This is a genomic window from Cedecea sp. P7760, from assembly GCF_013386425.1.
Taxonomy (GTDB): domain Bacteria; phylum Pseudomonadota; class Gammaproteobacteria; order Enterobacterales; family Enterobacteriaceae; genus Cedecea; species Cedecea selenatireducens.
This window is the reverse complement of record NZ_JACARU010000048.1, coordinates 1-41,740: the sequence shown is the minus strand read 5'-3', so window position 1 is coordinate 41,740 and position 41,740 is coordinate 1. Positions and strand designations below refer to the sequence as shown.

37 protein-coding genes and 1 pseudogene are annotated in these 41,740 nt (G+C 53.7%); 22 read left to right on the top strand and 16 right to left on the bottom strand.

Annotated elements, in window-relative coordinates; all coding sequences use genetic code 11:
* From HX778_RS25025 to HX778_RS16400, 9 genes are all read left to right on the top strand, one after another.
* The coding region (locus tag HX778_RS25025) for a hypothetical protein (RefSeq protein WP_218167168.1) at window positions 1-326 on the top strand (326 nt) is incomplete at its 5' end.
* A 2-nt stretch (window positions 327-328) separates the two neighbouring features.
* Complete coding sequence (locus HX778_RS16435; protein WP_038482219.1) at window positions 329-1,426, top strand: ABC transporter ATP-binding protein; 1,098 nt, start codon at window positions 329-331, stop codon at window positions 1,424-1,426.
* The gene (locus tag HX778_RS16430; protein WP_154186794.1) at window positions 1,423-2,067 is read left to right on the top strand and encodes an ABC transporter permease; all 645 of its coding nucleotides are present in this window, start codon (window positions 1,423-1,425) and stop codon (window positions 2,065-2,067) included. The genes HX778_RS16435 and HX778_RS16430 overlap by 4 nt, the downstream gene beginning before the upstream one ends.
* Before the next feature lie 3 nt (window positions 2,068-2,070).
* The gene (locus HX778_RS16425) at window positions 2,071-2,751 is read left to right on the top strand and encodes an ABC transporter permease (protein WP_038482225.1); all 681 of its coding nucleotides are present in this window, start codon (window positions 2,071-2,073) and stop codon (window positions 2,749-2,751) included.
* A gap of 33 nt (window positions 2,752-2,784) precedes the next feature.
* Window positions 2,785-3,669 (top strand): ABC transporter substrate-binding protein, encoded by an 885-nt coding sequence (locus tag HX778_RS16420; RefSeq protein WP_176982563.1) that lies wholly within the window; start codon window positions 2,785-2,787, stop codon window positions 3,667-3,669.
* Window positions 3,670-3,678: 9 nt separating this feature from the next.
* Window positions 3,679-5,238, top strand: a complete 1,560-nt coding sequence (gene hutH, locus HX778_RS16415) for a histidine ammonia-lyase (RefSeq protein ID WP_038482230.1) — start codon at window positions 3,679-3,681, stop codon at window positions 5,236-5,238.
* The gene (locus HX778_RS16410; RefSeq protein ID WP_176982562.1) at window positions 5,231-6,427 is read left to right on the top strand and encodes a CaiB/BaiF CoA-transferase family protein; all 1,197 of its coding nucleotides are present in this window, start codon (window positions 5,231-5,233) and stop codon (window positions 6,425-6,427) included. Before hutH ends, HX778_RS16410 begins: the two co-directional genes overlap by 8 nt.
* 16 nt (window positions 6,428-6,443) lie before the next feature.
* Window positions 6,444-7,337: a 3-hydroxyacyl-CoA dehydrogenase family protein gene (locus HX778_RS16405; protein WP_176982561.1), complete on the top strand. Its 894-nt coding sequence runs from the start codon at window positions 6,444-6,446 to the stop codon at window positions 7,335-7,337.
* The gene (locus tag HX778_RS16400) at window positions 7,330-8,091 is read left to right on the top strand and encodes an enoyl-CoA hydratase-related protein (protein WP_176982560.1); all 762 of its coding nucleotides are present in this window, start codon (window positions 7,330-7,332) and stop codon (window positions 8,089-8,091) included. Before HX778_RS16405 ends, HX778_RS16400 begins: the two co-directional genes overlap by 8 nt.
* A 42-nt stretch (window positions 8,092-8,133) precedes the next feature.
* Here the strand turns inward: HX778_RS16400 and HX778_RS16395 are convergent, their stop codons facing one another.
* Window positions 8,134-8,688 (bottom strand): HutD family protein, encoded by a 555-nt coding sequence (locus HX778_RS16395; protein ID WP_038482243.1) that lies wholly within the window; start codon window positions 8,686-8,688, stop codon window positions 8,134-8,136.
* The gene (gene hutC / locus HX778_RS16390) at window positions 8,685-9,446 is read right to left on the bottom strand and encodes a histidine utilization repressor (RefSeq protein ID WP_176982559.1); all 762 of its coding nucleotides are present in this window, start codon (window positions 9,444-9,446) and stop codon (window positions 8,685-8,687) included. The genes HX778_RS16395 and hutC overlap by 4 nt, the downstream gene beginning before the upstream one ends.
* A 107-nt stretch (window positions 9,447-9,553) precedes the next feature.
* Here hutC and HX778_RS16385 point away from each other — a divergent pair, with 107 nt between their 5' ends.
* From HX778_RS16385 to HX778_RS16370, 4 genes are all read left to right on the top strand, one after another.
* On the top strand, window positions 9,554-10,921 hold the full coding sequence (locus tag HX778_RS16385; protein ID WP_038482249.1) for a formimidoylglutamate deiminase: 1,368 nt from the start codon (window positions 9,554-9,556) through the stop codon (window positions 10,919-10,921).
* A gap of 130 nt (window positions 10,922-11,051) precedes the next feature.
* A complete protein-coding gene (locus tag HX778_RS16380) occupies window positions 11,052-11,930 on the top strand; it encodes a cycle-inhibiting factor (protein WP_176982558.1) in 879 nt (292 codons plus the stop codon).
* Window positions 11,931-12,087: 157 nt separating this feature from the next.
* On the top strand, window positions 12,088-12,723 hold the full coding sequence (locus HX778_RS16375) for a carbonic anhydrase (RefSeq protein WP_038482255.1): 636 nt from the start codon (window positions 12,088-12,090) through the stop codon (window positions 12,721-12,723).
* A 205-nt stretch (window positions 12,724-12,928) separates the two neighbouring features.
* On the top strand, window positions 12,929-13,330 hold the full coding sequence (locus HX778_RS16370; RefSeq protein WP_176982557.1) for a DUF6515 family protein: 402 nt from the start codon (window positions 12,929-12,931) through the stop codon (window positions 13,328-13,330).
* A 47-nt stretch (window positions 13,331-13,377) separates the two neighbouring features.
* Here HX778_RS16370 and HX778_RS16365 read toward each other — a convergent pair whose 3' ends face one another.
* From HX778_RS16365 to HX778_RS25160, 12 genes and pseudogenes are all read right to left on the bottom strand, one after another.
* The gene (locus HX778_RS16365; RefSeq protein ID WP_370527399.1) at window positions 13,378-14,949 is read right to left on the bottom strand and encodes an SUMF1/EgtB/PvdO family nonheme iron enzyme; all 1,572 of its coding nucleotides are present in this window, start codon (window positions 14,947-14,949) and stop codon (window positions 13,378-13,380) included.
* A 45-nt stretch (window positions 14,950-14,994) separates the two neighbouring features.
* Window positions 14,995-16,209: an ABC transporter permease gene (locus tag HX778_RS16360; protein ID WP_255483415.1), complete on the bottom strand. Its 1,215-nt coding sequence runs from the start codon at window positions 16,207-16,209 to the stop codon at window positions 14,995-14,997.
* Window positions 16,199-16,930, bottom strand: a complete 732-nt coding sequence (locus HX778_RS16355; protein ID WP_176982556.1) for an ABC transporter ATP-binding protein — start codon at window positions 16,928-16,930, stop codon at window positions 16,199-16,201. Before HX778_RS16355 ends, HX778_RS16360 begins: the two co-directional genes overlap by 11 nt.
* On the bottom strand, window positions 16,930-18,888 hold the full coding sequence (locus tag HX778_RS16350) for a vWA domain-containing protein (RefSeq protein ID WP_176982555.1): 1,959 nt from the start codon (window positions 18,886-18,888) through the stop codon (window positions 16,930-16,932). The genes HX778_RS16355 and HX778_RS16350 overlap by 1 nt, the downstream gene beginning before the upstream one ends.
* Complete coding sequence (locus tag HX778_RS16345; protein ID WP_176982554.1) at window positions 18,885-19,868, bottom strand: hypothetical protein; 984 nt, start codon at window positions 19,866-19,868, stop codon at window positions 18,885-18,887. The genes HX778_RS16350 and HX778_RS16345 overlap by 4 nt, the downstream gene beginning before the upstream one ends.
* Window positions 19,862-22,573 (bottom strand): putative virulence factor, encoded by a 2,712-nt coding sequence (locus HX778_RS16340; RefSeq protein ID WP_176982553.1) that lies wholly within the window; start codon window positions 22,571-22,573, stop codon window positions 19,862-19,864. Before HX778_RS16340 ends, HX778_RS16345 begins: the two co-directional genes overlap by 7 nt.
* Window positions 22,573-25,641, bottom strand: a complete 3,069-nt coding sequence (locus HX778_RS16335) for a virulence factor SrfB (RefSeq protein WP_176982552.1) — start codon at window positions 25,639-25,641, stop codon at window positions 22,573-22,575. Before HX778_RS16335 ends, HX778_RS16340 begins: the two co-directional genes overlap by 1 nt.
* Before the next feature lie 18 nt (window positions 25,642-25,659).
* Complete coding sequence (locus HX778_RS16330) at window positions 25,660-27,078, bottom strand: SrfA family protein (protein ID WP_176982551.1); 1,419 nt, start codon at window positions 27,076-27,078, stop codon at window positions 25,660-25,662.
* A 50-nt stretch (window positions 27,079-27,128) separates the two neighbouring features.
* The gene (locus HX778_RS16325; RefSeq protein WP_176982550.1) at window positions 27,129-28,235 is read right to left on the bottom strand and encodes a tellurite resistance domain protein; all 1,107 of its coding nucleotides are present in this window, start codon (window positions 28,233-28,235) and stop codon (window positions 27,129-27,131) included.
* A gap of 143 nt (window positions 28,236-28,378) precedes the next feature.
* Window positions 28,379-28,861, bottom strand: coding sequence for a hypothetical protein (locus HX778_RS16320; protein WP_176982549.1), 483 nt, complete (start codon window positions 28,859-28,861; stop codon window positions 28,379-28,381).
* Between the two features lie 75 nt (window positions 28,862-28,936).
* Window positions 28,937-29,674, bottom strand: a complete 738-nt coding sequence (locus HX778_RS16315) for a hypothetical protein (protein ID WP_176982548.1) — start codon at window positions 29,672-29,674, stop codon at window positions 28,937-28,939.
* Between the two features lie 739 nt (window positions 29,675-30,413).
* Window positions 30,414-30,594 (bottom strand): annotated as a pseudogene (locus HX778_RS25160) (hypothetical protein); the annotation flags it as partial.
* A 295-nt stretch (window positions 30,595-30,889) separates the two neighbouring features.
* On the opposite strand from HX778_RS25160, the gene HX778_RS16310 reads away from it, so the two are divergent.
* A complete protein-coding gene (locus HX778_RS16310) occupies window positions 30,890-32,278 on the top strand; it encodes a cytosine permease (protein WP_176982564.1) in 1,389 nt (462 codons plus the stop codon).
* A gap of 64 nt (window positions 32,279-32,342) precedes the next feature.
* Here the strand turns inward: HX778_RS16310 and HX778_RS16305 are convergent, their stop codons facing one another.
* The gene (locus HX778_RS16305) at window positions 32,343-33,551 is read right to left on the bottom strand and encodes a hypothetical protein (RefSeq protein ID WP_176982547.1); all 1,209 of its coding nucleotides are present in this window, start codon (window positions 33,549-33,551) and stop codon (window positions 32,343-32,345) included.
* Between the two features lie 240 nt (window positions 33,552-33,791).
* On the opposite strand from HX778_RS16305, the gene HX778_RS16300 reads away from it, so the two are divergent.
* From HX778_RS16300 to HX778_RS16265, 8 genes are all read left to right on the top strand, one after another.
* Window positions 33,792-34,328, top strand: a complete 537-nt coding sequence (locus HX778_RS16300) for a fimbrial protein (RefSeq protein WP_038482265.1) — start codon at window positions 33,792-33,794, stop codon at window positions 34,326-34,328.
* Window positions 34,329-34,382: 54 nt separating this feature from the next.
* A complete protein-coding gene (locus tag HX778_RS16295) occupies window positions 34,383-34,940 on the top strand; it encodes a fimbrial protein (RefSeq protein WP_176982546.1) in 558 nt (185 codons plus the stop codon).
* A complete protein-coding gene (locus HX778_RS16290; protein WP_176982545.1) occupies window positions 34,940-37,456 on the top strand; it encodes an outer membrane usher protein in 2,517 nt (838 codons plus the stop codon). The genes HX778_RS16295 and HX778_RS16290 overlap by 1 nt, the downstream gene beginning before the upstream one ends.
* Before the next feature lie 88 nt (window positions 37,457-37,544).
* The gene (locus tag HX778_RS16285; protein WP_176982544.1) at window positions 37,545-38,297 is read left to right on the top strand and encodes a fimbria/pilus periplasmic chaperone; all 753 of its coding nucleotides are present in this window, start codon (window positions 37,545-37,547) and stop codon (window positions 38,295-38,297) included.
* 5 nt (window positions 38,298-38,302) lie between these two features.
* Window positions 38,303-38,923 carry a fimbrial protein gene (locus HX778_RS16280; protein ID WP_038482271.1) on the top strand — a complete coding sequence of 207 codons (621 nt, stop codon included), beginning with the start codon at window positions 38,303-38,305 and terminating at the stop codon, window positions 38,921-38,923.
* A 10-nt stretch (window positions 38,924-38,933) separates the two neighbouring features.
* Window positions 38,934-39,440 carry a fimbrial protein gene (locus HX778_RS16275; RefSeq protein WP_176982543.1) on the top strand — a complete coding sequence of 169 codons (507 nt, stop codon included), beginning with the start codon at window positions 38,934-38,936 and terminating at the stop codon, window positions 39,438-39,440.
* 10 nt (window positions 39,441-39,450) lie between these two features.
* Window positions 39,451-39,975: a fimbrial protein gene (locus HX778_RS16270; RefSeq protein ID WP_038482274.1), complete on the top strand. Its 525-nt coding sequence runs from the start codon at window positions 39,451-39,453 to the stop codon at window positions 39,973-39,975.
* 9 nt (window positions 39,976-39,984) lie between these two features.
* On the top strand, window positions 39,985-40,545 hold the full coding sequence (locus HX778_RS16265) for a fimbrial protein (RefSeq protein WP_052049051.1): 561 nt from the start codon (window positions 39,985-39,987) through the stop codon (window positions 40,543-40,545).
* 146 nt (window positions 40,546-40,691) lie between these two features.
* Here HX778_RS16265 and HX778_RS16260 read toward each other — a convergent pair whose 3' ends face one another.
* A complete protein-coding gene (locus HX778_RS16260) occupies window positions 40,692-41,672 on the bottom strand; it encodes an IS5-like element IS5 family transposase (RefSeq protein WP_000019402.1) in 981 nt (326 codons plus the stop codon).
* Between the last annotated feature and the right edge of the window lie 68 nt (window positions 41,673-41,740).

The following is a 41,740-nucleotide window of genomic DNA, read 5'->3' as shown; positions in this document are numbered from 1 at the left end:
TCATATATCCCGCTAAAAACTCGCCTGGATGCACTATTTTGGCGCTCTTTACAAAGCGATTGATCCTTTTTAGGGCAAAAAGAGCAGTTCAGATAGCTGGTAAACCGCTCGGAAGGCACCGTTTAATCCTGATAAAAATCACGGTTAGATCACATTTAAAATTTAATAAAATGAACATATATTTGTTTTTAAACAATAAATTGTCTTTATTTCAATGTTGCGTTTTTGTTATGGCACAGGCTTTGCAGATTGTACATACAATGCTATACATAGCTTTTTTACGCAGCCGTTCATTTCTTCGGCAGCCAGATGACCATGAGGCGTAGCGATGATTACTTTCAACAATGTGACCAAGTTTTACGACGACGGAACGGTCGTGGTGGATGGGCTGAACCTGACCGCACCCGGCGGCAAAATCACCGTGCTGGTAGGCCCTTCAGGCTGTGGGAAAACGACGTCACTGCGGATGATTAATCGGCTGATTGAGCCGTCCTCCGGCGAAATCCTGCTTAATGGTGAGTCCACCGCAGAAATGGACGTGGTGCAGCTGCGTCGGCGCATCGGCTACGTTATTCAGAATGCGGGCCTGTTCCCTCACAAAAACATTATCGACAACATCGCCACCACGGCGATCCTCAACGGCATGGCCAAGGCCAAAGCCCGCGCAAGAGCAGGCGAGCTGCTTGAGGTCGTTGGCCTGGCTCCGCAGCTGGCAAAGCGCTATCCGTGGCAGCTTTCTGGCGGGCAGCAGCAGCGCGTGGGGGTTGCCCGTGCGCTGGCCGCTGACCCGGAGTTTATGCTGATGGATGAACCCTTCAGCGCCGTGGACCCGGTGGTGCGCGATCAGCTGCAGGAAGAGTTCCTGCGCATTCAGAAAGAAGTCAGCAAAACCATCATTATGGTGACTCACGATATCGATGAGGCGATGAAGCTGGGCGACCTGGTGGCGGTGCTGAAGCCCGGCGGGAAGCTGGGGCAGATGGCCTCGCCGGGGGAGCTGCTTAACGCGCCACAAAGTGATTTCGTGGCCGATTTTATTGGCCGTGACCGGGGTTACCGCAAGCTGAGTTTCTACAATTCAGGGCCGCTGGCGTCGATGCAGACGGAGCCGACTGCCGAGGTCGGCACGCCGATTGAAATGGCGCGCAACATTGCGGTGCAGCGCTGGCTGCTGGTGACCCGCGAAGGTAAAGCCTGCGGCTGGTTTGACACCCATCAGCAGGTCGAAGCCGTTGTCCCTGAGCACATTAATCTGGGCGCCACCTTCTACCCGCAAAGCGGCACGCTGCGCCAGATGCTGGACTCCGCGCTCAGCTCACCGTGCCACCGCGCCGTGGTGATTGACGACCGAGCCGAAGTGCTGGGCACGCTGGGGTTGGATCACGTGCTGGACGCGTGTAAATCCATGGCGCGGGAGGCGGTATGAAATTTGACTGGCTGTGGGCGCAAAGCGACAAAATCTTTCATTTACTGCTGTGGCACCTCTACCTCTCGGTCACGCCAATCCTGATTGGCCTGCTGTTGGCTATTCCCGCTGGCTGGCTGGTGTGCAGCATGCCGCGCGTAAAGGGCGTCATCCTTAACCTGTTCGGGCTGCTGTACACCATCCCGTCCCTGGCGCTGTTTGTGCTGCTGCCGCCGTTGCTCAATACGCAAATCCTTGACCCGATTAACGTGGTGGTGGCGCTGACCATTTATAGCTTTGCGCTGCTGGTCAGAACGGTGTGTGACGGGCTGGACTCGGTGCCCACTGACACCCGGCAGTCCGCTTTTGCCCTCGGCTATAAGCCGATACATCAGTTTTTCCAGGTTGACCTGCCGCTGGCGGTGCCGGTCATTGGTTCCGGGATGCGCGTGGCCGTGGTTTCCAACGTCAGTATTGTTTCCGTCGCCGCGCTGATAGGTGCCCCGCAGCTGGGGTCGCTGTTTACCCAGGGGTTTCAACTGCAGTTTCTGACGCCGATTATTGCCGGCATCGTGCTGTGTATCGTGCTGGCTTTCGTCCTTGACTGCGTGGTCGTCGCCGTCACCCGCTCTTTAAGCCGCTGGCAGCCAATAAGGGGATAATGTATGTCTGACTGGTTCTTTACGCTCAGCCACTGGTATGGCGATGACGGTATTCTCCCGCTGCTGGCACAGCACATTGGCTACAGCGCCGTGGCGCTGGCGATAGCGATTGCCATTGCTTTTCCGGTGGGCTGCTACACCGGCCATACCGGTAAGGGCGAAGCGCTGCTGATTGGCACCACCAACGCGCTGCGCTCGCTGCCTTCGTTTGGCCTGATTATCCTGCTGGTTATCCTGATGGCGGGCTATTTCGAGTCGGATATGGCCTTTATTCTGCCGTGCATCATCGTGCTGGTGGTGCTGGCGCTGCCGCCGATAGCGCTCGGCGTGCATGCGGGCATCCGCTCCGTTGACCCGAGCGTGCATGATGCCGCCAAAGGCATTGGCCTGACGCCGTTCCAGGTGCTGACGCAGGTTGAGCTTCCGTGCGCCACGCCGCTCATTCTCTCCGGCATTCGCAGCGCCACGCTGCAGATTATCTCTACCGCCACCATCGCGGCCTATGTCTCGCTGGGCGGCCTTGGCCGATTAATTATCGATGGCCGTGCGGCCAACGATTTTGCGCAGATGACCGCCGGCGCGGTGCTGGTTGCCGTGCTGGCGCTGCTTGTGGATGTGTTCTTTTCCCTTTCGGTGAAGTACGTGGTTTCCCACGGTATTTCCCGACGTATCAAAACCCAGTGATGTTGAGCCCGTTAATTACACAAGGTGAACGCGATGAATATGAAGAAACGTTGTTTGACGCTGTTGAGTGCCGCGATGCTGTCCGTTGTTTCCTCCGCGTGGGCGGCGGACTCGGGCCAGAAGGTGATTATTGGCTCGGCTGATTTCCCGGAAAACCAGCTGCTGGCGACGATTTATGCCGGAGCCCTGGAAGCGCAAAACATCCCGGTGGAGAAGAAGCTGAATATCGGCAGCCGCGAAGTCTACATTCCGGCTCTGCTCGACGGCTCCATTAACGTTATCCCTGAATACAGCGGCGCGCTGCTGAGCTACCTGGACGCCAATAATAAAGCGCACAGCTCTGATGAAGTGGCGGCCGCGCTGGCGACGAAGCTGCCTGCAAAAGTGAAAATGCTGCACACCGCCGTGGCGCAAAACAGCGACGTTATCGCCGTGACCAAAAAAACGGCGGATAAATACCAGCTCAAAACGATTGATGACCTGAAGCCTCATGCGGCAGAACTTATCCTGGGTGGCCCGGCAGAATGGAAAACTCGCCATGAAGGCGTGCCGGGGCTGAAAGAAGTCTATGGCCTGAACTTCAAGAGCTTCAAAGTGCTGGATGTCGCAGGCCCGCTGACGCTGACCGCGCTGAAAAATAATCAAATCCAGGCGGCTGACTTAACGTCCACCACGCCGGAAATTCAGAAAGATCATCTGGTGGCGCTTGCCGATCCGAAAAACCTGTTTGCGGCACAAAACATCGTTCCGATTGTCGCCACCGCCACGCTGAACCCGACGATTGAGAACACGCTGAACGAAGTGTCTGCGCAGCTAACCACCGCAGATTTGATTGCCATGAACGGGCAGCTTGCCGAATTCGCCAGCATTGATGACGTGGCTCATCAGTGGCTGGTTAAACATGGCCTGAGCAAGTAAGGGCGCACAATGACAAGACAAACTGGCTCCTCCGCTCACCTGCATCAGGCCGTGACCCTGGGCAGAGCGCAGACCACTATCGAAGAGTTAGTGCGCATTGCCGACGGGGCTCCGGTCGCGCTGGCCGAAGAAGCGCTGGCGAACATGGACAGCGTGAGCGGCTATATTCGCCGGGCAATAGATGAAGGACAGGTAATTTACGGGCTGACCACCGGGGTGGGTGATTTGGTGACGGAGCGCCTGTCTGCCGATCAAATTGCCAGCGTGCAGCTGAACATGCTGCGCAGCCACGCCTGTGGAATGGGGCCAGATTTGTCGGGGCGTGAAGTGCGCGCGATGATGGCAGTGATGCTGAAGTCGCTGCTGCAGGGCTACAGCGGCGTTAGCGCCGGGCTGGCGAAACGCATGGCCGAAATGCTTAACCGCCAGGTCACGCCCTGGTCGCCTGCGGGCGGCTCGGTTGGCTATTTAATTGCGACGGCGCATATCGGCCTGTCTCTCTTTGGGGAAGGGAAGTGTTGGTATCAGGGCGAGCTTTTGCCGTCCGCCGAAGCCCTGGCAAAGGCGGGCATTGCCCCTCGAATCCCTGGCCCGCGTGAAGGTCATGCCCTGATAAGCGGCACCTATGAAATCACCGGGCTGGCGTGTCTGGCCGTGCATGATTTTGAGCGCCTGTTGCCGGTGGCGGATATGGCGGGGGGCATGTGCCTTGAAGCGCTTAAGGGCAACACCCGTGGCTACGACGCAAGGCTGCACGCCCTGCGTCCGCACGACGGGCAGCAAAAAACCGCCGCGATTTTGCGCCGCTTGCTGAGCGGCAGCGAGATCTTTGCCCGCTACCGCGACCACCGCGTACAGGATGCTCTGAGCCTGCGCTGTATTCCGCAAATCCACGGCGCGGTGCGCGACCAGCTCGCCCATTGCCGCCAGATTGTCACCATCGAGCTGAACTCGGTCACCGACAACCCGGTCTTCCTTATCGAAGACGACGCGCTGGTTATTCTTCCCGGCGGCAACGGCCACGGTGCCCCGCTGGCGCTGGCATTGGATTCTCTGGCGATAGCCATTGCCCAGGTCAGCACGGCGTCTCAGGCTCGATCCGACCGTATTACCAACGTGCACCTGAGTGGCCTGCCGGCGTTCCTGGTCGGCAGAAGCGGCGCTAACTCCGGGATGATGATCCCGCCTTACGTTGCCGCCGCACTGGCGGGGGATAACCGCAGCCTGGCCGCGCCGTCCAGCGTGCATACCGTCACCACCTGCGCCGGGCAGGAAGACCATATCAGCATGGGCGTTTCTTCGGCTCGCAAGGCGCTGCAGGCGGTGAGCAATGCGGTGGATATCGTTGCCATCGAGCTGCTGTGTGCCAGCCAGGCGCTGGAGTTCCATCGTCCGCTGCGTGCCTCCGTCGGCGCGGAGTTGACGCTGGGCATGGTGCGCGAGCTTGTGCCGTTCCGCGAGACGGACACCGCGCTGTACCCGGACATGCATGCCGTGCGGGATTTGATTGCCGAAGGCGAGCTGAGCCAAAGGCTGCTCTCCCTGATTGAGGAGTCAGAACATGAGTGAAGCTTTGCAGCCGCTAAAAGGCATCAGAGTGCTTGATCTATCCCGCGTGCTGGCTGGCCCGTGGTGCGCTTCCTTACTGAACGATCTGGGGGCCGAAGTCATCAAGATTGAGATGCCGGGCAGCGGGGATGACTCCCGCAGCTTCACCCCCCACATTGCCGGGGAAAGCAGCTACTTCATGCAGCTTAACCACGGCAAAAAAAGCGTCACCCTGGATTTAAAAGCCCCGGAGGGGTTAGCCATCCTCAAGCAGCTGGTGGCGCAGGCCGACGTGCTGGTGGAAAACTTCCGGCCGGGCGTAACCAAACGCCTCGGCATCGACTACCCGACGCTGCAGGAGATTAATCCGCGGCTGGTTTATGCCAGCATTTCCGGGTTTGGGCAGCAAGGGGCGATGGCGCACAAAGCCGCTTACGACCACATCGTGCAGGCCTATGGCGGCATTATGCAGGTCACCGGCTGGGCGGAAGGGGAGCCAACCCGAGTTGGCGATGCCATTGGTGACGTGGTCGCCGGGCTGTACGGCAGTTGGGCGGTGCTTGCCGCGCTGCTGCAGCGCGGGATCGGCGGCCAGGGGCAGCATCTTGATGTCTCGATGCTGGATACCATGGTGACGATGCAAATGGTTTCCCTTACCCAGTGGATTGGCGGCCAGCCTCCCGCCGGGCGGCTCGGGAACGCGCATCCTATCAGTGCCCCGATGGACAGCTATCCTGCTCAGGATGGCCACATCGTGATTGCGGTCGCCAACGACAAGCTGTTCCGCCAGCTTTGCTCGGCGATGGAAAAGCCCGAGCTGGCGAGCGATCCGCTGTATCTCACGGACCCGCTGCGCCTGGCTAACCAGCAGCCGCTTCGTGTAGAAATAGAGCGCTGGCTGGCTGATAAAACCGTCAATGATGCGCAGGCCATTCTAGACAGCGCAGGCGTTCCGGCCTCCGCCGTTCTGCGCCTCGATCAAATCCTTACCAGTGATTATGCGCGAGAGCGCGAGCTTGTTAAGCAGGTGAAACACCCGACGGCAGGCAACATATCTATTGTTCCGCAGCCGGTGAAAATGAGCGCCATGACGGCAGAGCCCGCGCTGGTGCCGCCTGCGCTGGGCGAACATACGGCAAGCGTGCTGCAAGAATTACTGGCGATCGACGAGGCAACGCTTAATCAGTTAAAGGCGCAGGGCGTAATTTAACCGGCGGAGAACGTAAATGGTGCAAATAAAGAAAGTGGCGGTGGTCGGGGCCGGAACGATGGGCGCGCGAATCGCCGTCGTTATGGCGCGGGCGGGTTACCGCGTTAGCCTGTGGTCGCGTTCTGAATCAACGCTTGATAAAGCTCGAACTATTGTGGACTCGCTCGCTGCCAGCGAAAACGTGGCATTCACGACGTCGCTGGAGGCTTGCCTGGCCGACGCTGACCTGGTTTCTGAAAACGTGGCCGAGGACGTGGCGCTGAAACAGCGCGTGCTGAATGACATCGAACAGCAGGTTAGCGCTGACTGCGTGATAACCACCAACACCTCAAGCGTGTCCATCACGCTGCTGGCGTCGGCCCTGAGCCAGCCGCAGAGGCTGATCGGCATGCACTGGTTTAATCCGGCGGATACCATGCCGATGATCGAGATTGTGCGCGGTGAAAACACGGCGGACGAGGTCTGCCAGCGGGTGCGGGATATTTGCCAGCAGCTGGGCAAAGAGACGATCACCGTTAATCAGGATATTCCGGGCTTTATTATCAACCGGCTGCAGTATGCGATGCTGCGCGAGGCGCTTTATCTGGTGGATGCCGGGATTGGTTCAGTGGAGGATGTCGACCGTGCGGTGCAGAGAACCCTTGCTCCGCGCTGGGCGGCGATGGGGCCGATGAAGCTGATGGATTTTGCCGGGCTGGATACGGTGGAAAAAGTCGCCGGGATCTTGCTGCCCGCGCTGGATAACAGCAGCCAATTACCTGCCTGGCTGAAAGAGAAGGTGGCCGACAACAAACTCGGCGTAAAAAGCGGCGAGGGCTTTTATGCCTGGACCGCTGAGGCAGCCTCAGCCGCAATGCGCAAGCGTGATGAAACGGTCAGGCACCTGACCGGGAGCGATAAGCATGAGTGATATTCTCTCCCGCGTGGACGGCGCGGTTGCCGTGGTCACCCTCAACCGGCCACAAAAATATAACGCGCTAACCGCTGAAATGCTGGATGAGCTGGTCAGCACGCTAAAGGAGCTGGACGGGCGAGCGGACGTCAGGGCGATAGTTCTGTTTGGTTCACCCAAAGCCTTCTCTGCCGGAGCGGATACCGGCACGCTGGCTTCCGCTTCGGCAACCACGCTGTGGCGCAGTGGGTTTAGCGAGAAGTGGGACAGGGTCGCGGAAATCGAAACGCCGCTGATTGCCGCCGTCTCCGGCTACGCCCTCGGCGGCGGGCTTGAGCTGGCGCTGCTGTGCGACATGATTATCGCCGACCAAAGCGCCGTTTTTGGCCTGCCGGAAAGCCACATCGGCATTATCCCCGGTGCGGGAGGCACGCAGCGGCTGGTGCGCGCCGTCGGCAAATCGCTGGCGATGGACATGCTATTGAGCGGCAGAAGAATTGACGCGCAGGAAGCCCTGCGTGCCGGGCTTGTCAGCCGCGTGACGGATTCACTTGAGGAGCAGGCGTTAATATTGGCAAATCAGGTGGCTAAAGCCGCGCCGCTGGCGGCGATGATGATTAAAAAAGCCGTGGCGGCGAGCTATGAAATGCCGCTCAGCGCAGGCGTGGCCTATGAAAGATCGCTCTCTGCTTTGATAGCCGACAGTGAGGACAGGGCGGCCGGGCTGGCGGCGTTTAAAAATAAGCAGTCGCCTGAGTTTAAGGGGCGATGAGGTGAGATATAGATGAAACCGGCAGCCAGTCTGCCGGTTTTTTTATGCGCTAAGGGTGACGCGCGCAAAAAGGGAAGGAGCAGCGGAAACCACGCGGATTGTCGCCGGGGCGCTAATCAACAGGCTGTCGTAGGGCTGCAAAACGTGTCGTTCTCCGCTGACGTCAATCTCCAGCGATTCGCCCGCATTAAACAGCAGCTGCGTGCCCTGCTGGTGCGTCCAGGTGCCTTCTCGCAGCCAGCTGACAGCGGCTTTAGTAGCGTCTGCCTTATAGATGACGTTAAAGTCCAGCAGCGGGCCGCCCTGAATAATGCAGGAGACGTCGCTTTCACCGTTGAAATCGGTGGCCTGGAACGGTGGGATGAGCGGGCTCTTTTCGCCATCGACGGTGAGATACATGCCTTCACCTTCCAGCACGCTGATGTTGCGCAGGTAGCCGGGGAAGCGAGAGAAGGGGCCGTCATGGCGAATGGTCGCCACCGAAATACGCCAGTCGTAGTCATTCGTTGCCGGGCAGCGGTAAATCTCCCGCGTTACGCCCTGGCCGTTTTTCCATGGCATTTCCGGGCATTGCTCGTAGGGCAGAAGCTGGATCATTTATGCATGCTTCCTTCGAGGCGGTAGCGCGAGCCGGGGTAAACCAGGCGCACGCTGGTGACGATTTTTTTGTTCTGCCGCCCGGTCCAGGTACGGCGATTAACCTGCAGGCAGGGCGTGTGCTCGTCGATTTCCAGATACGCGCACTCTTCGCGAGGCACGTTCACCGCCTCAATAATGTGCTCGCCTTCAACGATAGGCGCGATGGACGAAAGATAGGCGTTGGGCGTGATGCGGGTGAAATCCTGCTGGAAGTAGTCCGGGACGATCAGCGAGTTCACCAGGCGGTCTTCCAGCATCACCGGCACGCCGTTTTCGTAGTGGCAAATCAGCGAATGGAACAGGCGGCTGCCTTTAGGTAAATTGAACGCCATCGCCTGCTGCGCGTCGGCATAGACCTGGGTTAGCTCCAGCACGCGAGCGTGATGACGGTGCCCGCGGCTGGCGATTTCGTCGGCAATATTGTTGATTTCCAGCAGCGCGGATTGGCCACGAACTTCGGCCACGAATGTCCCGATACCCTGCATGCGAACCAGCAGGCCTTCGGCGGTCAGCTCGCGCAGGGCGCGGTTGATGGTCATGCGGCTATAGCCGAACTGATTCACCAGCTCGCTTTCCGATGGCACGCGGTAGTTTACCGGCCACAGCCCGCTATGAATGTTGGTCTTAATAATGATTTTGACTCTTTCATAAAAAGGGGCCGGCTGGTCCAGATTTTCGGTCTCTGCCGCTGCTTTAAAAACGTCGTTTTGTGCCATTCATCATTCCTCGCCCGGGTATCCTTTAAAGTTTACTCTACCCCTATTTGGATGTATATATACATGCATGTATATACAATTGATTAACATCAAACCGGGGTGCTGATATGGCGGTATATTTCGCGGCAAAAGCGCTTCTGCCGCAGGGCTGGGCGGAGAATGTCAAACTGGGCGTTTCGCCGCAGGGGGTGATTAGTTCCCTGGAATGCAACAGCGTGCCGGGGGCCGACGATATCCGGCTTGAGGGGGTTGTGGTGCCGGGCATGCCGAACCTGCATTCACACGCTTTTCAGCGGGCGATGGCCGGGCTGACGGAAGTGGTTGGCGACCCGGCGGACAGCTTCTGGACGTGGCGTGACCTGATGTACCGCCTGGTGGGCAAAATCACCCCCGAACAGCTGGAGACTATCGCCAGCTATCTGTATATCGAAATGCTGAAGGCCGGCTACACCTCGGTGGCCGAATTCCACTACCTGCACCACGACGTTGACGGTAAGGCTTACGCGCAGCCTGCCGAGCTGGCGCTGCGCATTGCCCACGCGGCAAAAAATATCGGCATTGGCCTGACGCTGCTCCCGGTGCTCTACTCGCACTCTGGCTTCGGCGGGCAGCCCGCTTCGGCAGGGCAGCGTCGCTTCATAAACGATACCGACAGCTACCTGAAACTGTACGACAGCATTGCCACGGCGCTTGCCCCGGAACCGATGCAGCGCGCAGGGCTGTGCTTCCATTCGCTGCGTGCGGTTACGCCGGAACAAATGCGTATCGTGCTGGAAAGCCAGGCGCAGCCTCAGCCGGTGCATATTCATATCTCCGAGCAGCGCAAAGAGGTTGAGGATTGTTTGGCCTGGTCCGGCCTGCGCCCTGTGGAATGGCTGTATCAAAATATGCCGGTTGATGAGCGCTGGTGCCTGATTCATGCCACCCACATCACCGAAAGTGAAACCCGCCTTATTGCTGAGTCTGGCGCCGTAGCCGGGCTATGCCTGACCACCGAGGCAAACCTGGGTGACGGCATTTTCCCAGGGCAAGCATTCCTGCAGCAGGGCGGTAACTGGGGGATCGGTTCCGACAGCCATATCAGCGTTAGCGTGAGCGAGGATTTGCGCTGGTTTGAATATGGCCAGCGCCTCAATAACCGCCGCCGCAACTTGCTTCACCTCGAGGCCGAGCCTTATGTCGGCAACGTGCTTTATCAGGGGGCGCTGCACGGCGGGCGAATGGCGCTGGGGCAAAACATTGGCGAGCTGGCCGTGGGGGCAAGAGCTGACTGGCTGGTGCTGGACGGCAACGATCCGTTCCTGGCGACGGCGAAAGACAATGAACTGTTGAACCGCTGGATTTTTGCCTGCTCTTCTAACCCAATAAAAGAAGTGATGACCGGCGGGAAATGGGTCATACGCGACGGACGACATGCCAGAGATGAAGAGGTTAAGGCCGGTTTTGCTCAGGTGCTAAAGCAGCTAACGTCTTAACCGTTTTTTCATGATCGGCTGAAAAAACTCTCCAGCCCACGCCCAGGCGTGGGTTTTTTTACTCCTTCGGGAACCTGAATCTCGTCATTACCACTCAGCCTCAAATAGCCAACGAGTGGAATACCCTCAGATGAGAAACCTGCTTAATACCTTCCGTCCTGCACAGCCAGATCCGCGCCTGCAGGCGCAAAATAGCCAGCAAAGTCGGACTGCCAGAACGTCGGCCACGGCTTCTTCGTCCCGCAGCGTCAATAACCCGTCAACCCGCATGGTGCAGGACTTCGCGAAGCTAAGCGCCAAAAACCTGAGAGCAAACGTGCTGCTTAACAGCGATGATAATTCCACGCCTATTCACCATAAAAGCCCTTCGGCGCTGCTGAAGGCGATAGACGATAACATCACGAATACGGCACGAGACTGGGGAATGCCGAAGCATGAGGTGGAGGCGATGCTGGGCAGCAGCAAGCGCATCAATGAGCCAGTTTGCGGCGTCACCGCGAATAACGTGATGAAGCTGTTCCTGGATACGGACCACTTCAGCTACGCTTTTGAACACGGGCATACCATGTCTTTGTCGCAGCTTCAGCATCAACTGGCGAATTTACCTGCCCATAAGAATTTCATTTTGCGGGTGAATGATGCGGGTCTTGGGCATGCGTACGTGATAGACCTTCCCGCCAGCGCTAAACCACGGCGCGATGCGTTTATCTATCAGTCTGATTTAGGCGACGGCGCAACCCGTCCGCTTCGGCTTGACGACTGGATGAGCAAGAAAGCGTCACATCCGCTGTCGATGAATGATATCAACACGCACTTTATGAACATGTCGCAGGGCAGAGTCGACCCGGGGCATATCGCTAAGCTGTTTGACGTCGACGGTAACCCGAAGATGCTGCGCCCGGAGCGTCTTGATTTACGCAAGAACCATGGCTTTAATTTCCAGCTATCGGAATACGACCCGGCGAACCTGGAAAGAAATGTTTCGGCGATTAAAGCTCGATGCGGCTGAGAATTTGCCTGGTGTAGCGCCGAGAAAGCCCATGAAATGCGTGGGCTTTTTGGCTGGCTAACAAGGTAAGAAAAATGCCCTTTTGGCGCGTTGGGACTGGACTAACTCAATGTGATCTCTATCATATCGTGGTCACTACAGAACAAGAGAATGTGCTATGCAACATATCATCGAAGGTTTCCTTAACTTCCAGAAAGAGATTTTTCCGCAGCGCAAAGAGCTCTTTCGCAGCCTGGCGTCCAGCCAAAATCCTAAAGCGCTTTTTATTTCCTGTTCCGACAGCCGCCTGGTGCCGGAGCTGGTGACCCAGCAGGAGCCGGGACAGCTCTTCGTTATTCGTAACGCCGGTAACATCGTGCCTTCCTTCGGCCCGGAACCGGGCGGGGTCTCAGCGACTATCGAATACGCGGTTGTGGCGCTTGGCGTGACGGATATTGTGATTTGCGGGCACTCTAACTGCGGCGCGATGAAAGCCATTGCCTCCTGCCAGTGTCTGGACCCGATGCCTGCCGTGGCCCACTGGCTGCACTATTCCGATGCGGCAAAAGCGGTAGTCGAAAAGAAAACCTGGGATAACGAGACCGACAAGGTCAACGCCATGGTAGAAGAAAACGTCATCGCGCAGCTGAACAACATTAAAACGCATCCTTCCGTGGCCGTTGGCCTGCGTAATAACGGCCTGCGTCTGCACGGCTGGGTTTACGATATCGAAAGCGGCGAAATTCGCACGCTGGATAAAAACAGCAAGACCTTTGTTTCTCTGGCGGATAATCCTGACGTTTGTTTCGAATAAAATAACGCCAGCATTCTTGCAGACAAATAAATCCACGCTTTGCGTGGATTTTTTACATCTATGGATAAATAAAGGCGCCAGACGCGGGATTGTGGAGATTTCAGGGATTTACCATTCCCCTACGGTAATGCCTCTGGGCGCGGGATTATAATCGACATAAAGCGGGCCAAAGCTCGCGTTCAGCCGCAGGTCAGGAGTGTTTAAGATGAAAAAGTCTCTGTCTATTTTGGCAATGTCTGCGCTGATGATTGTCCCGTCGCTGGCGCAGGCACGCCCTGGCCCCTGGTTCGGTCATGGGCCGGGGTTCTGGTCTGGTCCTCGTTATTACGCCGGGCCGCATTACTTCTATCCGGGGCCGCGTCTGACCGTGCTGCCGGGGCTGGCAACGGCCATTATCGTCGGCGGGCTGACCTATTACGTGGTCAACGGTATTTATTACCAGCGTCAGGGTGCGGAGTACATTCGGGTTGAAACGCCGTCAAGCCCAGGGGGCGGCATCAGCGTTCTGGATTACAACGGCAAGCGTTATTACGTGCGTAACGGCAGCTATTACCAGAAGGATATTAACGGTAACTATTTCGAGGTGCCGCGCCCCGCCGGGCTGTGAATCCACAGCATAAGAAACCCACCGTCAGCGTGGGTTTCTTATCGTTTTTACGGTGTGTTCCCGCCAATTTTTTTGCAGCTGTCGAGCCAGCTGGCGGCATCAATTTTGCCGTTTTCCAGGTATTTCTGTTGGTTTTGCCAGTGAACTGAAAGGAAAGGTTTCAACCCTGATAGCCGTTTATTGAGCGTGAGCATCTGGTCAAAGACGCTGACTTCCTGTTTTAGTGCGTTCTGTCCGTAAAGTGTGGAAGACTCAACAAGGCTGCTTGCGTAATAGCCGGTAAGCTGCTGAAGTCGGTCTTTCTGCTCACCAAGTTTTGTTTTACGAATTGCGCAATTGGCATCGCTGGCGTCTTTATCTTTGCATAACAGTTCGTAGTTGTGGTTTAAGAAATCAAGGAATCGGCCATCGTCCTGAAGCTTTGTGCAGAGAAAAGATCCGAGGTTAAGGCTGGCACGAATGGATTGGGCGCGCTCTTCTTGCTGTTTCTGGTTGCTGGCTCGTAGCTGATTTTCCAGATCCTTAAGTTTTTGCTTCAACGCGGCATCTTCAACGCCGGAGGCAAGACTATTTAACGCTTTTGCTGTGTCCTTGCCTGCCTCTTTTTTTGTCTCGGGAGTCTGACTTTCTGCTCCCAGTTTTTCCCAATTTTTTTCTAACAGCTTCACTTTGTCTGTTGAGGTGATGGTTGGCGCGACAAGTACCAGACGCAGGCCGATCGTTTTGCTGGTGAATGGCGTGGCATTGTCGTAATAATTCACCTCTTTACGCGCGGCACTGCGGATTTCTGATGCGTCAGACTGGAAATTTCCCCCTCGAACCACAAAGCCGCCAGCCTGACCGTGCAGGCGGTTCAGCTTGTTAAGATAAAAAGGGGTGAACATCATTTCTGAAACATTACCAAGCATGTCATACAGGCCAAGAGGATTCGGACTGAGCAAACCAATGAGCTGTACTTTGCCGTTAGAAGATTGTGCCCCGGAAAACCATTCGTAGTTTTTCACATCATCCATCGGATAATGCACATCCCTAAACTCAGCGCTGTTAACTTTAAGGCCTCCTCGCGCCGCAAATTCCCATTCCACTTCGGTCGGCAATCTTACAAATCCGGCACTGCCGTCTTCCTGGGGTAGCTTGTCAGCAGCGTGAGTACGTAACCATTGGTTGTATTTATTCCCGGCATTGACGGCATCAAACCAGCTCATACCCGTAGCGGGTGTGCTCAACTTACGTGATGGCGTTGGGCAATTGTCATCCATAAGCGACTGATATTGCAAAGAGGTAAGCGCATATTTGGCGACAAGGTAATAGCGACCTTTGCCTTTTTTTGCATCGGTAAAACTGCCGGCAATAAACGCGGGGTAGCTGTGTTCAACGACGCCCCAGTCGCCACCATCCTGGCCCAACGTAACCGGCAAATCATCCAACGGAGCCTGCAGGGGAATTTCTACCCGGCGAAATGCCATTGAGCCTTCACACGGCATTGGCAATATGATGTCTTCGTTGTCGGGTTTTGGGTTCCAGGTATTGCTGGCCCAGGGTTCCGCAAAGGCTGGTGGCAGGTTAATCAAAAAACCAATCGCTAGCCAATAGGGCATGGCTTGGGAAGTAAAGGTCACGAACAATCTCCGGTTGTATTAAAGAGGTTTAAACAGAGGGCTACATCAGACTTCGCGTAGACTTTGAGCGGGTTCAATATTAATGGCTCTCCTGGCGCCAATAGCGGCGACTAAAAGCGCAACAATAACGGTCAACGCCAGCGCGATAAGGCTGTGGAAAGGAGTGATTTTGCACAGCATTTGATCGGTCATCTGGCTGCCAGCCAACGACCGGTTGAAGACCTGGCTTGCGATAAGGTAGATACTGTAGCCGCCAACATAGGCTAAAAGACTGAGCAGGGCACCCTGGAAGAGAACGTACAGGCCGACGGCGGGCCCGGTAAATCCAAGGAGACGCAGCACGGCTATGTGTTTGCGTTTGCGGTCGACGTTGGCGATAAATGAGCCGATAAGCGAGGTGATACAGCCAATAAGCGCCGTCGCGGCGATGGTGTTAAAAATTACGCCCAATACGTGATTAATGCTTTTAACATTTTCAATGTCGGCCAGGCGACTTACCGTTTCGATGCGTTGTGCTCTGAGCTCGCGTTCCAGGCTTGCAACCCGATCAATATCTTTGGCGTACAGCCTGGCGCGTGCATAGCGAGGAGGGCGATTATCAAGTTGAGTGCCGCGATTCACGCCTAATTCAGGCGTAGCATAACCATCTCTAAAATGCTCAAGCATCATCAGTAATTCAGGCTGCGTAAAGATTGCGGCCCGGTTGAAGTAAGTTGCAGGTAATATTCCGCCAACGTTTAACGTTATACGCCCCCATTCCCGGCGCTCTTCAATCTGGCGGCTTACTCGTAAGGTGACCGTTTCGCCCGCCTTAACGCCTAATTTACGTGCAGCCTCTTGCGTTAACACCACCGTATTTTGGCCTTGTATTTCTAACGTCCCCAGCAGAGGATCGCCTTTGCCAGTAGGTATGATTTCCGCATTTTCAATAAAGCGACGGGCGTCAGTTTGTAAATCAGCGACGGTGTTGAGGGAGCGGGGTTGGCCCATAACAAACCCAACGTCGGGACGCTGGCGCAATTGGTCAATCCAGGCTTGGTCGTAGCTGCCGCTGTTGAGCATGCGGATTTCGAGATTGCGGGGATCTTTAGCCAGATCATCCTGCAGCTGGCTGACGATGCCAAAGCGCAAACCAAACATCAGGAGTAAAGGCGCAATAACGGCAGTCAAGGAGGAAATGATACAAAAAGAGATCACGCGGTCATGCCACAGATCCTGCAGCGCAAGGCGACCAAGTAGGCCAATACGATTAGAGAACAAAGGCGGTTCCTCCCTGCTCGCGACGTTCAGGAATGCTAGCGGAATTGCCGCCGGATCGTGCTCTCAGGCAAGGCAAATTGAATTGCTCTATCAGCGGCCAGTCGTGGCAAACGACCAGCGCCATCATTCCTTCCTGCCGGACGAGATCGATAAACAGGCTAAACAGCTGCCGTGCATTGTGTGGATCGAGTGCGGCCGTAGGCTCATCGGCTAGCACTAACTCTGGGCGATGTGATACTGCTCTGGCGAAGGCGGTTCTTTGCCTTTCGCCAAACGACAGCTGCGCAGGGTATTTCTTCAGTAGCGGGCCGAGCTTAAGGCTTTCAACGATTCTGTTGAGCATCGGCTTGTCCGGCACAATGCCCAATAGCTGGCAGGGAAGCAAAATGTTTTCCTGTACCGTCAAATAAGGAAGCAGACCGCCATTTTGCAGAACAAAGCCCAGCAAACGTGCGCGAATTTTTGCCAATTCGTTTTGCCTGTCTTGTTTGATAAGTGCCGCGACATCGAGGCGTTGTTGAGCACTTTGTAGCGAAAAATCGCTGATGTCACTGGGCCGCAAGAGTAGGCCAATGGCTTCAAGCAGCGTACTTTTGCCACACCCACTTTCGCCGGTAATCGCCATAATCTGTCCCTGCCGCAGCTTGAGCTGCGGCAGGGTAACCTGATGTGCTGTATCGCCATTTCCACGAATGATGCACAAATTATTAATGTGCAGCATCAGGGCATCATTTCCAGTGGAACGGGGTAAACTCGATCACGTGGGTCGCTGCCTTTTGCAAGCTCAACCCAGCGGTCAACATCCGCATTGTATTTTTGATAGTGACGCAGTTTGGACGAGAGGGTGCGGATGAATTTTTCCTGTGATAAGCCATCCCAGCTTTTCCATGTTTCTTCATCAAGATTCAGCACATCGCTGCGATAGGGGAGATCGGCAAGGTATTCCCCCAGCATGCCAAGATCGTTGATTCGGGCATTATCCTGCTGCTTAAGCTGATTGGGATCGGCCCCCATTGTGGCGGCGATGGTCCTCAGGCGTTCAAACATTTTGGTAGGCGAGATCATGCCTTCATTGGCGGCCTGCAGAATTTGATTCACGGCGTCACTCAGATCGCTTAATTGACCCTTAGTCAGCAAAACACGAACGTCGGTGGTCGGAATATTTTGCTTAATAAGATCGCGGTCGCTGATCCATGCCTTAAAGACCAGAGGAGCACTGGTGTCATTCTTTTTCCCCAGATAGGCCAGCTGCATGGCATGTCCAATCAATGCCGTATCCTGAAGTAACTTCTGCTCGGCTGTCGGCTGCTTTGCCTCATCTTTAGAATAGAGCGCACTGCCGATAGCCGGATCGCCCATATAGGCGGCCTTTACCTGTTCAGTAATGGCCGATGCCAGGGTATCAACCTGCTGGCCAAACATTTTGATATCCCCGGCATCCACGCCCTGGTAAAGATTGGACTGGGTGCTGTCGAACATGGAGAGATCCCGATACTGGCCTTCCGCCCTGGCGTGATCTTTTTTGCCGCTGGACGTTTTCAGATGCAGGGTATAGATAGCAATGCCGCGATTGCCGGCCTCCAACCTGAGCTGCTGCGCATCCAGACCGGTACCGGACAGTTTGTTGTTGCCGTCAATGGCGCCCGCGTCAGTGATAAGCACCATATAACGAGCCCCGAAGGCGCTCCAGTCGATGTCGTCTATCGCGGAGAGTACCCCAGCATAGGCATCTTCATCGTACAAGGAGCTTGATACCTTCGCTTCTTTTAGGTCCGCGACCTTTTTCAGAAAATCGTCGCCATCTTTTACCTGATTTGGGTCGGCATAAATACGTGTTCTATATTCAAGCCCCGGAACCGCTTTGTTATTTGAGCGGAACGAAACGAGGCCAAATTTAACCTGTTCTTGCAGATGCTCTTGCTTGATCTTGCCGTAGATTTTGTTGACGGCCTCTTTGGTCCGCTCGATATAAGGGCCCATAGAAATCGTCGAGTCGATGACAAACACGACCGAGGCTTTGAATCCTTTAAGCTGATTAACGTCATCCTCTTGCTTAGGGGAAGGGGCGGCCTTACTGACGGAGGCAACATTGAGCAAACGAGTATAAAAGCCGCCTTCAGTCATCACCTCTTCACCGCTCAAGATAGGTAGCAGGTAGAACTGTTTTTTCAGGTCAACAAAATATTCAGGTTCCTGAGCAAGCACGCCGGCTGCTTGCCCATCACGCTTTAACCTGGCACGCAGAGGAGCAACCAGCGAAACCGGGTCTGGGGCTGAGAAAATATCATCCAGCGTTTTTCGCTCTTTGAAAAACAGCAGGCGGTCACGGTTGGCTGGATTGGTGAACGCGAGGGTGAGCTGCATTTTCCAGTCAACGGTACAGGACTGTGGCAGCCAGCCGAGAGTTTTGCCGTAACTGTCTGGCCCAACTTTGATCCAGCTCTCTTCGCCGACCTTTGCTTTTTCATACACATAGAGGCTACTAAAAGCAGGCTGTAGCACGCCCCTGGCATCGCCAGCAGTTTTGCCAAGCTTACAGCCAGGTGTGGTTAGTACGCGCTGATATAAGGTTTTCTTTCCTTCCTGTAAAAGCGGCTTTTGGCCGTCAGCCGCCAGGACATGGCTGCTGAAGGCCAAACCGAGAATCGACAGGGCAAAGCACAGGGGTTTCTGAATCATTTCCCTAGCTCCTCAAGGCGCTGCCTGGCTTTCTGGTTGTCAGGCTCTGTTTGCAAGACGGTTTCATACCAGTAGGCTGCGGTATCCGGATCTGGTGCTTTGAAGCATTCGCTTGGCTTATGGTATTTAGGATCGTATTCGCCCGCGTAGGCTAGTGCGACCTGGTTATCGCCGCCCTGGGCACGGTTAGCGTACAAGCGCTGTGCCACGCCACATTTTTTTGCCTCTTTTGCTGCCTGAATAATGTCCAGCAATTTGCCGGTCTCCAGCTTTTGCTGCACGCAGCTTTGCACAAAGTCGAGTTCGCTCTGACTATCAAGGTTACCTGGCGAACATTCGACGGCGGTGTTAGCGACCGGCGCTTCGGCCTGTTTATCCACCACTGCCGGAGCCACTAGAACCGCATCGCGGCTAAAGAACCACCAAAGTGCGCCGCAGGCCAGCAGCGTAACTGCTGAAATACCGGCTATCACTGGCAAACGGGACGATCTCGTTTCAGGTTTCCGTATAGGCTCCTGTTTAGGCTGAATTGGCGCGAGTTCAGGCTCGGAAGCAGCAATACTTGTGGGGGCTGATGTCGGTTCAGGCGCAGCCAGTAAGCTACTGCTGCCGTAATTATCGGTATAACCCCGAGCATCGGATGAGAACAACTCGTCCCGAACCAGCTGCAAAGTTGTACTGCGCGTTTCATCGGAAGCCAGCTTCACCTGAATTAGCACTTGGCTTGGGCTTGCCAGAAGGGGATCAAGCAGAGAAGGGCCTATGCGAAAACCTGTGCCATTACCTAGCGCGTAGCCACCGTCAACGGTAAACCAGTGAGGAATTGGGCTCCAGATACCCTCAGGCTGAAGATAGTTTTGCTCATTATTGCATAGCGTAAAAGTCAGGCCAGACTGCATTTCCCCATCGCCGCGCAGGCGAATCATTATTTGTGCTGTGCCGGGTTCTGCCGGGTGACAGGCGATGATTTTAGCTAACATGTCGTGTTCTCTTGTTTCAATTTAGCAATGATGTGACCAAGTTGTTGATTATGCTCAAGTGAGATGTCGCGAGTTGCGCTATGGCCTGCATTGTCCTGGACGACGGTCATCAGCGCCGATAGCCAGTCGCCGATATAGGCAATGCCAGGCTGTGGAGCAATCGCAGGCAACTGGGGAAGCTCGTCATTACTCAGCCGGACTTGCTGAGCGAAAACTTTCTTTTTTTCACCGATATAGCTGTTAGGCACCTTGTCCTGCGGGAGGGCGATATAACCAAACCAGGCAATGAAATCGCGCATGGCCAGCTGCGCTCGTAGCACCTGGCGTGGCATTAATTGTTCACGGCGCGTGCTGGCCTGTTCCTGACCCGCAAGTGCCGATTTCAATGTACCCTCTAGATCCATGCGAGTCGCCGCTGCGATCAATTCATCGGTGAGCAGATTGATAAGTTCGCCGCTCATGCCTAACTGGGTCCGGATTGCAGGCTGTTGCGATAATTCTCTCAGATGAGACACCCATGTCTTGAAGGCCTGATGGGCGAACTCATCGTCCTGGCCCACCCTTTCTGCCTGAGGCGCTGGGGTGGCAACCGCAGGCTCTTCGGCGGTAGATGCCCCAGAGAAGGGAGAATCCCCAAACGGATTTGCCCCAAATGGACTGTCGCCGAACGGGTTGGAAACGAAGGTCGGCTCAGGGTGGGCCGCATCGGTATTCTGTGGCTGTGTTTGCTTATCGCGAATACTGAGATAGATGTTATTGAGTTCGTTTGTAGGGAGTTCAAGGTAGTTCAGTAACTCCCCCATAGCGTGGGCCCGGGTAGATAACCCTTTCCACAGCTCCTGAGCAATGGCTTGTTTTTTGGCTTTTTGACTATCACCTTCTTTTTCAAACCACCGCCCAAGACGGCGATCGCCTGTCTCAGTACGACACTGCTGAAGCTGTTCGCGCAGACGCTGAAGTTTGAAATCCAGATGGGCAACGCCTCTGAGCGCATCAGTGAGACGAGAAATACCACCATCGTTCAATGCCAGCATTGCCTGCCAGGCCGCCGCTGGCTCAGCAACGTGGAGCTTGACGTTGTTCCCGCTGGCAAAAGTGAGAGCCATTTTATGGAGTACGTCATCATAGCGTTCTGCGAATGCTATCTCCTGGAGCTTCTCTTTACCCGGCAGGTTTTCAAGCTTCAGGAACGGACTATCAAGGCCGGGTTTTCGTACCAGGAAACAGTTATTGAAAGGTTGGGAAGGGCCCCACTGTTTTAGCCAGTCATAATGTGAAAAACGTTCAAGCAGCGTAATATGCAGCATACCTTCCCAGCCATCTCTCAGCTGGTTTTCCGTATTATTCAGGCTGTCGGTGACACGCTTATCACACATCGTAATCGCCCAAAATAATCCCGGTTTGCTGTTTCCTCGTTCTTCGGCGTTTTTTCCCTGGGTTTTCTCTACCCACCGGGTTAACACCGGGCCGACATCTGCAACATCGCTTTGTTTGGCCGAACTTGCGCAAACCACCAGGGCGTTCATTTCCTGATTATCGGTGTAGCGTTCGAAAAGATAGGCAACTTTACCGCGAAGTAAAAGCTGCGAGACCGGGTTCCCATTTTGAGCCGCTTCAGCTACACGGGTGATTTTCATTCGCCCGCGGTAGCCGGGGAAATCGAGTAAGTCGACATGCTCCATGATGCTACCGGGAAGTACTTCTGAAAGCGGGAAAATTAGCTCGGTGGTTAATGCGGCGAGCTCTGCCTGTGTCAGGCTCGCACTGGCGCTGTGTTGGTTATCTTTCCAGTAGCGGATTTCAACCTGGTTGTCCTTGGGCGAGCCCAGGCGATTAAGGCTATCGACATTCATGATGCTGCCGCCAGTGTGGTCGACAAGAACCGACAGAGGGGCAAATACCATCCTGGTATGGTTGAGCTTCGCCAACACGTTGGCCAGTGAACGATAGGTTTCCGTCAGCTCGGGCTCTTCACCCCATAACAAGGAGAACAGCTCCGCCCGTTCGTTCGAATTGAGCGCAGGGGCAATTTTTAGCGCTAAGGGCCAATAGGCGTGCTCAAGTTTTTCCACTGACTTCCTGAACGACGCATTGAGGTAATCCCAAAGCGCAACCACGTCCTCTGGGCTGACGCCGTTAACCGAAGTATCCTGAACATGGCGCTGTAAAAACGGCTGTAAGTGTTTTTCAATGCGCTCTTCGTCGAGCTGATAGTTTAATTGCTCGTGGTTGAAGTCATTGAACCAGGAATTCGCCAGAATTTTTGCCAGATCAATTTCGCTGAACAGGCGTAAGGGGACAGGAAAACCCTCCGGTGCGGCCGGGGAGTGTTTGGTGAAGCGCGTGACCAGCCCGGTGGCTTCCTTTCCGTTGCCTACGGGATTGACCTCTTTGATGAAGTCGACGCGGCGTTCGCCATAAATAGCCTCCAGGTCGCCATTACTGCCGGCGGCTAACGCTGAGATCAAGTAAGACTTTCCTGCCTGAGAGATACCAAAAAAGCCCACGGTCATCGGCGTGGCAGCAACTTGGGTGAGGCTGGTTGCCAGGTTACGGGTGCGCAGCAGTGTTAAATTGAGCTGGTCAGCCTCGGTATCCAGCAGGCGAGAGCCTGTGCGGACGGTTTCAACCCAATCCAACGCGTCGCGGCAGCCTTGGGCAATGGAGGTCCAGCCCTGAGTAAGAGATTGTTGTTCGCTGTTCATTATTTCTTCACGCTCCCGCTGTCGAGCCAGTGTCTGCTGTCAATCAGCCCTGTATCAGGCATGGTATTGAGTTCGAGTTCTACGTCTCGTTTGCTGAATGATTTATCGGTGTTGCTGCTTACGTCGGCGATGGCCAAACGATCGCTTATTAGCCCCAGTTGACTTGCTCGCTTATCTTTACCAATCTCCAGCCTGACCTTGAGATAAGGCGCACCGCCGTCGGTTGCGTTTGCTAAGGAGAACTTTTTACGGCCGTCTTCGCTAAAGCGCAGCGTGTAGAGTGGTGAGGCAGACCAGCGCTCGGCGTCCAACTGGCGATAACCCAGGCGTAAATCACCACGCATAATGATGCTCTGCTTCGTTTTTTCTCCGGCTTCGGTTTCTGTCAGCGGCAGCATAATTTGGCCGTTTTCCGATTTGATATGGCGATAAACGATGTCGGCATCGCGGATCAGGTTATCCATATCGATGATGCCGATATGGCGGATGGTCGAATAAGGCTTGAGCGCGGTGATGCGGAAGTGGAAGTTGGGAATACTGTGGTTAGCGCAGAGCTGAGACAACATGGCACCTACGGATGCAGTACTTTTAGGATCGTCGATATACCCATTTTTGTGGAATGGATACCACGTACCCGTTTGATAGCCATGCAAGGCTAAAATGCGTCCCGGCGGAAGTGGAATATTGCGGCGTATAATTGCCTGAATGCCGGGCAGCTGAGAGGGGCGGCCGGTGAGTAGCAGCAAATCACACTCATAGCAGGACAGCACTTCACACAAGGCCGTCAGCACTTTATCGATATTGAACTTACCGGAGCACAAATCGGTATGTACCTGAGTCAGCGACAAGTTGAAAGCAATATCAGTCAGGCTGAAAGAACCTGAACCACCTGCTTTTTGTACCTCCCGCTTGACGAAGGTTTCTACTTCATCACGAAGACTTTCGGCGGGCAGGAGCTCGCTTACACGTTGGTTAATCGTCAGGTGGGTTTGTTCATCGAGCGGATCGTATTTTTCATAATGGCTTAAAATAGATAACGCAAGGGGAACAAAAAGTTGCAGGCTGAGCTGTTGGCGCAGGACGGCTTCGGCGGCACTGATATTCTGAGAACCACAGAGCTGTGACATCAGTGATTCGACAGAAACGACCCCAGAGTCGCGCAGGGCCTGCGCGAAAACGGGCAGAACGTAGGCTTGGATCACGTCCAGTAAAATATCATCGCCGGCAATTTTAAAGCTGTCGCGAAAGCGTTGTTGCGGAATAATGTGCGCATTGGTTCCGCCGCCGGACAGTCCGTTTCGGTCCAGTCGATAATCGGAGATAACGAGGTCTGTCGTTCCACCGCCAATATCTATCGATGCAATAGTAATGGTTTCTCGATCTTTGCGGCCAGGCCTGCCCAGCGCGTTGAAAAATGCTTCAGGATGGCCGGCGAAGTTCTGGTTTATTTCGGTATACAGATACACCAGCTGGGCGCAGGACGCTTCATCCCACTCTACCCGAATTTTAGGCAGTGGAATTTTGATATTGGCCTGGGTCGCCGACTCCAGCTCATCTTTATAAGGGTCGTTCTCGCCATGATGCCAGCGCAGAGATTTCCAGACTAACCCGACGGCATGGCGCATCCTTTGCTCGAGAATACACTTTTCTGCCATTGGCAGGCCGGGTGGTACGGTCAAAATAAGATGGCGCAGCTGGCGAGGAATGCCGGCGTGTCCTTGACGAATACGCTGCTCCACGCTGTTTATTTGGCTGATAGCCTGAGTCAGTACTTCTGCGAGCATAAATGTCATCAGAGCACTGCGAGAATAGCGAGGGGTAAATACCGGAATACGATCCATTTCGTCTTCGATGGTATGCAGCGCCTCGCCTTTCTCGTCTATTAAGTTAGCAAAGGGGGCGGCTGTAGCTAACGGATTCGTGTCTTGCACGTAGCTGCCATTGAAGCGCCAGCCCTGGCCATAAAACTTCTCATCCCACAGATAACGCTTAGGGCTGGACAAGCCGGTTGAGCCTTCGCTGCCACGACGACGGGCAGCCAAACGAGTCGCTTCACCGCCGATACGTGCGATGGTTGGCCATTGAAACGCATCATGACGGCCACTTCGAACGGAGCAATGATCTTTGCCGAAAAATGCCTGAGAAAACTCAACCCGGCTCTCGAAGGGGTCGATATAGACATGTTCCGGGGCGCTGAGGTCTCTTAGCTTCAGCACATAGTTGTGCATTAATCCTGAGCCGGACTGCCCGTGATCTTCTATCAAAATACCGCATGTGCGAGAGTTGCCGACGTCGAGGATCAAGTCGACAGGGATAGGTTTAATGGCATTGACTTCGCGGTTAGCAATCATCCGGAATTGTGGCAATTCAGTGGTTGGCGCCGTTTGCGGCTGAAGGCCTTCGACTGGGGTGGCCACCAAAGACAGCAAATTCAGGTAGTGGGCAACAGGGTATTGCTGCGCCAGTTCTTGCTCTCGTTCGTCAAAATCGCGGCCTTTGCTGGCTTCCTTAAACACTTCAATCAGCCAGTCTCTAACCCAGTCCTGCGTTAAGTACCAGTTTAGGGCGTAGGTTGACGTTGCTACAGCGAAAGTGGCACCAGCATTTACATCTTCCTGGTTTGGGCTGAGGTCCGCTGCGGCTTGTTGTTTAGCCATAATGCGGGTATCGATAGCCAATGTCATGCGGTGGCTATGCCCATCGATATCGGGTTTTGGCAGCTTCACGAAACGGAAACGAGCCCAGTTAATCGGTCCTTCCTGATACATATCAGGCGGACTAAAGCGAAACAGTGGCAGCGGAAGCCAGACGCTATCCAGGAGTTTTAGACTTTGTTCCACGGGGATGTCGTACTGGCTTTTGGCCTTCTCGATGTTTCCCGGTGCGGGCTGATAAAAATAGTAATCACGCTGTTCGTTGTAAAGCAGGCGGGTTAGTACGCCGTTAGCAAGTTTTACAAACTCGCCGGCGGGTTGGCGGCCCGGGGCCAAACCAAAGTCCATAAACTGGATGCCGGAATCGCCAACCAGCGTGACTTGACGATCATAAGAAACAATCTCAGGTAACATAGATTAATTCGTTCCTGTTCAGTTATTAGGTTGAAGCATACGAATAGGGAAGGTGTTGTCCCCATCATTGCTGCCGACACAATCGGCGTGTCCGGAGGAAGGTGACTTGCACTCAATCGTTGGAACAATAAAGTTCGAACCATCACTGCATTGCATTTGTTTTGGGTTAGTAATCTTTAAGGCCCCTTTTTGCACATTGCCCATTGCTGAACCTGTGCAGGTCACGCCGCTGGACTGGCGAACACTTACCGTACCGTTGCCCTGCTTGAAGTGATATTGCAGCTGCAGTGGACGTCCAGTGAGTTTGTCCTGAATCCCGCCGTTGACCCGCCATTTACCGTTTAGAAATTGAGCCGGCCCTTCTGTGAGTTCTGGCGGCAGAGTTAGCGGCTTTCCTTGATCGGCCGCAGCTTGTGGTAGTGGCGCTGTGGCCGCAGGCATTGGGTCTGGCCGTATATTTCCGGGTGATGGTTCATCCACCGTGGTGGTATTCGCATCGTCTGTGACCGGCAGTGGTGTCGAGGCATCAGTTGTATGGGTCGAGTTGTGGCTGTGCGGATCTACCACTTCGGCCACAGGGCTTGAATCAATGTTGCCTGTCGCGACGGTATCCGCAGTACGATAGGTTTCTGCTGATGGCCTGACGGCCTTCATGTCAGAATGCCACGCAGGCGTTACGTCTGAAATTTTGCCGTCGCCATGGGGGATAGCGTGTTGCCCTGAGAGGAAAAGGGCGGGCGTACAGCCGCGAAGCAGTCCGAATATCAACGACAGCAAAAACAGGGCAAGCAGCAGCCAGAGCACCCATCGCCAGTTCCAGCGACGGGGTTGTTTCGCCCGCTCTTGCTCCCCGATTGGGGACGGCTGGAGGGGAGTGTCGACCACTTTTAGGGCCTGGGAGGCAACTGCGTTCATGCCAGATTGCGGTATAGAGGAGGGGAGGAGCCAGTGCATGGGGGCTTGTGGCTCGCCGCTGGCGTGGACAAACCCCCAAAAGGTAATGACCAGCACGCCATCTACCAGATAGACGAAATCGTAATCCGGAAAGTGAATAGCGGATTTTAGAAGCTGTGCGAAGACTTGCCGGTCGCCGCCAGCGTTCTGTTGGTCAGCATTGAGCATCTGTTCGCTTAATGCCTGTACGGCCGTCTGGAATTCGCTAAATTGCTGACGAGCCGAAGCTTGCTCGCTTTCACTGGCTCCGCTCCAGGGAATAACGTCCCCGGGAAAACTGCTATACCAGTCTGTCCTGTCGCCACCCTGATCATTTTGCGGCACGGCAAGGTGCCGCGCCAGATTACGACCCGCATCCAGCCGGTAGATGGCTTCACGGAGTTGAAACGCCATCTTGAAGACCGGGTAACCCGTCTCACCGAGTGCCTTGAAGGCAGAGTTTTGCCCGGTGCGTAGCAGCGGCCCCTGAATCGAATTTCTCATGGTTTAAATCCCGTAATGCCTTGATCTAAGGAAAGTCATCATCGCAATAATCAGTTCTTTGTCGCACCAGGTGTCCATTCGAATCCCCAACCATAATGTTTATCCAGCGACTCCCGGCTAAGGAAAAAATGATTGAGGCGCTCAACCTTGATATCGCCATCCACGTTTTTTAATCGGGCTATAGCCGCGACATTATTGCGTTCATTGCTATCAACCAGGGTCGACGTTATGGGGGGCTGTCCGGGAACATAAAGCGTGATCGTTGCCTCCGTCCCTTGCCAGTTATTGGTCCCGTCATAAATGAAGCTATAAATCAGTACCTCATCGATGTCCTGCCAGTGACTACCGTTGATGAAAAGCCATTCTCCGTCGCGATCGTCGCCTTCACGAAGATCTTGTTTTAGAAGCATATATGGAGGTTTTTCGTAGTAGCCCAGAAACTTACTGAGTGCTTCAACGCCGCTTTTATCGCCGTTTTTGAAGCGGATAAACGCGGCAATATCCAGGTCGACAGGCTTTTGCTGCTCCCCCTGCTGCCATGTCAGGTTAATTTTGATCTGCCCGAAATCTTTGCGCTTGCTCAGGCTGATGCTGGGGTTGTCCTCAGTTAACTCGCGGTGAGTTTGCGGCGAGAGCGGTACAGCAGCAGGTGTACGATGTAGGTACCACCAGGCAAGCGCCAGCAGCAGTGTCAGGAGAAGGAGTAACGGCAAGAGAATAAAAAACTTCTTTCGCGGTGTTGCCACCTGAACGGGAAGGGAACTCTCGGAAGGAATGGCCCAGTTGATGAGCACTGGCTCACCGCCTACGTCGTAGCAAAACAGTTGACCGGAATGGTTGAGCAGCGTGCTCAGCGCCTGCGCTGATTTGTCTTCTCCCCGGGCGGAAAGTTGTTCTATCAGGCTTGCAAGAATACTCTGATATTGCTGACGCTTAGCCTGTACTGCCATTTGCTCTTCGTCAGTCAGTGCTAACACGGGTCTTGCGAGCCCCTGGCGTTCAGTCCACCACTCCAGTCTCCCTTCAGTGTTCCGACGTGCCGTCGCGTAGAGCAAAGCAAGAGAAGGAGGAAGGTGGCGATGGATAATCGTGACCGTCTCCTCATAGATTGCCAGCGTTGAGTCGTCTATCGTTGCAGCACTTGTTAGTCTTTGCATAACCCGCAGTCATTATTCTTTGCTTCACCACGCATTACGCGACCAGATGGGGGCGAATACGGGCTACTTCTGTATTAACGCATGTGATCCGGGAATATGATGCCGCGTGTTAAAAGTAGGCCGTGTTCCCATCGCGTAAAGTGCTAGCGCAGGGCGTTAGCCTGTTCGAGTGCTTCAACCTTATGCTTTGCTTCGGCCACTTTTTTCTCTATCGCAGCAAGTTCGCTGGGGCTGGTGGCATGCAGAGATTGTTGCTGTAAAGCCTGTAACTGTTTAATTTCTTGTTGGCTCTGTTTGTTTTTAACTTTGCCGGACTGGAGGCGTTTCAGTGTTTGTGCCAGATCTGAGCGTAGTGCTGCTAATCTCGCTTGTTCATCGGAGAGCTGCTGGTTTGTGGTCTGCTCTCTTTTTTGCGTTATCTCGAGGTTCTGTTTGGCAATATTGTTGTCACGCTGGCTTTGCAGAATTTGCTGTTCCTGCGCATCGATTTTTTGCCTGTATCCGCCAGACGTTGCACAATTCAGTTTGGTTAGAAAACCGGGGTCTTGAGCACTTAAATCACAGTCCTGTGGCGTAGTGGCGCAACCAGCAAGGAGAATAGACGTAAAGAGTAAGTATTTTTTCATGGTACGGCCTGAGTATTGAGGCTATTCGCTAATGATTAAAGTGGTAGGGCTGATAATGATATCAGCCCTGAATGTTTAGCCTAAAGAAATGGCCTGGCGCTGATTAAACAACCCATTCGCTTCGTTTTCCAGTGCGCTAATTTCACCATTAAGACGGGTATATTCCGTATTCAGCTTATCCAGTTTCGCTTTGTCAGCTTTGTCGTCAGTTTTTTGTGCCTGAAGCGCAACTTTATATGCGGTATCCTTTTCTTTCATGACCTTTATTTTGTCTTTCATCACGCTGATATTGGCATCAATCTGAGCGAGCTGTTTTTTAGCGGCAGCTTTATCAAATCCCGCTTTATCTTTTTGGATGCTCATTTGGGTCAATGCTGCCTGATTCTCACCGATCACTTGCTTCATCGCGATCGTTGTTTTCTCTACGGCTGCGGTATCTTTACTGATATCTGTATCCATAGCCTGCAGACGTGCAGAGGTGGTTGCGTAGTCTTTTTGCAGACCATCCAGATAATAGTTTGCGGTCGCACCAACAGCACAACCGGCGGCGCCGCCAACGGCAGCCCCAACCAACGCTTTTTTGCCATCACCGGTAAGCGCCCCTACCAGTGCGCCCAAACCGGCACCCGCGAGTGCGCCAACGCCGCAGCCTTGAGCTCCAGAAGAGGTGAAGAATTGAGCTTGTTCGCCGCTTGTTAATCGAGGGTCGGGTTTTGCATTGGACAACAGGGAGCTTCCTGTATTTGCACAGCCGCTGATAAACAAGACTGCGGAAACGAGCAGGCACGCCGAACTTCGGTTAAAGATATTCACGATTTTGTCCTTAAATAATCAAATTAAGTAATGAGTGAAATGGCGCTCAGCCTGTAAATTTCATTTAAGTAGAGTTTTTTATGACGAAGCAGTACGCGGCATTATTATGCCGAAAACATTAATTGCTGACCGTATGTCACGTCGAAATTAATATCAGCGTCAGGAAGTAAAATGTTTTCCTTAAGGTATTATTTTTATCGTTATTATCACCGGCGATCGATGATTATGACCCAGCGGGCATTATTGTTCAGTTTTATACATTGTTTTCTATTGGATTGTAACTGATTTTATTTGGGGGTTGATTTTAGTTAAAATATCTGCATTGCGATATGGGTAAGGTTAACGGAGGACGGGAAAGGTGAAGTGAACTAAATTTTTTAGGGTATATATGATGTTTTTATCGTGGTTCCCTTTTAGCATATTGAGCATAAATATAGGCTGTCTAAATAAGGTTGATATTTGACGGGGGAGGATTATAGATTTTGAATCACATTTGATATGTTTTTAGGGGCAATAAAAACAGGTTTTGCATCCTCTGGAGAGGATAGGTGACTGAAAAATAAAGATATAAATAATATTATTGAAGGATATATTCCTAAAGGTGTCAGGCTGATTGTGTTAATTTGTTGTTTATATAGTGTTTTTTGGGTTTTTGATGATGTTGAAAGGTGTTGTCGCTTAGTTAGTGGAAAACACGGCTGTAAGCGTTAAGATGCTTTGATTGAGTTGGATTCTGGGTTTATAAGATATGAACGGTCCTATCTTTGGCGCGTTTTCTTTTTTCCGGCAGGATAAATTGCTTCCTGTGCGATTTGGCTTATTTCCAGCCTTATTAGGTTGTATGTTGTCGGAAATCCCCAGATTTTCTGGTTAATTCCTGCCGCTTTGAGACTGTGGAGTACCGTTGCGTTAGTCAGCCTGCGGTTGACACATGTTAGCAAGTCACTCCTCCCACTGACGTTGATCCTGATTTACTCCTCGCGCAGCAGCCATCGGTTTTTCATATTGGTACATCTGCACATCAATTTGGTTACATAAAATCTACAACTTAGTTCGCAAATTCATTATCAGCAGGGTGTGGAATGCGTTTTTTGCTTGTATATACATGAGTGGTCATTTGATGTGTGGTGGGTTTTCCGGCGTTTAATCAGCTTTAGCGAGGTTGTTATGTCTTCATTTTCATCCGCAGAAGAACAGTCCAGGAAAGGCTCGCGTTTGACCGAGTCCCGTTCTATCGATTACATCCCCGACGGCGAACGTCATGGGCATCCTTTCAGCCAGTTTACCCTCTGGTTCGGCGGTAATTTGCAGATAACCGCGATTGTCACCGGCGCGCTGGCCGTTGTTCTGGGCGGGGATGTGGTCTGGTCGCTGGTGGGGCTATTCGTCGGGCAGATTCTGGGCGCATCGATCATGTCTTTCCACGCTTTGCAGGGGCCACGGCTTGGCTTACCGCAGATGATTATCACCCGCGCACAGTTTGGCGTTTACGGCGCGGTGATACCGCTGGTGCTGGTGTGCATCATGTACATTGGTTTTTCCGCGAGCGGGACCGTGCTGGCGGGGCAGGCGATGGCCCGTCTGCTGTCGATAAGTGACGCCAGCGGGATGATCCTGTTCAGCGCGATTATCATCGTGATTGCGGTGCTCGGCTATCGCGTGATCCATAAGCTCGGCAAGGTCGCCAGTATTGTCGGCGTGTTGGCTTTTGCCTGGCTGTTTGGTTCGCTGCTGCTCAATACCGATCTCACGGCTATTATGCAAAATAACCATTTCTCGATGCCGATGTTTTTGCTGGCGGTGTCGCTGTCTTCCTCCTGGCAAATCGCCTTTTGCCCCTACGTTTCCGATTATTCACGCTATCTGCCGCGAAACGTCTCGGGGCCGAAAGTGTTCTTCTCGGTGTTTAGCGGCACCGTGCTGGGGACTCAGGCATCCATGACGCTGGGCGTTATCACCGCCGCCATTGCCGGGAGCGCGTTTTCCGGCCACGAGGTTGGCTACATTGTGGGGCTGGGCAAAACCGAAACCATGGCGATGCTGATTTATTTCGCGATCTGCTTCGGCAAAATCACCTTCACCACGCTGAACGCCTACGGCAGCTTTATGTCACTGACGACCATTGTTTCTGGCTTTCGCAAACAGGTTACCCTCAGCCAAAAAAATCGCATTCTGTTTGTGGTGCTGATGGTGGCTGCCTCGTGCATCATTGCGCTGCTGAGCGAACCCGCATTCCTGAAACATTTCACCCACTTCCTGCTGTTCTTACTGGCTTTCTTTGTGCCCTGGAGCGCGATTGGCCTGACCGATTACTATCTTATTTCGTGCCGCGCCGTTGATATACCCGCGCTGTTTGATGCCGATAAACGCTATGGCCGCTGGAACCTGTTTGGTATTGGTGTGTATATCGTCGGGGTACTGATTCAGCTGCCGTTTATCGAAAACCCGCTCTTCCACGGCTCGTTGACGTGGATCTTCGCCGGCAACGACGTGTCGTGGATTATCGGCTGGTTTGCTACCGCGATTCTCTATTACGGCCTGCACCGCCTGGATAAACGCGTTTTGCCGGCGGCGACGGTTTACCCTAATAGTTCGGCTCGCTGATCTTGTGCTGAAAACAAAAATCCACGCCGGAGCGTGGATTTTAGCTTCTGAGAAATAGAATGACTTAGCTGTCTTGTTTTATATGGGACTTAAGCTCGTCCATTTTCGCTATGAGCGGGCTCTTCCTGGCTTCTAGCACAGATATATAGTCATAGGATGATTTGATTTCGCCTGATGCAATTTCCTTATTCTTTTCTAATGAGCGAATGGTTTCTTGTTTAGAATTAATTCTCTGCTCAATCTCCAGTTTGGCAGAAAGGCGGTTTTCAAGCTTAACCTGATTGATATCTCTTTTATATTCATTATTAAGCTGCGATATTTCCCTTTGCAGAGCCTTAATGTTTTTTGGCGCGTTATCGAAGTTCTGCATCAGTTTTTGCCACTGTTTGCCCTCATGATTAGGCACTTTAATGAGGTCAGAATATTGACGGCGGCCTTCTTTTAAATCGTAACCGAAGTTCTTGATGGCATATTTATCGCTGCCCAGATGATCCTTCCAACTGGTGGTGCCAAACCCCGTATCTCGCTTATCATAAATATAGCCATCCTCAGCTTTTTTAAGATCCTGCTCGGCACTGCTTACACCGTGCTTTCTTGCAAAATCGAGTAGCACCGCACGACTATTTTCATGCGCGGCAATTTTTTTATTTAATGTACTGATTTCGGCATTTTGTTTGGCCACGAGTTGACTGATTTTTGCTTCAGTATTTTTTAAGCGCTCGGCATCTTTGGCCGCAAAGTCTTTCGGTGAGGTATTCTTTAACGCATCGGCCAGAGGCTTAATCTCATTATGCAGCTTTTTAATTTGCGCTTCAGCGTTGTCAATATTTCCCTGAAGTGTGGTGATCTCATTTTTTTCATGATAAATATTTTTTGAAATGAGCTGGAGACCATTGGCAAGATCTTTAATCTCGCCGTTTATTTTTGCATTGTGAGCATTTATTTCATTTTTGTGAATGTCCTGCACGACCGGAGCAAGCTTCTGTTGAATGTGTTTAAGCTTCTCTTCTTTCTTGTCATGCATTTTGGAGTCCTGTGCTTCAAGCTTGTCAAATAACTTGCTGAAAGTATCTTTCAACGCGACAGGGTCTTTTGGATATGATTCCATTTTTGTCATTAGCAGCTGGCCGACCTCAACTTTATCGCATTTATTGAGGATTCTGTTCAGCGTGTTGACATCACCTTTATGAATGCGATTGTCACTGTCGTTAAGTAAGTTTTTATAGGCTGAAATAAAGCTGTTTTGGTCGCGTATGCTTAATGAGTTAGACATTATTTAGTTCCGAGTGTCGATTTAGTAGATGATTTAACAATGTGCTAAATCGTATAGAACCCCCCAGGGACTTTCTTCTAAAAAACGCTTTTTATATATTTCGCTCGTTGGTGGGGTTGAGGCGGTTTTTGATATCAGTGATTAAAGCACTAGCGTAAATTAGATTATTCCCGTTGCGCAGTCGTGGTAACGAGGCTCTTGTGAAGAACGCTAGTAAGAAACTTATAAAGGAATGAGTAAATGCAATTAACCAAATTGGTTTGGGCCTTTGGTATGGGGGCTGCCGTACTGGCAGGCCAGGCACAGGCAAGCGATCAGGGCCACGGCACGGTTAAGTTTACCGGCAGTATTATTGATGCCCCATGTTCAATTACCCCTGAAACCATTGAGCAGACCGTCGATTTGGGTGAAATCTCCAATAAATCTCTGCTCAACGGCGGAAAGTCCAACCCACGTCCGTTTGATATCAAACTGGAAAGCTGCGATCTCTCGGGGCTTACGGATAAAACCGTCACCATTACTTTCACAGGACCGGAATCTAGCGCTCAGCCCGGCTATTTGGCTATTGTCGGCAGCAGCGCCAGCGGGGCGGCTATCGGTATTACCAACGATGAGGGTACCAACATTCCGCTTGGTACCGCCAGCTCCGCGACAAAAACACAGCAGGGTGATAACACGCTAACTTACTCTGCCTACCTCAAAGGAAACGGCGGGAGCACAGCGGTCGTGCCGGGATCCTTCACCTCGGTTGCCAATTTTACGTTGGCCTATCAGTAAGCAAGCAGCAGGCCTCCTGCGTTTTTCTATACGGTTTTCGTTTGTGAGATACCTATGAATAGCAGTGCTTCGTTTGTAGTGCCCTCCCTGTTTGTGTGGCTTGTGCTATCCCCGGCCTCTCCAGGCGCGCTGGCGAAGAATGCGGCGGATCAGGGACATGGAAAGGTAAGCATGCAGGGTTCGATCATCGACACGCCTTGCGCGATCGCCGTGGCCAGTCGGGAGCAGGCGATTGATCTGATTACTATCCCACTGGAACAAGTGATTCGTGACGGTGCTGGCCCTTCTAAGCCATTCAGTATTCATCTGGAAAATTGTGCCTTTGAGCAGCTGATTCCTAACCAGCAGGACTGGTCGCATTTCATGGTGACCTTTGATGGTCCCGTTACCGACGGCGAGCTGTTTGCCCTCCACGGTGGCGCTCGAGGTATCGGGTTAGAGATTTCTGATGCAACAGGAAACCGTATGCAGCCCGGCATTGCTTCGCAGGCGGGCTTGCTGCAGCCTGGCGCCATGCGCCTTGATTATTCACTACGTTTGGTGGGCAACCATCAAAAACTACGGGCCGGGGCTTACTCCACTACCGTGCGTTTTAAACTGGATTATTTTTGATGAGGCAGGTTTTATATCAAGCTGGCGCAGGGCTGCGCCGTTGTCCTGTAGCGCTGGTGGTAGCGCTGGCTTTTCCGGGGGCAAAGGGATACGCGAAAGAGGCAATAGAATTCAATACGGATGTCCTCGATATTAGTGACCGTTCACACATTGACCTTAGCCAGTTTTCTCAGGCAGGGTACATCATGCCGGGTAAGTATCAGATGGTTATCCGTCTGAACAAAGCCGAGCTGCCGGAGCAAACGTTAGCCTTTATTAAACCGGACAACGATCCTCAGGGCAGCCAGGTGTGCCTTACGCCACAGGTCATTGCTCAACTGGGTTTAAAAGCTTCTGCTTTGCGCGATCTCAGGTGGTGGCACAACGGGCAATGTCTGGATACCGCGAGCCTGCCGGGGGTAACCGCACGTGCAGATTTAGGCGAAAGCGCGCTCTACCTGAATATTCCCCAGGCGTATCTGGAATATACCGCTGACAACTGGGATCCGCCTGCTCGCTGGGATGACGGCATTGCCGGGGGCATTTTTGATTACAACCTTAACGGACAGTCGTCGAGTTTTACCGGCGCGAGCCGCAGGGATGTCCAGTCGCTCAGCGGCAACGGAACCACGGGATTTAACCTGGGGGCCTGGCGTTTTCGCGCCGACTGGCAGGGGCAGTACAACGATACCCGTGGCGCCATGAACAACACGCAGCGTGACTGGCAGTGGAGCCGCTACTACGCCTGGCGGGCGATCCCCTCGTTAAAATCGAAGCTGATGCTCGGTGAGAACTACCTCAATTCCGGCATGTTCGACAGTTTCCGCTACACCGGAACCAGCATGGAGTCTGATGACAATATGCTGCCACCAAACCTGCGCGGTTACGCGCCGGAAGTCGTCGGTGTGGCAAAAACCAACGCTAAAGTGACCGTTAGCCAGCAGGGGCGGGTTATCCATGAAACCACGGTCGCTGCAGGGCCGTTTCGGATTCAGGACTTGAACACCGCCGTTTCAGGCACGCTGGATGTGAAGGTTCAGGAGCAGGATGGCACTTCGCACAGTTTTCAGGTGGATACGGCAAGCATTCCCTATCTTACGCGCCCGGGCAGCGTGCGTTACAAACTCGCCTTGGGTAAACCTTCAGATTACCGCCACGGTAGCCAGGGGCCGGGGTTTGCCACCGGCGAATTCTCCTGGGGGGTGAATAACGGTTGGTCATTGTACGGCGGGAGTTTGCTGGCCGACGACTATCACGCGCTGGCGGCAGGGATTGGCCGCGATTTGCTGGCGTTAGGGGCGCTTTCATTTGACGTCACTCAGTCCCATGCGGAACTGCCAGGGGACAACACCAAAACGGGCAGCTCGTGGCGTCTTAGCTATTCCAAACGTTTTGACGAATACGACAGCCAGGTCACCTTTGCGGGCTATCGCTTTTCTCAGCGCGATTTTATGAGCATGAGCGAATATCTGAACGTGCGCTATCACGGCATCGTTGGTAACAACAATAAAGAGTTGTACACCATCGCTTTTAACAAGCAGTTCCGCAGTCTGGGCCTGAGTGCCTATGCGAACTATAGCCACCAAACCTACTGGAACCGCCCGGATAACGATAGTTACAACCTCTCCCTATCGCGCTATTTCGATGCCTGGCGTTTTAAAAACGTCAGCCTCAACCTGTCGGCCTATCGAACGCTTTATAACAACACCAGCGATGACGGCATGTATCTCAGCCTGTCATTGCCGTGGGGTAACAGCAGCACGTTGAATTTCGATAGCCAGGCGGGCAGTACGGGTAATAGCACTACGGTGGGGTATTTCGACCGCCTCGATAGCAATAACAGCTACCGGGTCAAGGCCGGAGCGGGCAGCAGAGGCAATGCGGTGGGCAGTGGTTACTTCACCCATCAGGGGAATAGCGCGGAAATGAGCGTCAACGCCAGCTACGAAGGTAGCCGCTATCACTCCGTCGGCCTTTCTGCTCAGGGCGGCATCACCGGCACCACGGAAGGCGTTGCGTTACACCGTGTAAGCACCATGGGGGGAACGCGAATGATGGTCGATACCTCGGGCGTCAGCGGCGTTCCGGTGCGGGGATACGGGGGTGTTACCGAGACTAACCGGTTTGGCAAAGCCGTCGTGTCGGACATCAGCAGCTACTACCGAAGCAGCGTTAGCGTGGACGTTAACAAGCTGGCGGATGACGTTGAGGCTACGCGCTCGGTGGTGCAGGGCACCCTGACCGAAGGCGCGATCGGTCTGCGTCGCTTCGGCGTTATCGCCGGGGAAAAAGCGATGGTCACCGTCCGTCTTGCGGACGGCACTACGCCGCCGTTTGGTGCAGTAGTGATGGGATTGGGCGGTCATCAGGCTGGGATCGTTAACGATGGCGGCCAGGTTTGGTTAACCGGAATGAATGCCGGAGAAGCGATGCGCGTGGTATGGGACGGGAAAACCCAGTGCGAGCTGAGTCTGCCGAAACCCTTGCCCACGGCTACCGATAATCTAAGGCTGCTGTGCCAAAGCGTACGGGCTTAAGCCTCCCGCTATCAGGCAAAAGCGTGAATGACAATTCGGTCGCCGCGCAAGACGGCACGGCGACATCCTGCAAAGCGAGTTTCAATTGATGAAAAACTTTTCTTATTTGACGATGACCTCCACCGCCCTGATTGCCGTACTGAGCGGCCAAAGCGCGACGGCGGCCATTGCTCTTGACCGTACCCGTGCCGTCTTTAACGGTGCAAATAAATCGATCAGTTTAAATATCACCAACCAGAATAAAATGTTGCCCTATCTGGCCCAGGCATGGGTAGAAGATGAGCAAGGTAACAAAATCACCCAGCCTCTGACCGCGCTTCCGCCGCTACAGCGAGTAGAACCGTTGGCAAAAGGCCAGGTGAAACTGCAGGTGATAGGCAATGCCAGCACGCTGCCTCAGGATAGAGAGTCGCTGTTTTACTTTAATCTGCGTGAAATCCCGCCCAAAAGCACGAAAGCCAATACCTTGCAGATTGCCCTGCAGACGCGAATCAAGCTGTTCTATCGGCCGGAATCCATTGAAATCAATAGATCCGAAGGCGAAAGCGTGTGGCAGGAAAAAATTACGCTTAAGCAAGAAGGCGATAAATACCGCGTTATTAATCCCGGCCCCTATTACGTGACCCTGGCCGGGGCATACAAACACCCGGACGGCCCCCCGATTGCCGGCTTCGATCCGGTGATGGTTGCCCCTCGTTCAGATGCTTTGTTGAACATCAAGGCATCGACGCTGGGACAGAAACCGATGCTGGCATGGATTAACGACTACGGCGGGCGACCGAAGCTTATCTTCAACTGCGTGGGCAACGTTTGCCGGGTCACCGGGAGTAAAGCCGGGTGAGGCTGATGGAGAAGCAAAACAAGTGGAATTACCACGTTCTGGTAGGGTGCAACCGCGCCGCCAGCGCCCTGGCTTTGACGCTGGTACTGCCGCAGGCGGCCTGGGCGCTGCCCGACAACTGGAACGTTGAAGGCGTAAACGGGGCACTGCATATTTCGGGCGATTTTGTCGAGGGGGCGTGCCGCCTCGACATGACTTCTCAAACTCAGGAAGTCAGTCTCGGCAACACATCGACCGAGGCGCTGCGAAACCCGGGCGATCGTGGTGAGCCGGTAGCCTTTACGCTGAGGGTGCGTGACTGCGTGCGCAGCGGGTCAGAGATGCTCAATACGCGGAGCGGGAACAGCAGCTGGGATTCGCTTCAGCCGGCCGTCAGCGTGACTTTTTTGGCCCCCGGGGATGCCGATAGCCCCGAGCTGGTGCAGGTGAACGGCCTCACCGGGCTGGGGTTGAGGATCGCCGATAGCGCCAGGCGTGACGTGCGATTAGGCGAGCGTACGCTGCCGCAGTTTGTCACCCCGACCAATGATGCACTGGTCTACTACGTGCAGCCCGAACGCACTCCGGCCCCTTTAACGGCGGGGACATGGCAGGCTACGGTCGGCTTCCGGCTGAATTATGACTAAGGATCCAAAGATGATATTTGCCCGATGGGGAGCCATGGCCCTGTTCGCAATGACGGGAATGCTGCTGGCGGGTGATGCGGCAGCGGCGGGCTCCAGTAATTTAGATGTTCGCATTACCGGCACGGTGGTGGCGACCGCATCGTGTACTTTTAGCGGATCTGACCCGATTAAGGTGGAATTCGGTGACGTCTATATCAATGAAATTATTGGTGAGGCCTATAAACAGCCTGTTCCCTATCAGGTGACCTGCAAAGGCGATCCGGACGGTAAAACGCTGCAAATGCAGATTGCCGGTAGCGCCGCCAGCTTTGATGGGAAACAGCTAAAAACCGATGCCAGCGGGCTTGGCATCAAATTGCTTAAAGGAAGCGAAACGCTGCCGGTAAATCAATGGTTCAACTTCGATAACGCCAGCCAGCCTTCGCTGTATGCCGTGCTGGAAAAACAGAGCGGCGCACGTTTTCAGGACGGACAGGCATTCAACGCCAGCGCCACGTTAAAAGTGGCTTATAACTGAGGCAATCAGGGTGAAGAACAAAGTTTACGGCGGCTGCGGAAGGAGCCTGGCGCTGGCGCTACTGCTGTCCGGGCCAGGCGTTCAGCTCACGTCGGCGCATGCCACAGCAACCGGCGACAGTAACGACATTTCCTTTCACGGTACGCTGAGGATCCATCCGTGCCACATCAATAACGATCGCGATGTAAACATCCACTTTGACAATGTTGGCATCCATAAGGTTGACGGGGTGCGTTACCAGCAGGCTATCGCCTGGCAACTGATTTGTGACGATGTTGACCCGGCGTGGCGCCTGACCCTTGCGGTAAACGGCAGCGCAACGTCCTTTGACCGCAGCGCGCTCGCCACCAATATCCGTGGGCTAGGGATCCAGATTAAACAGAACGGTCAGCCGATGGAGATTAACAAACCCCTCGACATCCTTTATCAGCATCCGCCCACGCTTGAGGCTGTGCCGGTAAAAGATCCCGGCATCGATGAGCTGGGCGAAGGGGCGTTTTCCGCTACGGCAACGCTGCTGGCCGAGTATTTATAAGGAGCAGAAATGGGGAGTAGAACGTTAGCCGGACGCAGCGTGGGTATGCTGTTGTTTATGATGGCTTTAACCGGGCACGCGGCGGCAGGAAACGGTGGCCTGAAAGTCACCGGCGACAACCTGAAATTTGACGGGACGCTGGTGGCCGATCCCTGCGAGCTGGATCCGAATACGACGGATATTACCCTGGATTTCGGCACGGTAATCGATACCTATTTATACCTTAACACCCGCACCCACGCGCAGCCCTTCACCCTCAGGCTTCTGGAGTGCGATCTGAGCCTGGGTAATCAGGTAGAGGTCACGTTTAAGGGGACGCAGAGCAAGGAATTACCGGGTTTTCTGGCGCTTAGCAACTCGGCCGCCAGCGGCATCGCGATTGGCCTGGAGCAGAAGGACGGCACACCTTTGCCGCTCAATAAGACCGTGACCGCTTTCACGCTCGCCGGCGGAACCAACGACCTTGTGCTGTACGGTTACGTTATTGGAGAACCTTCCGCGCTGGCCGCACATACCTTGCGTCGTGGAGCATTTGAGGCGCTGGCGACATTCGAGCTTAATTATCCCTAGGGAAGGTGCGAATAAGCGGGGAAATTCTTCTCGGCTGACTCAGTCATTTCATTTCTTCATGTTTGAGCCGATTTTTTCTCCCGTAAATGCCTTGAATCAGCCTATTTAGACCGTTTCTTCGCCATTTAAGGCGTTATCCCCAGTTTTTAGTGAGATCTCTCCCACTGACGTATCATTTGGTCCGCCCGAAACAGGTTGGCCAGCGTGAATAACATCGCCAGTTGGTTATCGTTTTTCAGCAACCCCTTGTATCTGGCTTTCACGAAGCCGAACTGTCGCTTGATGATGCGAAATGGGTGCTCCACCTTGGCCCGGATGCTGGCTTTCATGTATTCGATGTTGATGGCCGTTTTGTTCTTGCGTGGATGCTGTTTCAAGGTTCTTACCTTGCCGGGGCGCTCGGCGATCAGCCAGTCCACATCCACCTCGGCCAGCTCCTCGCGCTGTGGCGCCCCTTGGTAGCCGGCATCGGCTGAGACAAATTGCTCCTCTCCATGCAGCAGATTACCCAGCTGATTGAGGTCATGCTCGTTGGCCGCGGTGGTGACTAGGCTGTGGGTCAGGCCACTCTTGGCATCGACACCAATGTGGGCCTTCATGCCAAAGTGCCACTGATTGCCTTTCTTGGTCTGATGCATCTCCGGATCGCGTTGCTGCTCTTTGTTCTTGGTCGAGCTGGGTGCCTCAATGATGGTGGCATCGACCAAGGTGCCTTGAGTCATCATGACGCCTGCTTCGGCCAGCCAGCGATTGATGGTCTTGAACAATTGGCGGGCCAGTTGATGCTGCTCCAGCAGGTGGCGGAAATTCATGATGGTGGTGCGGTCCGGCAAGGCGCTATCCAGGGATAACCGGGCAAACAGACGCATGGAGGCGATTTCGTACAGAGCATCTTCCATCGCGCCATCGCTCAGGTTGTACCAATGCTGCATGCAGTGAATGCGTAGCATGGTTTCCAGCGGATAAGGTCGCCGGCCATTACCAGCCTTGGGGTAAAACGGCTCGATGACTTCCACCATGTTTTGCCATGGCAGAATCTGCTCCATGCGGGACAAGAAAATCTCTTTTCTGGTCTGACGGCGCTTACTGCTGAATTCACTGTCGGCGAAGGTAAGTTGATGACTCATGATGAACCCTGTTCCATGGCTCCAGATGACAAACATGATCTCATATCAGGGACTTGTTCGCACCTTCC

Bases quoted from the DNA above. Each gene is read 5' to 3' on its own strand.
- HX778_RS16280 (WP_038482271.1), top strand. From the start codon at position 38,303: ATGGAGAAGCAAAACAAGTGGAATTACCACGTTCTGGTAGGGTGCAAC.
- HX778_RS16290 (WP_176982545.1), top strand. From the start codon at position 34,940: ATGAGGCAGGTTTTATATCAAGCTGGCGCAGGGCTGCGCCGTTGTCCT.
- HX778_RS16295 (WP_176982546.1), top strand. From the start codon at position 34,383: ATGAATAGCAGTGCTTCGTTTGTAGTGCCCTCCCTGTTTGTGTGGCTT.
- HX778_RS16410 (WP_176982562.1), top strand. From the start codon at position 5,231: ATGAGTGAAGCTTTGCAGCCGCTAAAAGGCATCAGAGTGCTTGATCTA.
- HX778_RS16300 (WP_038482265.1), top strand. From the start codon at position 33,792: ATGCAATTAACCAAATTGGTTTGGGCCTTTGGTATGGGGGCTGCCGTA.
- HX778_RS16305 (WP_176982547.1), bottom strand. From the start codon at position 33,551: ATGTCTAACTCATTAAGCATACGCGACCAAAACAGCTTTATTTCAGCC.
- HX778_RS16335 (WP_176982552.1), bottom strand. From the start codon at position 25,641: ATGTTACCTGAGATTGTTTCTTATGATCGTCAAGTCACGCTGGTTGGC.
- HX778_RS16260 (WP_000019402.1), bottom strand. From the start codon at position 41,672: ATGAGTCATCAACTTACCTTCGCCGACAGTGAATTCAGCAGTAAGCGC.
- HX778_RS16330 (WP_176982551.1), bottom strand. From the start codon at position 27,078: ATGAGAAATTCGATTCAGGGGCCGCTGCTACGCACCGGGCAAAACTCT.
- HX778_RS16425 (WP_038482225.1), top strand. From the start codon at position 2,071: ATGTCTGACTGGTTCTTTACGCTCAGCCACTGGTATGGCGATGACGGT.
- HX778_RS16345 (WP_176982554.1), bottom strand. From the start codon at position 19,868: ATGTTAGCTAAAATCATCGCCTGTCACCCGGCAGAACCCGGCACAGCA.
- HX778_RS16320 (WP_176982549.1), bottom strand. From the start codon at position 28,861: ATGAAAAAATACTTACTCTTTACGTCTATTCTCCTTGCTGGTTGCGCC.
- HX778_RS16405 (WP_176982561.1), top strand. From the start codon at position 6,444: ATGGTGCAAATAAAGAAAGTGGCGGTGGTCGGGGCCGGAACGATGGGC.
- HX778_RS16325 (WP_176982550.1), bottom strand. From the start codon at position 28,235: ATGCAAAGACTAACAAGTGCTGCAACGATAGACGACTCAACGCTGGCA.
- HX778_RS16350 (WP_176982555.1), bottom strand. From the start codon at position 18,888: ATGATTCAGAAACCCCTGTGCTTTGCCCTGTCGATTCTCGGTTTGGCC.
- HX778_RS16435 (WP_038482219.1), top strand. From the start codon at position 329: ATGATTACTTTCAACAATGTGACCAAGTTTTACGACGACGGAACGGTC.
- HX778_RS16380 (WP_176982558.1), top strand. From the start codon at position 11,052: ATGAGAAACCTGCTTAATACCTTCCGTCCTGCACAGCCAGATCCGCGC.
- HX778_RS16370 (WP_176982557.1), top strand. From the start codon at position 12,929: ATGAAAAAGTCTCTGTCTATTTTGGCAATGTCTGCGCTGATGATTGTC.
- HX778_RS16420 (WP_176982563.1), top strand. From the start codon at position 2,785: ATGAATATGAAGAAACGTTGTTTGACGCTGTTGAGTGCCGCGATGCTG.
- HX778_RS16355 (WP_176982556.1), bottom strand. From the start codon at position 16,930: ATGCTGCACATTAATAATTTGTGCATCATTCGTGGAAATGGCGATACA.
- HX778_RS16385 (WP_038482249.1), top strand. From the start codon at position 9,554: ATGGCGGTATATTTCGCGGCAAAAGCGCTTCTGCCGCAGGGCTGGGCG.
- HX778_RS16265 (WP_052049051.1), top strand. From the start codon at position 39,985: ATGGGGAGTAGAACGTTAGCCGGACGCAGCGTGGGTATGCTGTTGTTT.
- HX778_RS16375 (WP_038482255.1), top strand. From the start codon at position 12,088: ATGCAACATATCATCGAAGGTTTCCTTAACTTCCAGAAAGAGATTTTT.
- HX778_RS16395 (WP_038482243.1), bottom strand. From the start codon at position 8,688: ATGATCCAGCTTCTGCCCTACGAGCAATGCCCGGAAATGCCATGGAAA.
- HX778_RS16285 (WP_176982544.1), top strand. From the start codon at position 37,545: ATGAAAAACTTTTCTTATTTGACGATGACCTCCACCGCCCTGATTGCC.
- HX778_RS16275 (WP_176982543.1), top strand. From the start codon at position 38,934: ATGATATTTGCCCGATGGGGAGCCATGGCCCTGTTCGCAATGACGGGA.
- HX778_RS16340 (WP_176982553.1), bottom strand. From the start codon at position 22,573: ATGAACAGCGAACAACAATCTCTTACTCAGGGCTGGACCTCCATTGCC.
- hutC (WP_176982559.1), bottom strand. From the start codon at position 9,446: ATGGCACAAAACGACGTTTTTAAAGCAGCGGCAGAGACCGAAAATCTG.
- HX778_RS16430 (WP_154186794.1), top strand. From the start codon at position 1,423: ATGAAATTTGACTGGCTGTGGGCGCAAAGCGACAAAATCTTTCATTTA.
- HX778_RS16400 (WP_176982560.1), top strand. From the start codon at position 7,330: ATGAGTGATATTCTCTCCCGCGTGGACGGCGCGGTTGCCGTGGTCACC.
- hutH (WP_038482230.1), top strand. From the start codon at position 3,679: ATGACAAGACAAACTGGCTCCTCCGCTCACCTGCATCAGGCCGTGACC.